This window comes from Candidatus Kryptonium sp. (genome assembly GCA_025060635.1).
Classification (GTDB): domain Bacteria; phylum Bacteroidota; class Ignavibacteria; order Kryptoniales; family Kryptoniaceae; genus Kryptonium.
Map to the genome: position 1 here is coordinate 57672 of JANXBN010000007.1, position 57671 is coordinate 115342.

A 57671-nucleotide genomic window follows, 5' to 3' on the forward strand; every position below is an offset into this window, starting at 1 on the left:
GCCTTTTTGAAGACATCAATTGCTTCATCTGGATCAATTCCAAACTTACTTGTTTTTATTCCGGTTGAGATGTGTGGATGAGTTTTTGCGTCAATATCAGGATTTACTCGGATTAAAACATTGACCTGTTTATTCAAACTTTGTGCAATTTCGCTGACGATGAAAAGTTCTTGTTCTGATTCAATATTAAGTGAGAAAACATCTTTTTCAATTGCGTATTCTATTTCGTTTTCATATTTCCCGACGCCCGCAAATGATATTTTTTCAGGTTTGAAACCAGATTTTAATGCTAAATAAATCTCGCCAGCTGAGACGGCATCTGCCCCTGCGCCGAGTTGATTTATGATTTTAAGTATTGAGGGATTTGAATTCGCTTTTAAGGCATATAAAATTTTTGAGTTGCGGAGAGAATTTTTTAGTGATTCAAAATTTTGAACTATTTGTGCTTTGCTGTAAATATAGACAGGGGTTCCAAATTCCTCGGCTATTTTTCTAACTGGGACATTTTCACAATAAAGTTCATCGGATTTGTAGTAGAAATGAGTCAAATTTCGCTCTTTTTGCTAAAAAGATAATTTCAAAAGGGGAATTTTTCAATAAAAAAATGCGAAAAATTGGGTATTTTTAAACTTGCCTTTAGGCTAACTTGTTTTATTCCGAAGGTCGGATTATATTTATTTGGCTTTGTTTGAAGTGTTGAGTTTTTGCAAAATTTAAAAATTTGAAAAATGGCAAGACAAAAGACACAATTCGTATGCCAAAATTGTGGATACATTTCGTTAAAGTGGATGGGTAGATGCCCTGAATGTAATGAGTGGAATACTATGGTTGAGGAGATAATAATGCCTGAAGATAAATTGCAAGAACAAATTTCACTTTTGAAGCAACCTGCTATCGCCGTTGATATTGATAAGATTGAAATGAAAGAGGACGAGAGGATAAAAACTGGGATAGCTGAATTTGATCGTGTGCTTGGAGGTGGAATTGTGCCTGGGTCGGTGGTTTTAATAGCTGGAGATCCAGGGGTTGGAAAATCAACTTTGATGACTCAAATCGTTCCAGGTTTAAAGGGAAAAAAGGTTCTTTATGTTACAGGTGAGGAATCCGTAAAGCAACTCAAACTTAGAACTGAAAGATTGAACTTTCCTAAATCTTTTCAGACAAAAAATTTTCTCGTGCTTGCGGAGACAAATCTAAATCTTATAATAAATGTAATTGAAGAAACGAATCCCGATGTGATCATAATTGACTCTATACAAACGATGTATAGACCAGAGCTTGAAAGTGCCCCTGGAAGTGTTAGTCAGGTTCGTGAATGTGCCTCTTTACTGATGCAGGTTGCGAAAAATACTGGTAAATCAATCCTTCTTGTCGGACATGTCACAAAAGACGGCTTAATCGCAGGTCCAAAGGTTCTTGAGCATATGGTTGACACCGTTTTACAATTTGAGGGTGAAAGACATCAGTTTTACAGAATCTTAAGAGCTGTAAAAAACAGGTTCGGTTCAACGAATGAAATTGGAATTTTTGAGATGACAAATGAGGGTCTAAAGGAAGTTAAGAATCCATCTGATATATTTCTTTCGGAGCGAACATTTGGGATATCCGGTTCATCTGTTGTTGCTTGCGTTGAGGGGACGAGACCTCTTCTTGTGGAGGTTCAAGCTCTTGTCACGCCAGCAAGTTATGGAACACCTCAAAGAACATCAATTGGATTTGATTACCATCGTCTCTCTGTCCTCCTTGCTGTGCTTGAGAAGAAAATCGGTATAAGGTTAAGTGGTCATGATGTTTTTGTGAAGATCGTTGGCGGTTTGAAAATTGATGAGCCTGCAATAGATCTTGGTGTTGTTGTTGCGATAGTGTCAAGTTTGAAAGACATACCTGTTGATTCGCAGTCGGTTGTCGTTGGCGAAGTTGGTCTCGCTGGTGAAGTTAGATCCGTGACACAAGTGGAAAAAAGAATTCAAGAGTCGGCAAAACTTGGTTTTAAGAAAATAATCGTCCCTAAAAACAATACGCGTGGTTTAAAAACCGACGCTGAAATTGAAATCATTGGCGTTAGAAAAGTAAGTCAAGCACTTGAAGAACTTTTAAACATTTAAAAAATTATCAAAGGAAAAGAAATGAAGGAAACACTTGGCTTTATTGGGCTAATAGCTATCGTCATATGTTGGATACCTCAAACCTACGAATCAATAAAGCGTGGTTATACGAGCATGAACCTTTATTTTCTTTTGATTTATTTCATCGGCAGTTTGTCTCTAACAATTTACGCAATTGGTAATTTTGTGTTTTTCACTTTGAATCTTCTTGCCTCCATCGGGAGTTTGATAAATCTATATCTTAAATTTTTCCCTCGTGTAAGAACAAACTTGGAAAGCATCGGTGAAAATAGTCCTTGCCACGAGGAACAAACACAAGGTTGACGAGATAAAAGAGATCTTGAAAATCTATCTCAATGATGGCTCTTATTCTAAACTTGAGATTTTATGTACAGATGATTTTCAGTGGATTCCGAAGATTGAAGAAGACGGGAAAACCTATGTTGAAAACGCCTTGAAAAAAGCGCGTGAGGTTCATAAATTTACAGGCCTTCCTTCCGTTGCTGATGATAGTGGGATTGAAGTTGATTTTCTAAACGGTGAACCTGGGGTGTATTCAGCAAGATATGCTGGAGATAATGCAAGTGATGAAGAGAACAATAGAAAACTTTTGAAGAAACTTGAAAATGTACCGCTTGAGAAAAGAACAGCGACATTTCGCTGTGTAATTGCTTATGTTTATAAAGATGAGGAGAAAATTTTTGAAGGTGAGACAAGGGGGAAAGTTATATTTGAACCTCGCGGGACAGGTGGCTTTGGATATGATCCTCTTTTTATCCCCGATGGATATGATTTAACCTATGCAGAGATGCCTAAAGATTTGAAAAATAGAATAAGTCATAGGTCAAAGGCAGTGCAAAAGTTCGTTGAGTTTCTTGTTGAAGTATTAAAAACAAACTCAAATTCGCCGTGAGAAAAACGAGAAGCAAAAATCTCTACATCAAAGCTCAAAAGTTGATCCCAGGTGGAGTTAACTCTCCAGTGCGAGCTTTTAAATCTGTTAATTCAACTCCTCTTTTTATCTCAAAAGCGTCTGGTTCAAAAATATGGGACGCGGATGGAAATAAGTTTATTGATTATGTAATGTCTTGGGGTCCTTTGATACTTGGTCATTCTCATCCCGAGGTTATTTCAGCGGTAAAGAGTGCTTTGAAAAATGGAACAAGTTATGGGGCACCGACAGAGATTGAAATTAAAATGGCAGAGATGATAAATAAAATGATGCCATCGGTAGAACTCGTCCGAATGGTTAATTCTGGAACAGAAGCAACTATGAGCGCAATTCGCCTTGCGAGGGCATACACCGGAAGGAAGAAAATTATAAAATTTGAAGGATGTTATCACGGTCATGGTGATAGCTTCCTTGTTAAAGCTGGCTCAGGTGCAACAACGCTTGGAATCCCGAGCAGTCCAGGTGTTCCGAATGAAATTGCCTCGCTTACATTAAATGCAAGATATAATGATATAGATTCAGTTCAGAGGTTGATTGATGAAAATAAAGATGAAATCGCCTGCATAATTGTTGAACCAGTGGCTGGGAATATGGGAGTTGTCCTTCCACGAAACGGATTTTTAGAGAAATTGCGCGAGATATGCGATAGGGAAAAAATTGTTTTGATATTTGATGAAGTTATGACCGGATTTCGGATTGCACCAGGTGGGGCTCAAGAGTATTTCGGAATTAAACCAGATATTACAACACTTGGTAAAATTATAGGTGGTGGGTTTCCAGTTGGAGCATATGGCGGAAAAAAAGAAATTATGGAACTTGTTGCACCATCCGGACCAGTTTATCAAGCTGGAACTTTATCAGGAAATCCAATTGCGATGATAGCTGGATACACGACATTGAAAATTTTATATGAAAACAGAAAAACTATCTATAAACAACTTGAAACAAAAGCAAGGTTTCTTGCTGAAAGCTTCAGAGAGATTGCCGAGGAGAGCTCTGTCAGTGTCAAGGTAAATCAAATTGGTTCAATGCTTACTGTGTTTTTCAACGAGAATGAGGTTTATGATTATGAATCGGCCTTGAAATCCGATACAAAAAAATTTGCGAAGTTTTTCAATTTAATGCTTGAGAATGGGATTTATCTTCCACCGTCGCAGTTTGAAGCGATGTTTTTGTCAACTGCTCATACAAATGAAGATATACAAAAAACAATAGAAGCTTTTAGGATAGCGCTTAAAAAACTTAACGCGTGAAAATTTTTGATCGCATTCAACTACTTGAGGCTAAGATTAATGAGATTTTTCGTTTTAATTTTTACGCTCTTTTTCATTTTAAATCTATCTTTTGCTGGGTCTTCGGATGATTCTTCAAAAGTTAATTTATATCGCCTTGGGATCGTCCTTGGAGTGACAGGTGCGATTTTAACAATAGCGCATATTCAGCAGTATAACTCATGGTGGAAAGGTGAATTAACATCTTTTCATTTTAGGGACGATCTCAATCAAGTTTTAAACGCTGATAAATTTGGCCATGCCTATTTTTCGTTTTTAGTTTCGGATTTGTTGGGCAGATCGCTTTGTTGGGCTGGGGTTGAGAAAAATTTATCTTTGATTTTTGGTGGCGTTGGAAGTTTGCTTTTTCAAACTTATGTTGAAATTGAAGACGGTTTTAGACCGAAACTTGGCTTCAGCATAAGCGATCAAATTTCAAATATCATAGGCGCGTTTTTACCGTATGCGAGAGAAAATTTTGAGTTCTTGAAATCTGTAAATTTTAAAATCAGTGTGTTTCCTTCAGAAAAGTTCAAATCCGGGGCTCACAGGTTCATTATTGATGATTATGAAAGTCTATATTTTTGGTTGTGCTTTGATGTTTCCAAAATTTTAAATGTGGATGTTTTCAAAACTTGGTTTATTGATATTATTGATATTGCGGTCGGTTATAGCGTGAAGCAGATAAATTGGGACGGAAGCGGGAAAAGGGAAATTTTTTTAGGGTTTGATTACGACTTGACGAAAATTCCGATAAAGATGCATCTATTCAAACAAATCATTAATCTTTTAAATTATTATCGCTTGCCAGCACCATCTGTGAGAATCGTCCCGAGATTCAGGTTTTATCTTATTAAATTTTAACCTTTTGGAAATTTAATTAAGAATGCAGTTCCAGTTCCCTTTATAGGTTCAGCCCATATTTTCCCGTTGTGTGCTTCAACTATTATTCTGCTTATTGTAAGACCAAGATCGTTATATTTAGGCAACTTTTGGAAGAGCGCTTGTTTGTATCTGTCAAATAAATAGTCCGTTTCAGATTCCTCAATTTGAGTGGTTTTGTCAATTATTTTTATCAAATAGTTTGAGTCTTCCTCCGCTATTGAAATTTCTATGTCCTTGCTACCGACATTTAGTATTGAACCAAGAACGAGTTCAAAAACTCTCGTTATCTTGCGCTTATCTGCATATATCTGAAGTGGAAGATCAGCAGGAAATGAAAGTGATATGCTGTAATTTTGCGAAGATTTGAATCGCTTAACGACATCAGTTATAATTTTACCGAGATCAGTTAGTTCCTTTGAGATTTTGTCAATGTTAAGTTCAAGTCGTGAAAGTTCAAGATATTCATTTAAAAGTTTAATGTGCTTGTTAATGGCGGTTTCAGCAACTTCAAGAATTAATTTTTGATCCTCTGAGAGTTCGTGTATTCTGTTTTTTAGGGCAAGTTCAAAGCTTGCTTTAATTACCGAGATCGTGTTTTTTAGATCTTGAATCAAAAGGTAAGTAAATTCGGAGCGTAGTTTTTTAAGTTCGTCGTTCGTTCTTTTGATTTTCAAGACAGTTGACACTCTTATCAATAGTTCCTCAATGTTTACCGGCTTTGCGATAAATTCAGCTGCCCCCGAGTCAAATGCTCTTTTTATGTTGTGTGGTTCGGAATTGGCAGAGATAATTATAACTGGAATCTGATTCGTTTCTGGGTTTGATTTCAGAATTCTTAACACTTCAAATCCGTCCATTATCGGCATTTGGATATCAAGAATTATAACATCTGGCTTCTCGCTCTTTGCGATCTCAACGCACTCATAACCGTTTTCACAAGTTATCACATCATATCCGTCGTCTTTTAAAATCGTTGCAAATATGAACCGACTTGTCGGTTCATCTTCTGCAATTAAAATTTTACCGGGCACTTCAAAAAATTGATTTTATTTCGTTATAGCTAAATTTTAAAACAAAATTTGGAAATTGGCAAGTTAATTATGTCGTTTTTCGCCTCGCCGATGATTTCAAACTACTTTTATAACTTTGACAATTTTGGCAAAACTTTTTATTTTAATCAAAAGTTTTGTTTAAGCAATTAGACAAAAAATTTGCTTGCAATTATGTTTCTACAATTTTCGTTTTTCAACTGGATAGGAAGAAAAGCTCCAGAGCTAAATGGAGGAACTGGTTGGATAAATTCAAAGCCATTGAAACTTAACGATCTTAGAGGTAAAGTTGTATTATTGGATTTTTTTGAATATACTTGTGTAAATTGTCTTCGCACTTTGCCTTATTTAAAGGAATGGCACAAAAGGTATTCTGATAAAGGTCTCATTATAATTGGGATACATACGCCAGAGTTTGACTTTTCCGCTGAGTTTGAAAATGTTGCCAACGCAGTCAAAGAACTTGGACTTGAGTATCCTATCGTCGTTGATAGTAACTACGAAATATGGCGTGCGTTTAAAAATCAGTTTTGGCCGAGAAAATTTTTAGTTGATAAGGATGGAATAATAAGATATGACCATGTTGGTGAAGGAGCTTATGGCAGAACGGAAGCAAAAATCCAGGAACTTTTGAGGCAAATAGAGCCAGAGGCGAAATTTCCTGATGTAATTGAATATATTCGTGATGAAGATAAACCAGGAGCTGTTTGCTATCCAAGGACGCCTGAAATGTATGCAGGTTATCTGCGTGGATATTTCACACAACAAATAAAACCAGATAAAGAAGAACATTACAAAGATAATGGATGCAAAGAAGCCCAATTAACGCTCAATGGTTGGTTCAAAGTTGAAGCGGATAAGATCGTTCACACAAGAAATAGCAATGAATTAACGGATTATATCGCTTTTAAATTTAGGGGGACTGAAGTAAACGCCGTCCTAAATTCCGTTGGAGGTTCTTATGATGTTTTCTTAACACTTGATGATAAACCGATCCCGAAATCTATGAAAGGAAAAGATGTTTCTTATGACGATTCTGGAAGAAGTTTTGTAAGGATTGATAAGGGCAGAATGTATAATTTAATTTTCGGTGAAAAATATGGGGTTTATACTTTGAAACTTTATACCAATTCCGATAAGTTTGCGCTTTATTCGTTTACATTTGGTTCTTGCGTGGTTAAAGAGTGAAAACAAATTGTGGAAACTTGTAATGAATCTTGACAAGATTCAAAAGGAGATAAGAAAATATGAAGAGTTTATTGAAAAGAATCCCGATTCTCCTCTACTTGTTCGTCTTGCGTCGCTTTATCTTGAAATTGGGAATGTAGAAAAAGCAATAACTTTGTGTAATAGAGCGATACAAAAATATCCCGATTATTCTACTGCGCATCTTATAATGGCAAGATGTTATATAGAGATCAAGGCGTATTCCAAAGCTCTTGCTGAGTTAAACCGTGTTGTTGAGATTTTGCCAGATTCAAAATTTGTAATTGATATGATTTCAAAAATTTCTCTAAAGCAGGGGAAAGAAGAAAGCATCAAAAAGATAGGGAAGTTGAAAACTGTAAAGGAAGATATCAAGATAAAAGAAGTTGAACTTCCGGAAGTTGATCTTCCAGAGGTTGGAAAGACACATAAAGAAATCTACTTTATTGATCAAAAGTTAACAGACGAGCTCGGTGAAGAAATTTTTGAAATGCCTAAGGTTGAAACAGAGGTTGGAAAAGCTAAAGATGAAAATATACGGGCTGAGACACAAGCATCATATCTTGATGAGCTCATAAAACGGCTTGAAGAGGCAAAAGGTAAGCAAAACATCAAAACAGAAACAGCAAAAGAACCAGCGATTGACTTTAAGGAAGAAAATCTAAGCTATGAGGATATATCCATTGTCACTCCAGCTCTTGCCGAGATACTTACGAAGCAAGGGGCATATGATGAAGCAATAAAAGTTTATAGAAAGTTGATTGAGCAACGCCCATCCGAGAAAGAAAAGTATGAAAGTGAGATAAGGAAACTTGAAGAGAAGCTTGGAAAGTAGAAATGTTAAGACCTGTAAAACATCTTGGACAGCATTTTTTGAGCGACAAAAATGTAGCGAAAAAAATTGCAGAGATGGTTGATCCGAAACCTGATGATGTAATAGTTGAGATCGGAGCTGGCGAGGGATTTTTAACTGAACAATTTGTTGGAAAAGTTAGAAAGGTTTTTGCAGTTGAGATTGATAAAAGAGCGGTTGATTTCTTGAAAGTAAGGTTTGGGGATGAAGAATTAATCAAAAATGATAAAATTGAGATTCTTCACCAGGATTTTTTGAAGGTTAACTTTGAAACCTTCAAAAACTTTGGCAAAATAAGATTGATAGGGAACATTCCATATAACATCACAAGCTCAATCATATTTAAGGCGATTGAGAATAGGGAATTCATAAAAGATTTAGTGATCATGGTTCAACTTGAAGTTGCTTTGAGAATCGTTTCAAAGCCAGGGGTGAAGGATTACAGCATACTTTCGGTGATGTGCCAGGCATATTCAAAGCCGGAAATTTTATTTAGGGTTTCTAGAAATGTATTCTATCCTAAACCGAAGGTTTCATCTGCGGTGATACGGCTTGATTTTGAGAAAGGCGCCTTGTCCGAAAGAATAATTGATCACGATTTCTTCAAAAAAATTGTTAAGGTTGCTTTTAATAAACGAAGAAAAATTCTGAAAAATACGCTGAAGGAGCTATTTAGCGATGAGACATTATCCGAGGTGAATTTAGATTTAAGCAGGAGACCGGAGCAATTGACTGTTGAAGAATTCATAGATCTTTCAAACGCACTTTATAAAATCTATGCCGATAAAAACAAAATTGGCAGAGGATGAACTACCTTGCTGGCTTACGTAATTTACACTTCGGTGATATTGTTAACATAGTTTTTTACTTATTTTTGATTTTTGTTTCACTCGTTTTTTCACATCAAATGAAACTCTGGTGGTTGATAGTTCTATTTAATCTTTTGGTTATTTTTTTCGTCATATATGTCGCTGTAAGATGGGAGGGGTCGCGGAATCCAGAAATTTTCTCAGCGAGGCGCTTTGTGAGGGAATGGTATCTTGTGCCACTTATTCTCTTGACATTTAAAGAAATTTATTTCTTCATTAACTTTTTGAAACTGCCAGATTATGATTGGATTTTGATGAAAATTGACTACATAATTTTTGGCGCGCATCCGACTCATGTTTTGGCAAAAATTAGCAATCCTGTTTTGACGGAATTTTTACAAATTGTTTATTCTACTTTTTATTTCCTTCCGATAATTCTCGGTTATGACTTCTACCGCAGAGGCGATCTTGTGAGATATCGCTATGTCATATCAACAGTTGTGTATGGTTTTTATCTTTCATACATTGGTTATCTTCTTGTCCCAGCTATTGGTCCGCGGTTTATACTTCATGATTTTTCAAAGCTTGACGAAGAGCTACCAGGGCTTTTGCTAACGAAGCCACTTCGTTGGATAATTAACACGGGTGAGTCAATTCCGCCTGGCGTTCCTAATCCAGCTGATTATGCTCAAAGGGATGTTTTTCCGAGCGGGCACACGCAACTTACGCTCGTTATTATATATCTTTCTATCGTGCTGAAATCAAAAACGAAGTATTTTCTGATCCCGAACGGTATTTTGTTAATTTTTTCAACCGTCTATCTTCGCTATCATTATGTAATTGATTTGATCGCTGGGTTTCTATTTGCTGCTTTTACAGTTGCAACTGCTCCGTATCTTTTCAATCAATGTGAAACAAAAATAGGGCGAAGGAATGCAGAAAAAATCTGATGTCAAGCCGTATGTTCCAGCTGAAACAAAATTAACAGAAATGACTTTAAGAGCAGTTTTAATCGGTGTAGTTATGGCGGTAGTGCTCGGCGCAGCGAATACATACATTGGTCTAAAAGCTGGGATGACTGTGTCAGCGACATTTCCAGCTGCAGTTGTTGCGATGGCAGTTATGAGAGTTATGCGTGGTTCAATACTTGAGGAAAACATCGCAAGGACAACCGCGTCGGTCGGTGAAGCACTCGCAGCAGGAGCAATTTTCACTGTGCCTGCTTTTGTAATTTCTGGTGTTTGGAGCGACTTTAACTATTGGGAAAGCACAGTGATAATGCTTGTTGGCGGACTTCTTGGAGTTTTATTCATAATTATTTTGAGAAGACCGCTTGTCAATGATCCCGAACTCCCTTATCCTGAGGGAGTTGCTTGCGCTGAAATGGTAAAAGCTGGACAAAAAGGAGAAACAGGTGCAAAATATGTTTTTAGTATGATGGGCGTTTCGGCATTGGTTGAACTTTTTAAAAACGCAAGAGGAATAAAATTATTTGGGGAAACGATAAGTGGATTTGTTGAGTTTGGAAAGTATAAAATTCAACTTTTTTCAGGTGCAAATTCAGCAGTGAGCACTCAAACATATACTGGTGGAGTTTTTCTCTCTACTCCAGTCGCTTCTCCAGCGTTAATTGGAGTTGGATACATAATTGGACCGAGGTTATCGGCAATTGCGTTTTCAGGCGGGGTTCTCGGGTGGTGGTTATTTATTCCGCTCGTTATGTTTTTTAACACTGGAATTGGCGATATGCTTAAAAATGGGGTTAGTTGGGACGAATTAACTCATTCTGTGTGGTATTATCAGGTAAGACCAATTGCCGTTGGAGCTATGATAGTTGGTGCATTTCATACGCTTTGGAAGATGAGAACACAACTTTTTCAAGGTATAGCAAAAGGGATAAGAGATGCATCTCAAGTTAGAAGTGGAAAAGTTGAATATTCAAGATTGGAGGATGATCTGCCTATGCCACTTGTGATCGGAGCTATTTTCTTGCTTGTCGTACCGATTACATTGATTTACTACTATTTCACGAAAAATTTGATCAGTGCTGTCATTGCAGCAATCGTTATGACATTAACAGGATTTTTGTTTTCAGCTGTCGCAGGTTATCTCATTGGAGTTATGGGGGGTTCAAATAATCCAATTTCTGGACTTACTCTTTCATCGCTTGTAATTGCAGCGGTTTTGATGGTTGCTCTCGGCGTTAAGGGGACTGCGGGTGTTGAGGTTGTCCTCGGCGTTGCTGCTGTTGTATGCACTGCGCTTGGAATTGCTGGCGATATGTTGCAAGATTTGAAAGTCGGGCAACTTCTTGGAGGAACGCCCAGAAAGATGCAAATTGCGGAAATTATCGGTGTCTCTTTTACTGCTTTCGTGCTTGTGTTTCCAATGTCAATTCTTCATAAAGGAACAGAAGGCGGAATTGGAGGTAAGTATTTACCAGCTCCGCAAGCAGGATTAATGAGCGTTATGTCAAAAGGAATTGTGAGCGGAGAGATTGCTTGGCCATTGATAATTTTTGGTGCCGTCCTTGCTTTTGTTTTAATTCTTCTTAAATCACCATCCCCAACTTTGATCGCTGTCGGAATGTATCTTCCTTTTGAGACAACTTCAGCTATATTCGTTGGCGGTTTAATAAAGTATGTTTTTGATTTGATCATAAAAAGAAAATCTTATTCGGAATCTGAACTTGTCCAAATAGAAAATCGTGGAATACTTCTTGCCTCTGGACTTGTTGCAGGAGAGTCAATAATGGGTGTATTGCTTGCGGGCTTGTATCTTTTGAATGTTAATTTGCCACATATATCTGAAAATCCATTCTTGGGGCTTTTGATATTTCCTCTTGTTGCGTTAATTTTAATTGCTATTCCGCTTAAAAAGTTGAAATAAAAGTTTGAAAATTTTATGGGGCAAGAAGCCAAAAAAGTTGTAATGTTTGTAACTGTTGGAACTGGTAGGGATAGAGCAGATATAGCTTCAGCAATTGTAAAGAGTATAAGATCTTATAATCCTAACATTGTCGTATTTCTATGCACGGAAAAAAGCAAGCAGGAAACTTTGCCGATTATTGAAGAAGGGTTAGCTAAGGAAAACATTACTGTAGAGCAAGAAATTAAATTAATTAAAGATGAAAACGACCTTGAAGCGGTTAAGCAAATTTGTTCAAACGAGATGAGAAAATTTGAAAGGGATAGAAAGTTTGTTGAATACACTTCCGGGACGAAGGCGATGTCGGTTGGGCTTGTATTAGCTGGGTTGGAAAATGGAGCTGAAAAATTTTCTTATATTGCCGGCAATAGGGATGAAACGGGGCGTGTTATTCCTGGCACTGAAAGATTTATATCATTTGAACCAACCGTTATTTATGCAGAGGTGTTTTTCAAAAAAGCAATTGAATATTTTAACGATGGTATGTATGGGAGCGCGAGCAAGATGTTTGAAAAATGCCTTGAAATTTATCGGGAAGAATCGTTTAAGAAAAAAGTTGAAACATTAAATAACTTGTGCAAGGTATATCAAAATTGGGATTTGTTCAAGCATAAAGAAGCATTTGAAACCGCTAAAGAAATAGATTTGGATATTCTTGCTGAATTTGAAGCAAAACGAAAATTTGAGTCAAATCGTGATAGTTTGGCTTTTCTTAACAAAGAAAGCGTGTTTTCACCGCTAAAAGCCATAGACCTTTTAAGAAACGCTGAACGAAGGATTGAAAGGGAGCGCTATGACGATGCAGTTGCAAGGTTGTATAGATTACTTGAATACATCATTCAAATTGGGATAGATAAACTAGGTCTATATTCCGAACCTGGAAAGATTGACCTTTCTAAACTTCCTGATGATTTAAAAGAGAAGTATCAGCGAAGTGAAATTGCGCTTGCAAAGTCTGCTGAATTGCTCAATGATCTTGGGGACGAAATGGGGAAAGAATTGTATGAAAGCATAACACAGGGGAACTTGAAAAAAATTTTGAGTGCGAGGAATAATTCAATACTTGCTCATGGATTTACACCTATTGATAAAGAAACAGCCGAGGAATTTCGTGATATTTTGAAGAAGATATTAGCGAAGTATTTCGGTTCTGATTTTGAGCGATGGTATGAGGATCTTGAGTTCGTCAAGTTGAAAGTTTTGTAATAAAATGGATTAAAAACTCAAATTTTGAAAAGCAGTGTTTTTTTGTTAATTTTGAGTGCAAAATTTAAAATAAACTAACGAGAACCTATGATAAAAATAGGTGTTCCAAAAGAAACCTATCCAGGTGAAACGAGGGTAGCACTTATCCCAGCCAATATCCAACAGTTTAAAAAAGCAGGGGCTGAGGTTATAGTTCAATCAGGGGCGGGTGAAAAAGCAGGTTACCGAGATGAAGAGTATCTTGAAAAAGGGGCGCAAATTGTAAAATCTCGGGAGGAAGTTTTTGCAAATGCTGATGTTATCCTTCAGGTTAGAGCTCTTGGGGCAAACCCAGAAGAGGGCAAAAAGGATATCCAATTAATGAAAGAAGGGCAAATTCTAATTGGATTTCTTGAGCCATTTTTTGCGAAAGATTTAATTGAAGAAGTAGCGAAAAAGGGAGTTATTTCCTTCGCTCTTGAGTTATTGCCGAGGACTTCAAGAGCTCAAAGTATGGATGTTTTATCTTCAATGGCCACTATAGCTGGATACAAGGCGGTTTTGCTTGCAGCGAGTTATTTACCAAGAATGTTTCCGATGCTTACGACCGCAGCTGGTACGGTTTTGCCTGCTAATGTTTTTGTCATAGGTGCTGGTGTTGCAGGGCTTCAAGCAATTGCAACGGCGAAAAGATTAGGCGCAGTTGTAAAAGCGTATGATATAAGACCAGCAACAAAGCAAGAAGTTGAAAGCTTGGGTGCAAAGTTCGTTGAACTTGGACTTGAATCGCAGGAAGCTGAGGACAAGAGTGGATATGCAAAAGATATGGGTGAAGAATTTTACAAGAAACAAAGGGAAATGTTGACGAAGATAATTTCTGAAAGTGATGTCGTGATTTCCACGGCAGCTGTTCCTGGTAAAAGAGCACCTGTTTTGATAACCGAAGATATGGTAAAAGGAATGAAACCAGGTTCTGTTATCGTTGACCTTGCAGCTGAAAGAGGTGGGAATTGTGAATTGACGAAGGCTGGAGAAGTCGTTGAAAAATATGGAGTGATAATCATAGGTCCAGTTAATGTTCCAGCAACAGTTCCATATCACGCAAGCCAGATGTATTCAAAAAACATTACAAACTTCTGTTCCCTTTTCATCAAGAATGGTGAGATAAACTTGAATTTAAACGACGATATTTTAGCAAGCACATTGCTCACGAAAGACGGGAAACTTGTAAATTCAATTTTTGGTCAATCTTAAAAACAAAACCTGAAGGAATTAAAATGGATCCTTTCATTGCAGTATTAACAATTTTCGTCCTTGCGATGATAGTTGGCTTTGAGGTCATAACCAAAGTTCCTCCAATTCTTCATACCCCTTTAATGTCTGGTTCAAATGCGATCTCAGGAATTACAATTATTGGTTCAATCATAGCTGCTGGTGCAAAGTATACAACACTTGCTTCTATCTTGGGCGTAATTGCAGTTACATTTGCAACGATAAATGTAGTTGGTGGTTTCCTTGTAACTCATAGAATGCTTGAGATGTTTCAGAAACCGAAATCAGATCAAAAGGAGAAGAAATCATAATTAAAACAAAACCGAATTTGCTATGCCACAAGCACTTGTAAATGTCGCTTATTTAATTTCAGCTTTGTTATTCATCTTCGCTTTAAAAGGTTTATCACATCCACGTACCGCAGTTAGGGGAAATCTTCTTGGTGCAACTGGAATGTTGATCGCAATTGTTGTAACACTGCTTGATAAATCAATTGTAAGTTATGAGCTCATCATCCTTGGCCTTGTAATTGGCGCAGTCGCTGGGACTATTTCAGCTCTTAAAGTTCCAATGACATCAATGCCTCAGATGGTTGCGATATTTAATGGTTTCGGTGGAGGTGCATCTGCTCTCGTTGCTGCTGTTGCATTTATTGAGGCGCTGGAATTAAACAAAGTACTGGGTACACAGGAAACGGTTGCGACGGTAGCTTCGGGAATAATTGGCGCAGTGACATTTTGGGGAAGTATGGTTGCATTTGGTAAACTTGAAGGACTAATTGAAGAAAGACCGATAAGATATAAGGGCGAGCAAATAGTTAAAGTTTTATTCGCACTTGCTTCAATTATACTTGGCGTTTACTTTGGAATTAGTAAAGAGATGAACTATTACTGGTATTTAATAATCACTGCATCCATTCTTGGTGTGCTTCTTACTATCCCGATTGGTGGTGCGGATATGCCAGTTGTAATTTCATTGCTTAACTCTTATTCTGGACTTGCGGCGTGTGCAACTGGTTTCGTTTTAAACAACAATGTCTTGATAATTTCTGGTTCGCTCGTTGGTGCATCTGGAATTATACTTACAAATCTAATGTGCAAGGCGATGAATAGGTCTTTGACTAATGTTCTGTTTGGAGGATTTGGTGAGATAGTTTCTGAAGCGGATGAGGATAAAATTTATGGTGGTAAGATAAAATCTGCTACCCCTGAAGAAGTAGCTATGCTTCTTGAAAATGCACGACGCGTTGTCATTGTTCCTGGTTATGGAATGGCCGTCTCACAAGCACAGTTTGCAGTTCGCGACTTGATGAAAGTTTTGGAGTCAAAAGGTGTTGAAGTTGAATTTGCAATTCACCCTGTTGCTGGACGAATGCCTGGGCATATGAATGTTTTGCTTGCCGAGGCGGATATACCGTATGAAAAATTAAAAGATATGGATGAAATAAACCCAACATTTGAGCAAGTAGATGTGTCTATTGTAATTGGTGCGAATGATGTAGTAAATCCGCTTGCACGAACTGATTCAAATAGCCCAATAGCAGGAATGCCAATTCTTGATGTTGATAAGTCAAAGACGGTGGTTGTTATAAAGCGAAGCTTGGCACCAGGATTTGCTGGGATACCAAATCCGCTTTTCGCAGCTGATAATACTTTGATGCTTTTCGGCGATGGGAAGAAAATGGTCCAAGAGTTAATAAATGCCTTGAAGGAATCTTAATAAAAACTTTTAATTCAGTTTTTAAGCCCCGACATTCGTCGGGGCTTTTTTGTTATGTCGTATAGTTATCTAACTCTTCGCACTTGAGGTATATCAAAGTGTTATTTCTAATGCGATGACTGTTTATTTGTTATTTTGAAATATCGCTCATGGAATCAAAAGATTTCGCAACTTTACGGAAAATTTCGTCAAACATTTTTTCAGTTAACTTTCCTGTGAAGGTGTTCCTTTGGCTTGGATGGTAAGAGCAAATTAAGTTTATCATTTTCTCGTTTTGTGGATTAACAAATGTTAATTCGTTCCCGTGGTAAAATTTCAAATTTCCGCTTGATTTTTCAAATTCAAAGTCAAACAATGTTTTCACAACCGTTGAAAACGCAAGTTGTCCGAGCGTGATAATTATTTTTACATTTTTGAGAAGTTCAAATTCACTTTTCAAATATATATTGCAATTCTCAATCTCTTTTTTAGTCGGCTTATTTTCTGGCGGGGCGCAACGAACGATGGCTGTTATATAACAATTGTTAAGTTTTAAACCATCATCTCTTGATATTGATTCGGGTTGATTAGCGAAGCCGAATTTGAACAGCGCCCTATAAAGCCATTCGCCACTTCTATCACCTGTGAACATTCTTCCAGTCCTGTTTCCACCATGTGCAGCAGGAGCAAGTCCAACAATCAAAATCTCAGCTTCTTCATCTCCGAAGCCTGGGACTGGTTTTCCCCAATAATCCCAGTTTTTAAATCTTGAAATTTTTTCCTTCGCAATTTTCTCACGCCATTTAACAAGTCGTAAGCATTTGCGGCAGTTTATAACTACATCGTTAAGTTCTTCAAACGATTTAAATTTCAATTTTGACATCTATCATCCTGTCATACCATTTTTCAAATTCAACCGATGTCGCAAGGTGGATTTCCAATGGTGCGTTGAAATTATATCTTTCAAGAATTAGTTTTTTCAATTTAGCTCTGCCGATTAAATCTTTGGGGACTTCTTCGCTTACGATTAAAATATCAATGTCACTGAAAACATTCCAATTTCCTTTGACAACCGAGCCAAAGACGAAAACTCTGAAATCTTTAAAATATAATCTCAATAACTCCTTTATCTCCTTTGCGATCGTCATATAATTTTTGAAAAACGGCTCTTTTTCCTCTTTCATTCGCCTTAACATATCCATATAAGCGTTCATGTTAACGACTCAACTATCTCTTTTATTTGATAAACTAACTTTTTCATTTTTTCAACTGGGGTTCTGTTGAACTGGACATCAAAATATCTGGTCGCAAGATATGCTTCTTCAAGTAGAAAGATGGTTTCTGTTTCTTTTAGGTTCTCAAGTGTTTCAATTTTATCTTTTTGTTCAATTATTTTCGCACATTCATCTATCAATTTTAGCAAACTATGAGTTTTGGGATAATCACCAACCTTTTTCCATAGTAGGTACTTTAAAAACAATTGGGCTGATTGTTCGTAATTAAATGCTGCAAAGTTGAAATCTTCTTTTGAGAGAAGGTAATCTGCAATTTCCAAGAATTTCAATGCATTTTTTTTCAAAAACTCGCCCATTAAATCACGCCGAGTTTTTTCCCTACCTTTTTAAAAGCTTCCAATGCCCTATCAATGTCATTTTTTGATAAAGCAGCTGAAATTTGGGCTCTCAGCCTCGCTTCACCTTTCGGGACAACCGGATACCATAGACCTTTGATATAAACTCCTTCTTTCAAAAGCTCCTCACTCATATCCATCGCAAGTGATGCTTCGCCAAGCATTATCGGGACGATCGGATGAATTCCATCAAGGATTTTGAAACCAAGATTTTTGATCTCGCGCCTGAAATACATCGTGTTTTCTCGCAATTTTTCAATAAGCGATGTATCTTCTTCAAGCATTTTAATTGCTTCAATAGTTGCTACTACGACAGCTGGAGGGAGGGAATTTGAAAATGTGTAAGGTCTTGATTTTTGTCTTAGGTATTCAATTAATTCTTTTTTACCGCTGATGAATCCACCAGCTGCGCCACCTATTGCCTTGCCGAGCGTTCCAGAAATGACCTCAACTTGACCGAACACGCCAAGCTCTTCTGCCGTCCCTCGTCCAGTTTTTCCTATTACTCCAAGTCCATGCGAGTCATCAACAAATAAAATTGCGTTGTATTTTTTCGCAAGTTCAATAAGTTGAGGTAGTGGTGCCATATCGCCTTCCATGCTGAAAACCCCATCAGTTGCAATTATCCTAAATCGGTAATCTTTATCCTTGTCCTCTTCAAGCATTTGTTCAAGTGCTTTCCAATCGCCGTGTGGATAAACTTTTTTATCAACGACTTCAGGTTTGCACAATCTTATGCCATCAATTATGCTTGCGTGGTTTAATCTATCGCTGTAAATCACATCTTTGTAGTTTTCATATCCAAGCGATTCATTCACAATTGAGGCGAAAAATCCCTCATTTGCTGCGAAACAAGATGAAAAAAGAATTGAATCTTCTGCTCCTACGAATTCTGCGATCTTTTCCTCAAGTTGTTTATGAATTGACTGAGTTCCGCAGATAAACCTGACAGATGCAACTCCATATCCGTATTCTTTAATTCCACGAATTGCGGCTTCTTTAATTCTTGGATGCGATGCAAGTCCAAGGTAATTATTTGAGGCAAGCATTATAACTTCCCTTCCATCTACTCTAACGACTCCACCTTGTTCGCTTAAAAGTGGTATTTCTTTTTTGAATGTTTTTGTCGCATGTAATCTGTTAAGTTCGTTTGTTAAAACTTGTGTGTAGTTCATTTTATTTTCAGTGATTTTGTTTTTAAGGTTTTAAAATTACCTTTAATCCGTCACCATTTTTTATTGCGTTGAAACCTTCTTCAAATTTTTCAAGCGGTAGCTGATGAGTTATAAATCCAGTTTCAAGGATTTTATCCGCAAGACCACTTTTCAACAGAGCACGCATTATTTCCCATGTCTCAAAAACTTTCCTTCCAATTATCCCATGAATTGTGATCCCTTTGAAAATTACATTCTTTGAAAAATCAATTTTAAAGTCACCTTCTGGAAGACCAAGTAGTGAAATTGTCCCGCCCATTCTTATGACTTCAAATGCGTCCTGGTAAGCTTTATAATTTCCAGACATTTCAAATACTACATCAACACCTGTTCCGCCAGTTTCAGATTTGACGGTTTTTATAAATCTTTCTCTTTCTTCCGGAATTGCCACATCAAAGCAATAATCTGCGCCAAATTTTTTCGCTATTGAAAATCTTTTTTCAACGATTTTTTCATGAGTTGCTCCTGTTCCAGGTTTTGATGCGTCTGTGACGAAAATTTTAGATGCACCACTCATTTTCGCAATTGCGGTTGCCATAAGTCCTTGGACTCCGCATCCGAGGATCGCAACTGTTTGTCCCATCAAGTTAACGGATTGAGCAGTGTGAACCGCGTTTCCAATTGCATCCATAAATGCGATTATTTCAACCGGAAGCTCGCCGTTCTTAAAAAGCACTATGTTTTCCGCTGGCACTTTTGCATATTTAGTGAAAATTCCATCTTCATGAATTCCCTTTATCTTTGTGTTTTGACAGACATGTTTTTGACCCATGCGACACTGATGGCATCTTCCACAAGTTATGTGCATTTCAGCAGAGATTATGAAATTTTCCCTTAACACCTCAATTAAATCTGGATCTTTAGCGAGCTCATCAATCGTTCTTTTCCCGACAAAATTGCTAAGAGTTTCATCCTCATATGATTTTTCAATCAAAAGACCTGCTAAATGTTTTCTTGCAATATCTCCGGCGTCAACAATTTTGCCTGCAAACTCATGTCCTACGATGACATAAGGTGTTGTGTTTAAGAGCATTTCGTCTTTTAGAGATTGCTTGCTGTTGTAAATTCCAACATCTGTTCCACATATTGCTGCTGAAACAACTTCAATTTTTACTTCCCTTGGATCGGTTATCTCAGGTACTGGAACCTCGGTGAGGATAAGTCCTTTTTCCCATTCCTTATCTGGATGGGGGGTTGGTTTGATGACGGCTTTCATAGTGTTGTTTTTGGTGTGCATTTAAATGTCCTTATTTCTTTTTGTTAAACCGATTTTATCGGTTCAAGTGTAAATATAACCAAAAGATTTTTTTAGTTCAATTAGAATAAACCATACTTTGTCCTCAAGTAGTTTTATTAAGCCTTACTTTTAACTTTGCTTGTGTGAAATCAAAAATTTTCCAGTTTGGGGCATCTCGTTGGGAAATACCCAAATTTGATAATTTAAATTGTGCGGATTAAATTTTAACAAAAGTTCCTCTTTTTTGCTTTATGGTTTAAAAACGCTTCTTAGGTTTTCTATCTGTAGTTATTGAAATCGCGAGAAAAACAACTAATTTAGATGATCAAAAAATTACTGCCTTAGCAAAGTTTGAATTTATGTCATTTATATTCTCTCTTTTTCTAATTTTAACTGGAATCTTGATCTCGGCGCTTGAAACTGCGATAATGACGCTTGAGGGAGAGGAAAAACTTAAACGCATATTGTTTAGTAGAATACATCTTTTCAAGCGAAATCCCGATCGTTTTAAATTTGTCAGCTCTTGCTTTAAAACTTTCCTTTTTATTTCAGCCTTTGTTTTACTTGGGGTGTGGTCAGAAGGTAAGATGACTTTGCTGTTTATCGTTTTTGTGGTTGCAATGTTTTCAATTTATCTGCTTCAGTTGGCGCAGAATTTTTCTGAGAAAAATCCTGATTTAGTTGTCAAAAGATTAGAAATTTTGATTCATTTTATTTTTTATCTTTTCAAGCTTTCATTTCTTCTTCCGAAGAAACTTATTATGTTTTCCGGGAGAAGCGTGGATATTGTAAAGCGTGAGTTTGAATTTTTAATCCACGGCATTGAAACAGATGAAAATCCAGATGAAAATTTGCTTCTTAAAAATGTGTTTGAATTCAACGATAAGACGGTCCGAGAGATAATGGTTCCGAGAACGAAGGTTGTTGCTCTTGATATAAACGCACCACGCGAGAAAGTAATAAAAATTGTGCTTAATGAAGGATATTCACGGCTTCCAGTTTATAGAGATACGATTGATAATATAATTGGTGTGATTTATGCAAAAGATTTGATAAACTACATTGAGGAGCCAAATCTATTTGTCCTTTACGATCTTTTGAGACCCGCATATTTTGTCCCCGAAACTAAGAAGATAAGTGAACTGTTAAAAGAATTACAAAAAAACAAAATTCATATCGCTATCGTTGTAGATGAATTCGGAGGGTTTCAGGGAATCGTCACACTTGAAGATATACTTGAGGAAATAGTGGGCGAGATTCACGATGAATATGATCAGGTTGAAAAAAGCTATGAGGTTCTAAACGATGGCTCAATCGTCGTTGATGCCGGAATGCTTGTGAGCGATTTCAATAGGAAATTCGGTGAGGATATTCCGGAGGGGACTGATTATGAAAGCATCGGTGGTTTCGTATCAAAACTTGCTGGACGAATTCCAAATGAAGGTGAGAAGATTAAGTTCAGAAACATTGTTTTTGAGGTTCTTAAAAAATCAAAAAGAAAAATAATTGAACTAAAAATAACCAGAGCAGACAAATGGGCTTTCTTGAGAAAATCGTGAAAAGCAAATTAGCAGAAGTTGAAAGATCCAAAGAGATACTACAGTTGAAAGATCTAAGAAAACTTATTGACCATCCAATGTATAAACATTTTAGCTTGTCCGCATCATTGAGAAAGGAAAAACAATTGAAGATAATCGCAGAGATAAAAAATATATCTACATATTCCGGAGCTTTGAACTCTGATAATTTTTCTCTGGCTGCGATTGCTAAGGAATACGAAATGGCTGGGGCGAGTGCAATTTCTGTTCCGACTGATTTTAAGTTTTTGGGTGGGAGAAAACAACATTTATCGCAGGTAAAAAGCAGTGTGAATATTCCCGTTTTAAGAAAAGATTTCATCATTGACGAGTACCAAATTTATGAGACGAAATATATTGGAGCGGATGCTGTTCTCTTGATTGTAAAGATAATTGATGATGTTCAACTTGAAGATTATTTACAACTTGCGAAGGAGATTGGGCTTGATGTCCTTGTTGAGGTTTTTGATAAACATGATATCGCGCGGGTTTTGAAAGTTTCACCATATCCAAAGTTGATTGGAATAAATAACAGAGATCCTGAAACATTTGAAGCGAATATAAATAAGTCAATTGATTTTTGTAAATTTCTTCCAGATGATGTTATAAAAGTTAGCGAAGGTGGAATCAGCGAAAGGGAAGATGTCCTCAAAATTTTAGACGCAGGTTTTGATGCCATTCTTCTTGATGAGGTTTTAATGAAGGCGGAAAATAAAATCGCGAAAATTTACGAATTAATCGGTGAAAGTTCGGGAAAAGCTTGATTATGGAAATTTTCAGATCTAGGCAATGGAACGGAAATCATCTTTATCGTCAAATATGTAGAATCTGATAAGAGTTTTGAAATTGCATCCGAGGCGAAAAAAAGCGAAATTATAAGTGTGAATTATTTATCTATGAAAGAACCTTGAAAAACAAAAGAGGATCTATAGATGGAAACTATATCTGGGCTTTTGTATAAGGAGGAGCAAACTTTCCCAACATGGTTTTATTTTCTTTTTTTCAGTTGGATTCCTTTCATAGTTGCTCTGTTTTTTATGAATCCCGAGCTCATTGAGAAAAGTGAGGTTGTCCTTGCAATTTTAGGTGCTCTTTTGTTTGAAGTTTTGATAATTGGTTTTATAGGTAAAATGACAGTTATTGTAAGATGGAATGAGTTGGTGGTAAAACTTGGTTTCTTTGGAAAAACGATGACTAAGATTAAAAAGGTTGAGATCAAAAATGTCAGAGTCGTTGAGGAAAAGTTGTGGAAGAAATATGGTGGCTGGGGAATGAGAGGAACATTTGGGACTATTGCTTATGTCTATTATGGTGATAAGGGCGTTGAGATTGAACTACAGGAAAATTATCCACGAGGCGGGGGATTGCGGAAGCTTATAAGTCTTGAAAAAGTCGTGATTTCAAGCAAAAATCCAAATCGCCTCGCAGACGCCATAATGTCAATGAGTTAAAATAAAAATTTTTTATAACTTATGTTTCAAACAGAAAAAGCGCTTATAATTTTGCCAGCAAGGATAAGTGATTTAAAAGTGGACGATAGCTTTTCTTTTGAGGAAAAACTTGAAATCTACAAGGCTATTCTCCACGATACAAGCGAATATTATGTTCAAAGGAGCAGAAATACTAATGTTTATGTTTATTTTCCCGATTATGAGACATGTGATCTCTTGGTTCAGGTTTTCCCGCTTCGCGTTAGAGCATCAATAGTTGAAGGCAACGGCAACATTTATTTTGAAAGCATTTCAAGGGCGTTTAAAGAAGAGCGTAAATTTGTGGTTTTGCTTGAAATTTCAAGTTTCATTTATCCAATACCGTGGATAAACAATGCTTATGAGGTTATGACTCATAAATACGATGTCATAGTTACATCAATTTATAGAGATAATCCGAACAAGTTGATTGGTTTAAAGAAGATGCATGAAAGATTTTTGATGGGATTAGAAAATGAGTGTGATGAGCTTAACATATTAAAATTTGCAAGTGAGATTGATGTTCTTTATGTCCCGTTGAGGAGAATTGAGTATGCGTTTGATATTGAATCTTTAAAAAAGGTTTTTTCTCAAGTTATAAATTATAGCAAGGATGACGATTTCAAAAGGACGAGGTTGGCTATTTTAAATCTTTTGAAGAAAAGAAAAATAACGGTTTTTGACTGAATGAAGGTTGGAATTTTGGGAGGCACTTTTAATCCGCCACACATTGGGCACCTGATCATAGCGGAGATCATAAGAGATGAAGCGAATCTTGACAAGATTATTTTTATTCCGTGTGCAAGTCCACCGCACAAACAAACGCGGGAATATCTATCACAAATTGCAAGTCCACAACATAGATTTGAAATGGTAAAACTCTCAATAAAAGGTAATTCTTTCTTTGAGGTTTCGGATATTGAAATAAAACGAGGTGGAATTTCTTACACGGTTGAGACAGTAAATTATTTAGTTGAAAATTTTCCGGAAAATAGTTTTTATCTTTTGATTGGTGCGGATCAGTTCAGAGAGTTTCACACTTGGAGAGAACCGAACGAGATCGTCAAAAAAGCACATCTTCTCGTTTTCAATCGTTTTGGTTATACTATTCCGACTTCGGAATTTTCTAACTTTGCGACATTTATCACAGTGCCAAACATAGAAATTTCGGCGTCGGCAATAAGAAGGAGGGTTAAATTAGGAAAATCAATAAGATACCTCGTCGTTCCAGAAGTTGAAGAATATATTTATAAAAACGGCTTATATAGGTAGTTTGTGCGAGGTTGGGATGTTAATTTTGTAAGTTGGTTTATTCGCCTAACTTTTGAAAAACCACGACGGTTCGCTCACCTAAATAGTTAAATGGAAAATAATGATTGATAGAGTTTTCAATTTTTTGAAGGAATTTGAAAAGTTTCTCTGGCAATCGTTCTTGTGGTTTTAAATAAGCTGGTGGCAATAGAAATGGCAAGGCGTAAACTTTCTTTATTGCGAAGTAATTTTCAGAAAATTTCTTTATATCTTTTAGCGAATAAAATCTTGCGCTCACATCATACTCCTTGCCGTCAAGTGTGATGTATCCCCAACCTTTTAATCGTTTCTTCAGATAGTTTGTTATCCCAAGTGTGAAAAATATGAAATCACCCCAATACCAGCGATTTATAAACGAAGCGATGAAAAATGAACCAGGTTTTAAAATTTTGTGAAGTTTTTTGAAGAACAAGGGCACATCAGAAAGACAATTTAAAACTCCAAATGAAGAGTATGCACCATCAAATTGAATCTTGAATGAATCAATGTATTCTGCGGGCAAATTTAATAACTTAGCGTTTGAATCAACTTTAGTTTTAGCAACTTTCAGCATCTCAATAGATAAATCTGTAAGAACAAGCTTACAGCCGTGTTTTATCATCTCTTTTGCTTCTTCCCCTGTGCCACAGCCAATCTCAATAAGGTTTTGTCCAGGCTGAAAATATCGCTTCAAAATTTTCAGATTCGTAGTTCTTAAGTATTCCTCCGGTTTTCTGTTATTGTCGTAAATTGGGGCGTAGAGATTCCAGAAAAATTTATGTTTCAAGATATTGTCTTTCATCTACCTTCTGCTGGTTGAAATTGAACTATATTTGAATTAGATGTCTTTGCCATTAAATCAACGATCGCTCTTGAAAGAATTAGTTCAACTTTATTTCTAAATTTTTCAACAATTGACGCTTTTTTTCCTGCCTGAAACCAAGCATCTTTCCATTCTCTATGAAACCATCTTATAACCCATTTATAGAATTTGGTGTCGTATTTCTCGCGCCTGAATAAAAGTTTGTTCTCCGCCGTATAATCCCAGTCAATCATCCAATCTTGCGATTCAAACATCAACCTATCTCTAACTTGTTCATAGAATTTTGTGCCTGGTAATGGATAAGCAATGGTTGTGCTGAATTGATCTGGGAGTGTTTCTCTTAAAAGTTTTACCGAAAGTTGTAAATCTTCAAGGTCCTCGCCTGGATAGCCGACCATCATAAAGAAATATGTTTTGATGCCGAGTTTTTTACAAATTTCGGATGCTTTATAGATTTGTCCTACGGTTATTCCTTTTTCCATCGCATCAAGAACTTTTTGAGAACCTGATTCAGCACCGAAATAAATTTTTTCGCAACCCATATCTTTTAGTGCTTTAAGCATGTCTTCTGAAGCAAGATTTACCCTTGTGAGACACTCAAATGGTATGACAGCATCTCTTTTTATAACTTCTTCACTCCACTTTAAAACCCAATTTTTTTGCACCCCTGTTATATCGTCAACTACTCTAATGAAATCAGGGGCATATGTTTCTTTCAAAAGTTTCATTTCCTCAGCTGAATTAGCTGGAGTTCTGACTCTGTATTTTCTTCCAAAAACCGCCTTTTGACACCATGAACAATGATAAGGACAACCCCTGCTGTTTATGATTGTAAGAGACCAATATCCATGTTTCTTTTTCCATGCCTTTCTATAATCGTCCATATCAACGAGGTCTCTCGCTGGGAAAGGAATTGAATCAAGGTTTTGGATTAATTCTCTCGGTTTTGTTGAAATTATATTGCCGGTTTTGTCACGCAATCTTAAGCCCGGAATTTCCCTTATATCATCTGGAAAGTTATCTTTTTTGAAGTAAAAGTTTGCGAGTTCAAGCATTGTAATTTCTCCCTCGTCAAATACAACTACATCAACAGGGAAATCGTTATTTGTTCCCTTGTAAAGTAAATATCTTTCTGGCAGAGCTGTTGGATCCGGACCCCCAAGAATTACCTTTGCGCCATATCTATGTGCTATGTCTGCAATGATTAAGGCATTTCTGCGGATTGTGATTAGTGAGGTGATCCCAACAACCTTTGGCTTTCGTGTTTTCATATAATTTTCAAATTCGTTAAAATCCTTTCTGAATGTGCAGTCAAATAGTTCAACTTCATAACCATTGTTTCGTAAAACGGAAGCAAGGTACATCAATCCGAGTGGGAAATAGGGAGTCATAATTTTTTTCTCAACAGGATCTTTCTCAATAAAAAGAGGATGGACGAGTGTGATATCTATTGCCATTTCGTTTTTTCTTTAGTTGTTTGTAAAGAAAATAATTCTCTAAAAAATTCACTAATTTCAGGCAAGCGAATTATCCGAAGAAAACCTCAGCTATTTCAAATAGCTCAGGATCTACGGTTTTCAAACCGCCAACCACTTCATAAAGTTCAACATCTGTGATTTCGTTGCCGTGAAGAGCTGTCATCACTCCAAATTTTTTCTCGTTTATCAATTCAACGGCTTTTATGCCGAATCTTGTTGCAAGTATTCTATCAAATGCAGTTGGGGAGCCACCGCGCTGTATGTGTCCAAGAATTGTTGCTCTTGCTTCCATACCTGTTCTTTTTTCAATCTGATCTGCGACAAGGTTTCCAATTCCACCAAGCCGAACATGACCGAATTCATCAACCCTGAGGTCTTGGACAATCAAAGTTCCGTCTTTATCAATATGTTCTTGAACTTTAAATTTAGCCCCTTCCGCTACAACAACTATGCTAAAGTTTTTTCCGCGAGCATGTCGTTTTTCAATAACTTGACAAACTTGCTCAATATCAAATGGTTTTTCAGGAATCAAAATAACATCAGCTCCACCAGCAAGACCCGAATACAAAGCTATCCATCCAGTATGGCGACCCATGACTTCAACTACTGCAACACGATTATGACTTTCAGCAGTTGTATGTATTCTATCAATTGCTTCCATAGCAATGTTAACTGCTGTATCAAATCCAATTGAGTAATCCGTTCCTCTTACATCGTTGTCAATTGTTTTTGGTATTCCGACGACATTTACCCCAGCTTTGTGAAGTTTATACGCAACACTTAAAGTATCTTCGCCACCAATTGCAACAAGTGCATCTATTTTTTCTTTTTCAAGGTTTTCAATGATTGTCTTTTCTCCATCAGGATGTTTGTATGGGTTTGTCCTTGAGGTACCAAGAATTGTCCCACCGCGTGGAAGGATCCCAGATATGTTATTTAAATCAAGAGGGAAAAACTCAGATGTCAATAATCCTTTCCATCCATACTTTATGCCTATTGTTTCGTGTTCAAAGGCAAGCGCCTTACGAACGATAGATCTTATCGCAGCATTTAATCCAGGGCAATCTCCACCGCCCGTTAAAATCCCTATTCTCATTTTGAATTCACCTCCCTATATTATTTCTTTTAATTTCGCTTCAAGTTTTGGATATTCTTCTGGTTTAGTGATTTTCAGCACTGGATTACCTTCTTTGTCAAATAGAATAACGACTGGGACATCAAATATGAGATAATTTTCGGCTATCCTGTAATCTCTTATGGCGTTAAAATTCAAAACTTTTACGCTTCCTTTGAAATCATTTTTTATTTTGTCCATCATTGAATTCATATCTCTACAAGGTTGATTATCAACCCAGAAAAAAACAATCGTTGGTTTTCCGTTTATAAATTCAGGTAAAAGTTTTTTCTTTTTTTGACTTATGCTTAGAACCAGCCATATCCCAGTTATAAGAACGAAAGCAAAAAGAATTAGCAGCAGGGAGCTTAGCAATTTTCAAAGTGAAATTTATTTTCAAAATTATCAACAGAGCAAAAGCAGATTTCGTTTCAAAGTTATGAAATCGTCGGTTCATAGTCAAGAAAAATCTACTATTTTTAAGGTGTGCTTTTAAAAAGCGACTTGCTAAGTTACTGGGGCTTTCGTTTGATTAGATTTTTTTCCGTCATTTGGGTTTATTATTTTTTAATTAAGATCTATCACAAAGTCCAGAAAGCAAGGTTGAGAGCAATTTTTATAGATGTCCCAGGACTATCTGAATATGAGAAAATTTGGGATTTGCAAAAGCGAATTCACAGTTTGAGAGTCAAAAAAGTTATTTATGATGTTTTGATCTTTACTGAGCATGGGCATGTCTATACAATAGGAAAGGCGGGAGATGAGAGCGATTTAAAAATTGGTGAGAATTTTTTAAAACATCTTGGTATAAAGTTTTTTAAAATTGATCGTGGGGGCAAGATAACATATCATGGACCTGGGCAAATTGTAGGATATCCTGTTTTTCATCTTGAAGAATTAGGAATTGATGTTCACTCTTACTTGCGAATGATTGAAGAAGTTATAATTCTTACTCTTTCTGATTTCGGGATAAAGAGCGAGCGCAGGAGCAATTTGACAGGGGTTTGGGTTGGGGAAGATAAAATCGCGTCAATTGGGATCAAGGTGAGTCATTGGGTTACGATGCATGGGTTTGCTTTAAATGTTAATACTGATTTGAAATATTTTGATTTTATCTTTCCGTGTGGACTACGCGATGTTAAGATGACATCAATGCAAAGAATTCTCGGACGCGAGGTTGATATTGGCGAGGTGAAGAAGGTTTTAAGAGAAAAGTTTGAAAATGTTTTTGGCTTTGAATTTATTGAGACCGATTTAGAAATTTTTGAAAAGAAGCGAGAAATTTTTTAAAATAGAAAAAACAAAAATTAGAAATCGCTATGCGTAAAAATTTGACCAAACAGGTCAATCGTATTGTGGAGGCAGAAGGGGGGATTGAAACAGCGGTTGAAATAAAACCAGATATGTTGATTCAAGGGTTAAAATCAATGTATGTTGCCAGACAGATAGATAACAAAGCGATGACACTTTTAAAGCAAGGTAAAGTTTTCTTTCATATTGGTGTATCTGGGCATGAAGCTATTCAAGTGGCAAGCGCAATGAATTTCCGTCCTGGTTATGATTGGTTTTATCCGTATTACAGAGACTGGGCGTTTGTTTATCAACTTGGTGTTACGCTTGAGGAGCTTTTTTACAGTGTCTTTGGCAGAGCTGATTGTCCTGCAACAGGCGGGAGGCAAATGCCAGCTCATTTTGGTAAAAAGGAATTGAGAATAGTTACACAATCAAGTCCAACTGGAACTCAATATCTTCAGGCAGTTGGCACAGCAATGGGTTGTGTAAGAGATGGAACAGATGAAGTTGTTTATGTTTCAGGCGGTGATGGTTCAACAAGTGAAGGTGAGTTTCATGAGGCATTGAATTGGGCAAGTAAAGATAAATTGCCAGTTATTTTTGTTATTCAAAATAATAGATATGCTATATCTGTGCCAATTTTTGAGCAGACGGCTGGCGCATCCGTTGCAAAGATAGGACAGGGATTTTGGGGGCTTGAGGTATATGAAATAGATGGCACGGATTTCATTCAAAGTTATCAAACCGTGAAAAAAGCAGTAGAAAGGGCACGAGCAGGGTTAGGTCCTACAATGATAGTCGCAAATGTCGTAAGGTTGATACCACATTCGTCTTCCGATGATCATAGAAAATATAGAGATCCCGAAGAGCTTGAGAAAGATAGATTAAACGATCCAATTTTAAGGATGGAAGAAATTTTGATCAGAGAAGAAATTTTAACGAAAGAGGAAATTAACAGAATTTATTCAGATCTTGATGTTGAGATTGAAAAAGCGGTTGAAAACGCAGAAAAGAAAAATTATGCAAGTCCTGATACCGTTTTGCTTCATGTTTATGCTCCAGAAAACACAAGACTGTTAAATTACGAAGCAACGATCCCATCTGGAAAGCCAATCGTGATGGTTGATGCAATAAACCATGCGCTACACGAGGAGATGGAACTAAATCCGAAAATGCTTGTATATGGTGAAGATGTAGCGGATCCTAAAGGTGGTGTTTTCACTGCGACGAAAGGTTTAACAATGAAATTTGGAAAAGAGAGAGCTTTTAACTCGCCTCTTGCAGAAGCCAGCATCGTCGGCACAGCAATTGGACTCGCAATCAAGGGATATAAACCTGTCGTTGAGATACAATTTGGAGATTACATTTGGCCTGCGATGATGCAAATAAGAGATGAGCTTGCTACATTAAGATATAGATCCAACGGAAATTGGGCAGCTCCAGTTGTGATAAGAGTACCTGTCGGCGGATATATTCATGGTGGACATTATCATAGCCAAAATATTGAAGGATTCTTTGCCCATCTTCCTGGAATTTTTATCGCTTATCCATCAAACGCAGCCGACGCAAAAGGACTTCTAAAAACAGCATGTCGGATTGAAGATCCTGTTCTTTTCCTTGAGCATAAAGCACTATATCGCTCTCCTCAAGCAATGTCTCCTGAGCCTGATAAAGATTATTTGCTTCCATTTGGAAAAGCTCAAGTCAAAAAACAAGGTAAAGATGCAACGATTATAACTTGGGGATTGATGGTTTATAAATCTCTTGAAGCGGTTAAGTTAATTGAACAAAAATATGGTGTTGAAATTGAAATAATTGACATAAGGACGATAAATCCGCTTGATAAGGAAACAATTTTAAATTCTGTGAAAAAAACAAGCAGAGTTTTGATAGTTCATGAAGATACTTTGACAGCTGGATTCGGTGCTGAAATTTCAGCGATCATCGCGGAAGAAGCATTTGAATATCTTGATGCGCCTGTTAAAAGAGTAGCTGGTCTTGATGTCCCTGGGATTCCTTATGCTCCAACTCTTGAAGAAGCAGCTCTTCCACAGACCGATTGGATTGTGAGGGCACTTGAAGAGTTAATAAAGTATTAAAAAACCTGTAGGAGGGCAAGAAATGTTAGTTATAACTATTCCAAAGCCACTTAGAGAAAAACTTGGAGATGAAGCTTCTGATTCGCTCGTTGAGTTATTGAATAAAGTTTATCAAACGACAAAGGAGAATATAATTGAATTGTCAGCGGACAAGTTTGAGAAAAAAACTTGTGTCAGAGATGTCGGAATTGGATAAAAAGGTTGGAAATGAAATTTCACGCTTGGAGCAAAAGATAATAGAATTAGAGCAGAAGATGATGAGAGAAATTTCACGCTTGGAGCAAAAGATGATAGATGAAGTTTCAAAGTTGCGTGTTGAAATGGCAAGAAATCATGCGTCATTAATTCGGTGGATGTTTATTCTCTGGATTGGGCAAATAGGTGCTATAATCGGAATTTTACTTGCTTTCTTCAAATGAAAACAAATTTACGATAATAATATGAGAGTAGAAGTCATAATGCCGAAAATGGGCGAAAGCTTACAAGAGGGAACAATTTTAAAGTGGCATAAAAAACCAGGCGATAGAGTTCAAAAGGACGAAATTTTGCTTGAAATAAGCACTGATAAAGTTGATACTGAAATTCCGTCTCCTGCAAGTGGAATTTTGACTGAGATTTTATTCAAAGAAAACGAAACGATCGCTGTTGGCACTGTTATTGCATACATAGAGACAGAAGTCTCAGAGGAAACTGTAAAAACAATCACAGCAAGAGAAGAAAAAATTGAACCTATTGCTGAAAAGAAAACCGAAGAAGAATTTAAGAGGTTTGAAAACTTCGTTTATGAAGAGATACCTATTAGGACAAAAAGGTTTTATTCACCAGTTGTGCGGGAGATCGCAAGGCGTGAGGGGATAACTATTGATGAGCTTGAAAAAATACCAGGCACAGGGCACGGTGGTAGATTAACTAAAAATGATCTTTTAAACTATATAGAAGCGAAGAAGAAAAAGGCTAAAGTTGAACAGATGGTGAAAAGAGCCGAAGAAATTGAAAAAGTGGAAATACCAACTCCAAAGTATGAAGTTTATCCAGAAGGTAAAGTTGAAATAATTGAAATGAGCCATGTTATAAAAGCAATGGCGGAGCATATGGTTCGGAGTGTGAGGACATCGCCACATGTTTCAGCGATCTCTGAATGTGATATGACGGAGATTATGAACTTCATCAATAAAAACGCTGATGAATTTCAAAAGAGAGAAGGATTTAAACTTACTTTAACACCATTTATTGTTGATGCTGTTGTTAGGGCTTTGAAGGAGTTTCCACTTATAAATAGCAGTATTGATGGCGATAAGATCATAGTTAAAAAATATATAAACATCGGAATTGCAGTTGCCACAGATTACGGGCTAATAGTTCCAGTGATAAAGAACGCTGACGAGAAGAATTTCATCGGGCTTGCAAGAGCTGTTAATGACATCGTCGTAAGAGCAAGAAACAAAAAATTAACACCTGATGATATTCAAGGTGGAACATTTAGCATCACGAATTACGGTGTTTTTGGTAATATAATTGGAACTCCGATCATAAATCAACCGCAAGTTGCGATTCTTGGGGTTGGCGCAGTAAAAAAACGCCCCGTAGTGATAACTAAAAATGGCGAAGATTATATCGCAATTCGTTCAATTGCTTTTCTGACTTTATCTTTTGATCACAGGATCATTGATGGAGCTCTTGGCGGAAGATTTCTTGAGAGGGTAGTTTATTATCTTGAAAATTTTGATTTCAAAGGGATAATTTAAACCAAAAATAAACTTGACGAAAAATGCGTAAGGTATTGCTTTTTCTGTTGACGCTATTTTTGACCGCATGTGCACAAAAGGAAAATCCAAATCACGATAAAATTGATTATTTGAAACTCCATTACGATGCAATTGTTGCGGATACGCACAACGATGTCCTCCTTCGCGCAATGAGTGGTGAAGATATAACGGTTGAAACAAAGAATGGACATTCCGATTTGGTAAGGTTGAAAAAAGGTGGGGTTGATGTGCAAGTTTTTGCTATATGGGTCGATCCAATTGCTTTTGAAAAAAATCCATTTAAAAGAGCAAATGATATGATTGACACGCTTTATTCAATTGTGAAACGAAACAGCGATAAAATTGCCATTGTCACTAACTTTGCAGAACTTGAGAAAGCCATAAACGATGGGAAAATTTGTGCATTAATTGGAATTGAGGGTGCGCATCCAATAGAAAACAGCATTGAGAAACTTGAACAGCTATATAAGCGAGGGGCAAGATATCTCGGCTTGACCTGGGAAAACAGCTTGGATTGGGTTACATCAGCACGAGATGAGGTTATGAATCCAAATCTCAAAAGAAAAGGTTTAAGTGAGTTCGGAAAAGAGGTTATCCAGAAAATGAACGAACTTGGGATGTTAATAGATGTTTCACATCTTGGTGAACAAGCTTTTTGGGATGTCATAAAGATAACTAAAAAACCTGTCATAGCCTCACATTCGAGTGTCTATAAACTTTGTCCACACTACAGAAATTTGAAGGATGAACAAATCAAAGCGATTGCGCAAACGGGCGGAGTCGTATTTGTTAATTTCTACGCTGAATATATTGATTCAACATTTAACACGAAGCGGAAAAAACTTGAGGAAAAATACAAAGCGCAATTTGATTCAATTAAAGCATTATATGAAAACAATCCTCAAGAATATCGCAGGGCAAGACGTCAGCTTATTTTGAAAATTGCAGATGAACTTCGTCCACCGCTTGATGTTTTAATTGATCATATAGATTATATTGCAAAGTTGGTAGGTGTTGATCATGTTGGACTTGGTTCTGATTTTGACGGGATAAGCATCACGCCACTTGAGATGGATGATGTCACATTTCTACCGAACATAACGAGGAAACTTCTTGAGAGGGGATATTCAGTTGAAGATGTAAAGAAAATTTTAGGGGGAAATTTCCTAAGGGTTTTTAAACAGGTCTGCGGATAAAAATAAAAATTGGGAATGCAAAATGAGAATCATAAAAACATTTTTGATCGTTGCTTTTTTCAGCTCTCTTGTGTTGTCTCAAGGTAGCGAATTTTTACCTGCGTCTTTTTTTAAGGCAAATAGAGAAGAGTTTATGAAACAAATCGGCAACGAAGCGGTTGCAGTTTTTTATTCAAATTCTCCGAAGATAAGATCAAATAATGTTGAATACAGGTTTAAGCAAGATAACAACTTCTTTTATCTAACTGGTCTTGAAGAACCAGACGCTGTGCTTGTCCTTGTCCCGGTCGGATTTGCTCCATCTGTTTTAAAGCTTGCAACGAGAGCAACGGGGAAATACTATGATTTCACACTTGATACAATAAAAGCTGATGTTAAAATTCGTGAAGTTTTATTTTTAAAGGAAAGGGATTCACTTCGTGAAATATGGACGGGACGAACTCTTGGCACGAAAGGAGCGATGGAAAAACTCGGAATTCAACTCGCTTTACCGATAGAAGAATTTAAAAATGTGATACGAGCCATTATATTTGCTTCAAGAGCTAAAATACTTTATTTCCCATATCCAACGGGTTGTAATGATGGAAGCACAAGAGAAATCGTTAGTGTTCTTGAATCCATCGTTAGCTCGCAACGAGGCAGGTTGCAATTTTCAGATCCTACTGCAATCGTTGCAAGGATGAGAATGAAGAAGAAACCAGAGGAAATAGAACTTATCAAAAAAGCAGTTGACATAACTGTTAAGGCACACCGTCAGGTCATGATGTCGTGTGAGCCGGGAATGTATGAATATGAACTTCAAGCGATAGCGGAATATGTCTTTACGAAACTTGGTGCTGGATATCCAGCTTTTCCATCAATTATAGGTTCCGGTGAAAATTCCGTGATACTACACTATAACTCAAACAGGAAAAAAATTAACAATGGTGAAGTAATCGTAGTTGATATTGGTGCAGAATATGGCAATTACTGCGCAGATGTCACGAGGACAATTCCAGCAAATGGTAAATTTACACCAGAGCAAAGGGAAATTTACGAAATCGTCCTCAAAGCGCAAGAAGAAACGATAAAAATGGTTAGACCAGGTGTAAGCTTTGTTGATCTTCAATTGAAGGCTTCAGATGTGATCGCTGAAGGATTATTAAAGCTTGGAATTATAAAAGATAAAAGCGAAGTCAGAAAATACTTCATGCATGGCGTTACTCATTACCTTGGGCTTGATGTCCATGATGTTGGTACGCCAGGAAACCTTGAACCTGGAATGGTTATAACAATTGAACCTGGAATTTACATACCTGCTGGCTCTGAATGTGATCCTAAATATTGGAACATTGGCGTTAGAATTGAAGATGATATTCTCGTTACGGATGGAGGTTATCTCATTCTTTCTTCTGGAGCTCCTAAAACAGTTGATGAAATTGAACGACTTATGAGGAGAAAGGGAGTTGGAAACGAGCCTGTTGATTGATTTTCAATAAGTTTTTCTTTGCTTTTTTGGATTTTGTGATTTAAATTTGAATGCTCTTTGTTCAGGCAAAATAAAATTTTTCGTTTTTATGAAGCCGTTTTATCTGATAATGCCAGATGGAACAGTGAAACAGATTAATCCCTTTACGGAAAGCGAAGTATGGTCAGTGCCTGGAAGAAATCATAAACCAATAGCGAATGAAGTTCCAGAAACAGCTAAACCTCTTGAAGTACATCATCCTGAAGATTACTGTTCATTTTGTCAAACAAGGTATTACGAGGTTCCCCCAGAGAAATCGCGACTTATTAAACTACCAGATGGAAGTTATAAACGAATTGATTATTTAGCGCCAGACAAATACTTTGATACTGTCGCTGAATTTAGGAGGGTTGGAAATCTTTTTGAGATCGTCACACTTGATTACTGGCGAAAAAACTATGAATACAGATTCACAAAAGAGAAAGAAGAGTGGAAAAGATCCTATCTTGAAAATCCAGCTGGGATGAAACATGTGCTTGAGTTGATTAACTATAAATTGCGCATGATGGGGAAAACCCCGGAGGAGATAAATTCAATTCCAACTGATGAAAAATTGAAAATCGCTGATAGTTTTTTTGGTGGTTGTCACGAGATAATAATTGCGAAAAAGCATTATATTGATGAAGCGAAGTGGACAAGCGATTTGTGTTCGTCGGGAGAGTTAACACAAGAGGAGCATTATCAGTACTTTAAGTTCACAATTGATGCCATGGTTGACATAATGAGGTCAAATCGCTATGTCAGATATATTGCTATTTTTCAAAACTGGCTTAGACCAGCTGGTGCTTCGTTTGATCATCTTCATAAGCAGCTTGTCGGGCTTGACGATTGGGGCGCAACAATAGAAAAGCAAATAGCAATGGTTAGAGAAAATCCGAATGTATATAATGAATACGCTGTCAATTTTGCAGGATATCATAATCTTGTTTTTGCTGAAAATGAGAATGCTGTTGCTTTTGCAGGTTTCGGGCATCGTTTCCCAACTATCTCAATTTACTCAAAATCAAGAGCAGGGAGACCTTTTGAATTAAGTGAAGAAGAACTCCGTGATATGAGCGACCTCGTTCACGCAATTCATGCAGCTATGGGAAACCAAATTCCATGTAATGAAGAATGGTATTATACTCCTTTTGACTCCGTCTATAAAATGCCTTGGCATGTTTTAATAAAATGGCGAATAAATGTCCCAGCTGGATTTGAAGGCGGAACAAACATTTACATAAACCCAATTACACCTATTGAGTTAAGAGATAAACTTGTCCCACGATTGTTTGAGTTGAGAGACAAAGGTAAAATTTCAAATCTTCTAATTGCTGAAGAGTGTAAAGTTGAACCAAATCCATTGAAGTATTATCTACATTAATGACGGCGATGAGACGAGTTCCTAATCTTGTTTATAGCGATGGTAGAGGGAATATATATGATGTTCCTGAAATTGAAATGGCAGGAAGAACGGGATTTAACTTTGTTAAGATAGATCCCAAAGATTTAATCCCACTTCCAGAGGGAAGTCAATTGTTTGAACTTCCAGGGAGAAAACCAATTGGTTTTGATAGAAAAACTGGGAAAAAAGTTGTGTTTGATGATGGCTGGGCTGTTGCCGCTTTCATTGCACCCGCTCACACTCAATTGTTCTTATCCGCATATGAGAAGGAAAATAAAGCTCCTATTCTTCCACTTTTCGCATATACAGCAGTTGGATGGCTTGATGGAAAATTTTATGTCCCAGCTATAAGAATTGACCCAGATAGAAGACAGGATTGCGATCAATTTGATCATAATTTAGTTATTGAAAATGTGAACAAGAAGTTGAAACAATATCCCCGAAATCGTTTGATTCATCACCTTGGTGAGAATTGCGCGCTTCGTTATCTTTGCCCAGCTGCAAGAAATTATTTTCTCGGTAGATGGGAAGCACCAATTCCAACTTCACCCGGGTGTAATGCTAATTGTATTGGTTGTATTTCATATCAGCCGCAGGAAAGTGGCGTTCCAAATACTCAAGACAGATTAACATTCATTCCGACAGTTGAAGAAATCGTTGAGGTTGCTGTCCCGCATCTTGAAAATGCTCCCAGACCTGTTGTTAGCTTCGGGCAAGGTTGCGAGGGTGAACCACTTCTTGTGTGGGAAGTTATCCGAGATGCGATAAAAGAAATAAGAAAGAAAACAAAAAGAGGAATTATCAATATAAACACAAATGCAAGCAAACCAGATGCAATTCAAGAACTATGCAAAGCTGGACTTGACAGTGTCAGAGTTAGCATGAACAGCGTAATCCCAGAAATCTACCACAGATATTATAGACCAAATAACTACTCATTTGATGATGTGGTTGAGTCAATCAAAATAGCGAGGAAGTTTAATTGCTGGGTTTCAATAAATTACTTTGTTTTTCCAGGGATGACCGATTGGATTGAAGAATATCAAGAATTGGTGAAGTTTATAGAAAAAACAGACATTTCAATGATACAATGGCGAAATTTTAACATTGATCCCGATTGGTATCTTGAATTAATTGGGGTTAACGGTAACGGCAAAGTGCTTGGTGTCGGCACCGTGATGAAACTAATTAGAAAAAAATTTCCGCACATTGCTTACGGTTATTTTAATCCTCCTCTTGAGGTAATGAGAAAATATCACAAAATGAGAAAGACAAATTAAAACAAACTTTCTTGTTCTGGTTTTTCCCATTTTCCTGGTTTTATCTCACCGCGACGCAAGGCATTGACAAGTATATGTGCTTGCCGAGTTGGTTCGGGAATTCTATAGTTGCGAATCATCTGCATTATTAGTTTGATTGATTCATCAAGCGTTATTTTATGCCCAACGGAAACGAAAACCGGTTGAACATTATCTCTTGTTCTAAGCACAGCTCCTATTATCTCCCCAGAATCATAAAGATATGAATAGCTCCCTGCTTTATTGGCTGGTTCTTCGTATTTGCCAATGAGCAAGCTTTTTGCGCATCCTATCGTTGGTTTATCAATCAATACTCCAAAATGTGAAGCAATTCCGAACCTTCTTGGATGAGCGATTCCTTGTCCGTCAATAACAACAAGGTCTGGGATATTTTTGATCTTTTCCCATGCCTTGATCAAAGCTGGGGATTCCCTAAAGGAAAGAAGACCAGGGATATATGGAAAATTAACCTCGGTTATCAAAAGCGAGTGTTCTATTTCCTCAAGCTCTGGGAATTTCAAAATAACTATGCCTGCGTAAACTATATTTGAACCTTTGTCAAACGAGATATCTGCTCCAGCGATATAGCGAATTTTTTCGCTTAATTGTTCAATCTTCACAAGACCTCGTAATTGATTTTGTATTTTAATTGCATCTTCAATTGAGACATCCCAAGGATGTAAAGTTCTATAATTTGCCATTTGCAAATTGATTTTTTAATTTAAATTGCGCTTTGCGCGAAAATTTTCGCAAGAAATAATACTTTGAAAATGTCAAGAGTTCTGCCATTAATTTTGTTAATTTTTATCCTAAGTTGCAATACTCAAAAAAAAGAACAGCAGCCGAAACCTGAAAGTGAAGTCGGTGTTCAGATTCCAGATTTTGATGAAAATATAGCTTTTGAATATCTAAAAAAGCAAGTTGCTTTCGGTCCCCGCGTCCCCAATTCCCCAGCTCATGAGGAATGTAAGAACTTTCTCGTCAGCGAAATCTCAAAATATGCTGACGCCGTGAATGTGCAAGAGTTCACTCATTCTTATCTTGGAAAAACTTTTAAATTATCAAACATAATTGCTTCGTTTAATTTGAATGAGGGTTTTAGAATATTGCTTTGTGCCCACTGGGATTCAAGACCTTATGCTGATGAGGAAAAGGAAGCATCAAAGAAAATTATGCCTGTTCCTGGAGCAAATGATGGCGCAAGTGGTGTCGCTGTGCTACTTGAAATTGCGAGAGTTTTAAAAAATAATCCTCCACCGATAGGGATTGATATAATTTTCTTTGATGGTGAAGATTACGGACTCTCGGGTGATTTGGAAAATTTTTGCATAGGTTCAAAACATTTTGCTAAGAATAAGCCACCGAATTACAATCCTCAATTTGGTATTTTACTTGACATGGTTGGAGACAAAGATTTACAAATTTACAAGGAGGGAAATTCAGTTAGATATGCTCCTGATATTGTTAGCTATGTTTGGGGCATTGCTCGTGAACTTGGGATCTACGAATTTAAAGATGAGATCAAATATGATGTCTACGATGATCATATTCCTTTAAACGAAGTTGGGGTAAGAACGATCAACATAATTGATTTTGATTATCCTTACTGGCACACGATTGAGGACACGCCTGATAAATGCTCTCCAAAGTCGCTTGATAAGGTTGGCACAGTTGTTCTAAATGTAATTTACAGAACTAAACCTAAAATTGCAGAAAAATAAGTTTGACAATCTCATAAACAAATGGTGTAAGAAACAATGACAGCGGATTTAAAAGAACTGAAAAAAATCTGGGAAGACAAATTTTTAAACTCTGGAAAGTTCAAAGAAACAAAAAAATCGTTTCAAACTGATTCAGGGATTGAAATAGAAAGATTTTACCTCCCTGATGAAAACTTTGATTACATGGCGAAGCTTGGTTTTCCTGGTGATTATCCATATACTCGTGGGGTTTATCCTACTATGTATCGTGGGCGTCTTTGGACGATGCGTCAGTATGCTGGGTTTGGGACAGCTGAAGAGACAAACAAACGCTTTAAATATCTTCTTGAACATGGTCAAATGGGGCTTTCAGTTGCTTTTGATCTTCCGACGCAAATGGGTTATGACTCAGATCATCCAATGGCTGAAGGAGAAGTTGGGCGTGTCGGTGTCGCTATTGACTCACTCCAAGATATGGAAATCTTGTTTGATGGGATAAATCTTGAAAAGATCACAACTTCAATGACTATAAATGCAACTGCTGCAATCTTGCTTGCTATGTATGTTGCTGTTGCAAAAAAACAGGGCGCTGATTTGAAAAAAATCTCTGGAACAATACAGAACGATATTTTAAAAGAATACATAGCAAGAGGCACATACATTTATCCACCTGAACAATCAATGAAGCTGATTGTTGATATATTTCAATGGTGCAATGAAAACCTTCCGAAATGGAATGTAATCTCAATTAGTGGTTATCATATTCGTGAAGCTGGGGCGAACGCAGTTCAAGAACTTGCGTTCACATTTGCAAATGCTATTGAATATGTAAGATCGGCTATAAAAGCAGGTCTTGATGTCAACAAGTTTGGCGAGCAGCTTTCGTTCTTCTTTAATGCTCATAATAATTTCTTTGAGGAAATCGCAAAGTTTAGAGCTGCACGAAGGATGTGGGCAAGGATTATGAAAGAAAAGTTTGGGGTGACAAATCCAGAGGCAATGAAACTCAGATTCCACGCACAAACTGGCGGTTCTACGCTCACAGCTCAACAAATTGAAAATAACATCGTTAGAGTAACAATTCAAGCGCTTGCCGCAGTCCTCGGTGGATGCCAATCGCTACATACGAATTCAAAAGACGAAGCTTTGGCGTTGCCAACTGAAGAGTCAGCTAGAACTGCTCTCAGGACTCAACAGATAATTGCTTATGAAAGTGGCGTGACCGATACGATTGATCCATTAGCTGGAAGTTATTTTGTTGAGTATTTAACTGACGAGATTGAAAAAAGGGCTTGGGAATACATTGAAAGAATTGAAGCGATGGGCGGGGCTGTGAAAGCAATTGAAGCTGGGTTCATGCAAAGTGAAATAGCTAGAAGCGCATATGAGTATCAAATGAAAATTGAGAGAAAGGAGAAGATAATCGTCGGTGTAAATGAATTTAGAACCGATGAGAAACAAAAAGTGGAAATTTTCAAATTGAATGAAGAAGCCATCAAAAAGCAGATTGAAAGATTAAGAAAATTAAGATGCGAAAGAGATAACGATAAAGTAAAGTCAACGCTGAAAAGATTGCGAGAAAGCGCATTGAGCGGAGAAAATTTAATCCCACCGATAATTGAATGCGTTGAAGCTTACGCAACGATTGGCGAAATTTCGGATACCTTAAGAGAGATCTGGGGAGAATACAAGGAAAATTGAAATGAAAATAAGCAAGCAAAAGTACTCACAACTTCAACTTCTGAGAAACAAAAAATATAGATACAAAACTGGTCTTTTCGTCCTTGAAGGAGAAAGAATTATAAGAGATGCAATCAAATTTGGCGCTGAATTGTCTTTCGTTGCATATTCAAAAAAATTTTTGAACTCCAAGCAATCTCAAGAATTTCTAAATTACCTGAAAAACCGAAAAATTGAAGTTTATGAGATTGAAGAAAACGACCTTCAAAAAATTTCGGAACTTGAAACATCACAAGGAATTATTGCGGTTGCAAAGATGTTTGAATATAACTCGGATGATGTTTTAAAAAGCATTCAACGAAAGAGTTATTCAACCGTTGTTGCTCTTGATAGAATTTCGGAGCCGGGAAATCTGGGGGCGATTTTCAGGGTTTGCGATTGGTTTAAAGTTGATCTCATCCTTGTGTCAAGCATGAGCGTTGATGTTTTCAATCCAAAAACATTGCGCGGAACGATGGGGTCGGTTTTCAATGTCCCATTTCTTCAGGAAGTTGATTTGAAATCTCATCTTTTGAAGTTGAAAGATTTCGGATTTAAAATTTATGCAACATCTCCGTATGGTAAAATTGATTTCCACGAATTAAAAAACCAAAACAAAGTAGCAATAATTTTCGGAAGCGAAGCCCATGGTGTTAGCTCTGAACTCGTTAAAATTTCAGATGCAACAATTAGAATAAAAAAGTTCGGCAAAGCCGAATCTCTAAATGTCGCTGTCTCGGCTGGAATAATCCTCTCCGAAAGAGCTTATTCTATTTTTGAGCAACGATGAAAATACCGGGATAAAGAAAAAGATTCTCTGGAAACATCTCAATGATTTTGAAACCTGCTTTCGTGAGAATAGATTCAAACTCCGATGGAGTAATGTAGTTAAGCTCTGGTTTTACATTCTTCCCGTAAACCTTCAACTTAGTCTTTATTTTTTCTTCAAAGTTCGTGTATTTGAACCTGAAAGAGTTTGATTTCAATGTGTCCTTTATGAAAACGATGCCGTTAGTTTCAAGCGATTCATAGATTCTTTTAAGCAAGTTGATCTTTTCCTCGTGTTTTAAAAAGATGAGAACATCAATTAGCAAAGCAAGTTTCAAATCGTCAAATTCAAAACTTTGAAGGTTATCTGTAAATTCAATTCCTTTGTCTATCGCTGATTTTTTCGCTTCATTTATTCTTGTCGTTGAGATATCAAAGCCAATTATTTTAAGATTTGGGTTTTTCATTTTTAAGTAGTTTGAAAAAATTCCATATCCACAGCCATAGTCAAGAACAGTTCCAGAATCGGGGATATAACGATCAAGATGTTTTTTTATTTGGTTGAAGTTGAAAATTATCCTCGCATAGATTTTCAGTTTTTCTGGTAATGTTGCGTTTTTGTAAAGTTTCAGTATGGCTAATTGTTCATCTGAAAGCTTCATACCTTTTTAGTTTCCATCTATTTACGCTTCTCTTTAAATCCCTTGATTTTGATGGCGAAGTAGTTGGTGCAAATGTTTGTGGCTTTCTTTCAAGGTTCAAAATTCCAGATGCGATGGCAGCTGCTATCTCCGTAGATATAGAACCATCGGTTGAAATTTCCAATTCCTTTTTCATCTCTGCTGGATTGAAATGATTTTTAATGAAATGAGTGTCATATTTACCTTGTCGGAAGAATTCATTTTTCATAACCCATAGACAGAAAGGTATTGTCGTTTTTACTCCATAGATTTTATATTCGCTCAAAGCCACTTTCATTCTTTCAATTGCCTCTATTCTATCTTTCCCCCAGGTTACCAGTTTTGAAATCATCGGGTCGTAGTGAATTGTGATTTCGTTGCCGGCTTCAATTCCAGCGTCAACTCTGACCCACGGACCGCTTGGTTGTTTTATCTCCGTTATCTTCCCAGTTGACGGAAGGAAATTGTTAAGTGGATCTTCTGCGTAAATTCTGCATTCAATTGCATGACCGCGAGGTTTGATATCTTCTTGCGAAAAACTTAACTTGTTTCCAAATGCGACTTTTATTTGCTCTGCGACAATGTCAATTCCTGTGACCATTTCAGTTATCGGATGTTCAACCTGAAGGCGTGTGTTCATTTCAAGAAAGTAGAAGTTCCTGTTTTTGTCAACGATAAATTCAACTGTTCCAGCGTTTTCATAATTTACCGCTTTTGAAATTTTGATAGCCGATTCAAAAAGTTTTTGTCTTAGCTCGGGCGTTACAATTGGTGATGGTGTTTCTTCTATTACCTTTTGATGTCTTCTTTGGATTGAACATTCCCTTTCTCCGAGCGCAACTACATTTCCAAATTTATCTGCGATAATTTGCACTTCAATATGGTGAGGTTCTTCTACATATTTTTCAATGTAAACTCTATCGTCACCGAAAGCGAACTTCGCTTCGTTTTTAGCACCTCTTATTGCAGATTCAAGTTCACTTTCTTCATAAACAATTCTCATTCCTTTTCCACCACCACCTGCGGCAGCTTTGATTAGTATCGGGAAACCTATTTTTTTAGCAATTTCAACAGCTTCTTCCACGCTTGATATAGGACTTTCTGAACCGGGGACTATTGGGGCACCGGCAATTTTTGCGATCTCTCTTGCTTCAAGTTTATCTCCCATCTTTTTTATTGCATCTGGAGATGGGCCGATAAAAATTATACCATTATCTTGAACAAGCTTTGCGAAATCTTCATTTTCGGATAGGAAACCATATCCAGGATGGATTGCGTCTGCTCTTAGTTTCTTTGCAACGTTTACTATTTTCTCCATATTTAGATAGGTGTCAGCTGGATTTGCTTCACCGATACATTCAGCATAGTCAGCCATTGCGACGAATGGTTTATCTTTGTCAACTTCAGAATAAACTGCTATCGTTTCAAAACCAAGCATTTTGCAAGTCCGCATAACTCTTACTGCGATTTCTCCGCGATTTGCGATTAAGATTCGCATGGTGCTTTTTACTTTTTATTTTTGAATTTGAATTAATTTATGTTTAATCAACATTAAGTTCAACTATCGTGACACCATCGCCTCCTTCCTCCCAACTACCAAGGCGAAATGACTTGACATTCGGATGTCTCTTTAAAAATTCAGCGATTTCTCTTTTTAATTTACCTGTTCCTCTACCATGAATTATCTCAATGCGTTTCAATCTATATAAAAAGCTCGTGTCAATAAACTTATCAATTGCATTTATCGCTTCGTCCGCTCTCATCCCTCTAACATCAATTTTGGTTGAAACAGGCGCAAACAGATCGGTCGTTATAATTGGCTTTTTAACCTCTTTTTGTTCAACTTTTTCAAGCGAATCTGCTTTCAGGAGCATCTTTACAGCGCCAAATGCCACTACTACATTTGAACCATCTATTTGTATTATCTCTCCAATTTGCGTTCCGTCTTTCATTTTAACGAAATCGCCAGGTTTGAGATCAATAGTTTTAGTTTGTTCTTCTTCAAGTTGTTTTGATATTTCATAAAATTGATTCTCTATGTGTTCAACGACTTTGTGAGCTTGTCTTATGCTTTCCTTTGAAGCATTTGTTTCTTTTATTTTTCGTATCGCTTCTTCAATCCTTGATCTTGCATTTTCAACTATTTCTCTGAACTCAGCGAGAGCTTCTTTTTTCACTTTCTTCCTTTCTCGTTCAATTTCAGCAAGTTTTTGTTTGTATTCAGAAATCATTTTATTGAGATTTTCGTCCTTTTGCTTTAATTCGTTTACGAGTTTTCTATGTTCAATTTCAAGTGATTCAAGCCGTGATAAAATCTCTTCTACTTTGACTTGTGATTTCTCAAGGTTTTGTTTCGCGATGTTTATTATTTCTTCATCAAAACCGAGTCGCCTTGCGATTTCAAAAGCGTAACTGCTTCCCGGAATTCCTGTCCTCAATCTGTAAGTTGGTGCAAGTGTTTGATGATCAAATTCCATTGCTCCGCTTTCAATTTCTGGATTATTGTAAGCGTAAAATTTTAGTGTGCTGTTGTGGGTTGTTACGATCACGAACGAGCCCTTTCTTTTCAACTTTTCAATTATAGCAATTCCAAGTGCTCCGCCTTCAGCTGGGTCTGTTCCAGAACCGAGCTCGTCAAGAAGAACGAGAGTTTTATTATCCGACTCCGAAATTATTTTCTTCAAATTTTTAATATGTGAGCCGAAGGAAGAAAGATCCTTTTCAACAGATTGTTCATCCCCAATGTCAATAAAAACTTTTTTAAAAATCCTCAATTTGCTTGATTCTTTTAACGGTACTGGAATCCCAGCCTGAGCCATAAGTGTTAACAATCCAACGGTTTTAAGAACAACTGTTTTCCCTCCTGAATTAGGTCCAGAAATAACGAAAACAGACGAACCATTTCCAAGTTTAAAATCAAGTGGCACAACTTTATTTTTACCATGCCTTAACAAAAGAATAGGATGATATGCAGTATTTAAAACTATCGGGCCGTCATCAGAGATTTCTGGAGCGTTTCCATCTATTTGAAGAGCAAATTTCGCTTTTGCATATATTAGATCAATTTTCGCCAAGATGCTAACATTAGTTTGTAGATATTGCAAGTTTTCTCTTACCTTGTTGGTCAGCTCGCGGAGTATCCTTTCAATCTCTTTTTGCTCTTGAAATTGCAATTGTAGAATTTCATTATTCAATTCAACGATTTCAGCTGGCTCAATGAAAACCGTTAATCCAGTTGATGAAGTTCCATGGACAACTCCCGAGACATGTCTTTTGTGCTCAACCTTCACAGGTATTACAAGGCGTCCATCTCTTTGGGGAATTATATCATCTTGTGTATAATCTTTTTCCGAGATTTGTTTCAAAATTGCGTATAATCTTTTTCGCACATGATCTTGCTTTCTTAAAATTTCCTCGCGAATTTTTCTAAGCTCTGGGCTTGCGTTATCTTTTACATTTCCGGTTTCGTCAATGATTTCATCTATGTTGTATTCAAGAACTCTGTTGACGAATATGTTTTTTGCGAGATCCCACAAATGCGGATACTTTTGAACTCTCTTGTTAAGATATTCTCTTATCAACCTTGAAACCGAAAGGACAGATTTTATATCAAGAAAATCTGGCGGGAACAGAAAGCTTTCTTCAATCTCACATCTTCTCAAGGCAATTCGTATGTCTTTGATCCCATCAATTGGAAATGGATCATCATAAGCGAGAATCTCTTTCATCTCAATTGTTAATTTAAGCTCCCTTTCAATTATATTTTTGCTGGTCAAGGGCGAGAGGTTTTCTATAAGCTCAGCACCAAGCTGTGATGTTGCAAAAGCTATGATTTGTTGTTTTATTCTATCAAATTCAAGTTTATTTAATGTCTCGCTGTTCACTTTTTATTGATTCAATTGTTTTCTGTATTTGTTCTTTGAATTTTATTTTTGAGCCGAGATTTTTTTCAATGAAATCGTAAAGCCCGATTGTCGCTTTCGTTACAGGTTTGTAAAATTTTGATTGAATTCTTGTTTCTTCAGATGGTAGATTTAAAGAAGCAAGGAAAATAAGAAAAACACCAAGTATTAAAATACCTTCAACAAGTCCGAGGACAGCTCCAAGTATGTTATCAGTTAGTTCAACAAAAACAGAAACATTTCTTAAAAACCTCGCAAACAATGTCGCTGTTATGATAGATGTCAGAAAAATAAGAAACATCGCAAGATATGGTGAGAGTTCTGCATTTACACCTATATTGTTTAAAATTTGAGCGACTTTTAGGTTATGCTTTACGCCAAGCCATATCCCAAGGATGACGCCAGCAAGACCAAGCGCTCTTGTGATGAAACCTTTTCTAAAACCGCGATAGACAAAAATCCCAAGAATGGCAAGTATTACATAATCAAGCCAGTTCACTGAGCTTGAAGTTTTTCTTTTACAATTTTTTGAACGAGAGCTCCGTCGGCTTTACCGCGAAGTTCTTTCATTACAGCGCCCATCACCTTTCCAACATCCTTAGGTCCACTCGCCCCGATTTCGTTTATAACTTTTTCAACAAATTTTTCTATTTCTTCCTCGGACATTTGTTCGGGTAGATATTCGTTTAAGATCTCAAGCTCTTTCTTTTCTTTTTCAGCGAGATCAGATCTTCCTCCTTTTTCAAAAAGTTCAATGGCTTCTTTTCTTTTTTTGATTTCAGATTTTACAACTTGAATTTCATCTTCTTCGGTTAGTTCCTTTCCTTCCCCTTTTCTTTCAATTTCTTTTCTTCTTATCATGGTTTGAAGCATTCTCACGACCTCAAGCCGAATTTTATCACCTGATTTCATGGCGTTTTTAAGATCTTCCGCAAGTTTTTCTCTTAGTCCCATTTTGAAGTTGATTTTTTATTTTAAAAAAATAAAAAGGCAGGACAACTGCCTGCCTTCTCGTTTAAGTGAAACTTGTGCTCATTTTTAACGGAACTTTTAAAAAATTTTTTGCATCAAAGCACATTACAACTTTTGCAAAGTTGAGTAGTTAATTCTTAGCGCGTCCGCTTTTCTTAATCTTTGCTGGATATCAATTACAATTCCCATTTTGGAATCTCTGTCAATTCTAAGCGAAACGATCACATTAGGATTTTCTTGTCGCTTTCTGTACATTATGTCAACGATGTCATCAAGTTGAACTATGTTATCATCAATTTGAATTCTTCCATCTTTTCCTACCCAGATATAAGAGATAAGTCGTTTGTTTTCAATTTTTTCAATCGCAGCTGCCTCAGGTAAAATATATCTTACTTTAACATCAAATACTTTAATTGTCGTCGTAACCATGAAAAACAACAACATCATGAAGATGATATCCGGCAAAGATGCTGTTGGAACGCGTGGTTTAGTCTGTCCGAATTTCTTCTGAAATTTCATTATTTATCACCTCGGTTTATTTAACTTCCTCTGGTTCGGCTATTGAGATACGAATCGGAATTTCTTTCTTTACTTCTTCCTGTTGCTCTCTTGTTAAATCTCGGTATGATTTCCCAAATGTTTTAAGTGAATATTCCTCGCGTAGATCGTTATAGGCAAGTTTCAGCTCATCAAGCACTTCAATGTATCTGCTATAGTTTGTCTCACGATCTGTTTTGATTGAGATGATAAGTTTGGGATTTGCTTTAATCTTATTTTTTATTAGCTCTCGGATTTGTTGAACAGTTATTAATTCACCATCAAGCAGAACCTCACCAGCTGCGTTTACAAGTAATTTAGCTATATCGCTTTGCTTAACTTTTACTTGCTCGGTTGTTTCAGCAGCAGGTGGAAGTACAAGACCGATACCCGTATCAACATCAAATGTCGTTGCAACGAGGAAAAAGATTAGCAATTCAAACGCTATATCAGCCATTGAAGCGGAGGGGATTTCCGCTTCGGCTCTTCTTCTTCTTTTAAACATGGCTTTTGAAAAATTTTATTTTGTTGTGTTTTTCACTTCGGTTTCGTTTATTTTCTTACCCTGCTGCATCATCGCAAGAGCATCAATTAATTCAATTGAGCTCTCTTCCATATCAATGACTATTCTATCAACCTTTGAGACGAAATAGTTATAGAATGTTTGAAGAATTATAGCAACAATTAAACCGAACAAAGTTGTCAAGAGAGCTATTGAGATACCACCGGCAACGATTTCAGGTGAGATGTTCTTTGCTTCTTTAATTGAGTCAAAAGCAACGATCATTCCTTGAACTGTTCCTGTAAATCCAAGAAGCGGAGCAAGAGATATAAACAATGAAAGCCATACGAGTCCTCTTTCAAGGAAAGCCATTTCAATTCCACCATATGCTATAATTGCTTTTTCAGCTGCTTCAATTCCTTCTTTTGCTCTGAGGAGTCCTGCCTGGAATATGCTGGCAACGGGACCTGGGGTTTTCTGGCAAACTTCAAGCGCCTTTTCAACACCGCCCTCGTCAAGGGCTTTCTTAACTTCGGCAAGGAATTTCTTTGTGTTGACGCTTGCTTTGGCAAGTGAAATCCACTTCGCAATTGAAAGAGCTAAACCAATAATTAAAATCGCAAGAATTGGATGCATGAAAAATCCACCCTCAATATACTTCTCAACAAGGATATTGGTTATTTGCTCCACTAATCCTTTCTGTTGCGCTTGAAGCAAGAAGGCAAACACGCCTTGTGATAAGACCATATTTTTAACCTCCAAAGTTTTAGTTTTTATTTCATTGAAAATAATGCACTTGTGCAAATAATAATAAATAAATTTGACAAAATCAAGAAAAGAGAGCATCTTATTTTTCAGGTTCGGATGTAGCGTGGCAAACGACGGCATGAAATCACCTTCCGATTGTTTACAAATAATTTTTGAAAAAGCAAAATTGATTTTTATTTAACTTGTTCGTATTTTTAAAACTGAAAATTTAAAACCGTTTCGCAATGGAACAGCGCATTCTAAGCAAAATTGACGAATTTCTTGATGAAATAGACAAGGCACTAAAAGAAGAATTAGGAATAAATTTATCTACCTTAACGCGGGAGGATGTAGAGAAAATTCATCGGATTTTGATAAAGTATATTCACCGTGTAATTGAACTTGCTAAAAAGGGACGCTCTATTCATGAAAGGGTTTTGCAATCAATTATTCAAAACTACTCCGATGCGGTGATCGCGCTTGACAATGATTATAAGATTTTTTTCTGGAACAAAGGAGCGGAAAGGATTTTCGGTTACACTGCGGAAGAGATGATTGGCAAAACAGTTGACCCAATTATCCCATCTGATCTTAAGGAGAAGGGAGAAATGGAGTGGTTGTTCGCGGAAACATTGAGAAGGGGATATATTGAGAATTATGAGACAGAGAGAATCACTAAAGACGGAAGAAGAATTATTGTTAATCTATCCAGAAGCTTGATAAAAGATGAGAATGGTGAAATCCTTGGAAGCATTGCCATTGTCAGAGATGTGACAAAAGTTAAAGAACTTGAAAAGCAAATTCAACATTCCGATAAACTTGCTCTAATTGGACAAATAGCTGCTGGGATTGCTCATGAAATCGGAACACCGCTTAATGTGATATCGGGAAACGCTGAATATATAATAATGGAAATGGGCGAAGATAATCAGTATAAAGAAGAGCTGGAGACGATAATTTCGCAAGCAGAAAGAATTGCCAATCTTATAAAGCAATTGCTTGAGTTCGCAAGACCAAGGAAGCCAAACTATACGAAAGTAAATGTTAATCGTGAGCTCTCGCATGTTGTTGAGCTTTTAAAACATCAATTTGAAAGGTCAAATATAAAACTAAATCTCAAATTCAGTGAGAATATCCCGAACATATATGCTGACTGCTCACAAATTCATCAGGTTTTTTTGAATATAATTGTAAATGCGATACAGGCAATAAATCAAAATGGTTTGATAGAGATTGAAACATTTGCAAAGGATGGCTATGTGAATATAAAGTTCAAAGACAATGGAGTTGGGATATTACCTGAACATATTGATAAGATTTTTGAGCCATTCTTCACAACTAAAGAAGCTGGAAAAGGAACTGGGCTTGGTCTTGCAGTAAGCAAGAGGATAATTGATGAACATAATGGTAAAATTGAAGTTGAAAGCACGCCAGGAAAAGGGACGACATTCACAGTTAAGTTTCCAACATACATAACAAAAGAAGATGATGAGGATGGCGGAGGAAAATCAGAAAACATATAATATCAAAATCCTCGTCGTTGATGACGATGTCAAGATGTTGGAACTTTTGAAAAAGGTGCTTTCAAAGCGCGGATACACAGTTGAGGTATCATCAAAACCTAATGAAGCACTTGAGAAATTTAACAGAGATGAGTTTGACATAGTTGTGACTGATATAAATATGCCAGAGATGAACGGACTTGAAATTTTAAAGCAGATCAAATCAAGTTCTCCAGATACCATAGTAATTATGATAACGGCGTTTGCTACGGTTAGCTCCGCTGTTGAGTCAATGAAATTAGGTGCTTACGATTACATCATAAAGCCATTCAACATGGAAGAATTTAGTTTGATAATTGAGCGAGCTGCGGAACAGATTTATTTGAAAAAAGAAGTTGAATTTTTAAGAAGGGAAGTTCAACAAAGATATTCATTTGGTAATATCATTGGGAAAAGCTCGCAAATGCAAAAGGTGTTTCAACTTATAAAACAAGTTGCAAATACAAATAGCAATGTCATAATTTACGGAAAAAGTGGAACAGGCAAGGAGCTCGTTGCGAGAGCAATCCATTACAATAGCCCAAGGAAAGATAAACCATTTATCGCTGTAAATTGTAGCGCTATTCCCGAAAGTTTGTTGGAGTCAGAGCTTTTTGGACATGAAAAGGGAGCTTTCACAGGGGCGATAAGCTCAAGAAAAGGGCTTTTTGAGGAAGCTAACGGTGGGACGATTTTCCTTGACGAAGTTGGAGATATGTCTCTTGCGATGCAAGCGAAACTTTTAAGAGTCCTTGAGGAAAAAGAGATTAGAGCCGTTGGTAGCGATAAGCCCAAAAAGGTTGATGTAAGAGTAATTGCAGCAACCCACAAAGACCTTGAAAAAGCAGTCAAAGAAGGGACATTCCGTGAGGATTTGTTTTATAGATTAAATGTCATACCAATTTACCTTCCAGAGCTAAGAGAAAGAATTGAAGATATACCGCTTTTGGTTGAGTATTTTTTGAAAAAATATGGCGAGGAAGCAGGGAGACCAAATATAAAGATCTCAAGGGAAGCGCTTGCGTGCTTGATGAAATACTCTTGGCCCGGAAATGTCAGGGAGCTTGAAAATTTGATTGAACGACTTGTTGTGCTTTCAACAGATGATGAGATAAAAGTTGATGACCTTCCGGAGCATATAAGGGTGTGTAAGGCGGAGAATATAGTTGAAGAACTTACGCTTGGGGAGAGGATAACTCTTGAGGAACTTGAAAAAAGATATATTTTGAAGGTTCTTCGTGAAACTGGCTGGCATAAGTCAAACGCAGCGAAAATCCTTGGTATTGATAGACGCACACTTTACAGAAAAATAGAAGAATATCAACTTGAAGAACCTGAAAATGCAACCGATGATGAAACCGAAAACATTGATTGAGAAGGTATTAACTTATGGAAGAATGATAAGATTTTCCCATACTCTTTTCGCCCTTCCGTTTGCTTTATCCAGCGTGGTTTTTTCTTCGCTTTTTCATAAGGTGACACTTGAAAAGCTTTTATGGATACTTGTCGCTATGGTTAGTGCAAGAAGCTCAGCGATGGGTTTTAATAGAATTGTAGATAAAAAGATAGATGCTTTAAATCCAAGGACAAGTACCAGAGAACTGCCAAGTGGTAGAATTTCAACTTTTGAAGCGAGCATTTTTGTGGTTTTCTTTTCTATGATTTTTATTTACGCATCATATAATCTCAATGAACTTTGTTTTTATCTTTCCCCTGTTGCGCTTGTTGTTATATTTTTCTATTCATTTACAAAAAGATTCACTTGGCTTTCGCACTTTTTCCTTGGAATATCTCTTGGTCTTGCTCCAGTTGGAGCTTGGCTTGCAATTGCTGGAAAATTTGAACTACCTCCAATCATCCTTGGGCTCGGTGTTTTAACTTGGATTGCAGGTTCAGATATAATTTACGCTTGTCAAGATTATGAGTTTGATACTAAATATGGATTATATTCAATTCCGCAAAGATTTGGAGTGGAAAATGCCTTGAGGATATCAGCAATAATTCACTTGTTAAGTTTTATATCGTTCGTCTCTTTGAAATTTCTACTTGATCTTGGGATGATTTACACGATTGGTCTGATTTTGATGGGTGTTCTTTTGATTTATCAACACATGATAGTCAAACCTAATGATTTGACGAGGATAAATTTTGCTTTCAACACTGTCAATAGTTTAGTTAGCACAAGCTACTTTGTTTTTTCATCATTTGATGTGGTGTTCTTTTGAGCCTGTTTCGCTTTTCTTTTTATCGCCTTTATCTCTTTTGAATCGTAAACTTCGCCTTTGAACTCTCTCTTCAATGCTACCACACCTGTCCTTGCTAGCTCAACTATGCCGTAAGGAGCGAGCATATTTATCATCGCTGTTATCTTATCGCTTCTGCCCGTGACTTCAACGGTTAATGTTGTTGGTCCAATGTCAACTACTTTTGCTCTGAATATATCGGAAATCTCAATCACATCGCTTCGTGTGTAAGAATTGACTTTTACTTTAATAAGTGCAAGTTCTCTCTCAACAAATGGTTCATTTGTTAAGTCAACCACTTTCAAAATGTCTATCAGTTTGTTCAATTGTTTTATAATTTGTTCAATTTGGTCATCATCTCCATTCGTGACGATTGTCATTCTTGAGATGGTTGGATCTTCGGTCGGACCGACAGATATGCTTTCAATGTTGTAACCTTTTGCGCTGAAGAGTCCTGCGATCCTTGTTAGAACTCCAAACTTGTTTTCAACAAGTATTGAAATCGTGTGTTTCATTTTTACTCCCTAATTTTTAATGTTCAATTATATCTTTTACTGATCCGCCCGGCGGAATATAGGGATAGACATTTTCTTCATAAGCTGTTTTGAATTCAATTATAACGGGTTTATCTCTTAACGCTAATGCTTTCTTCAAGATTGGTTCAACATCATAAGTCGTTTCAACTCTGAAAGATTGAATTCCATATGCTTCCGCAATTTTCATAAAATCGGGGCAAGCTTTGTCAATTAAGATTTCGTCAAAAGTTCTTTTCCAATGAAGTTCCTGCCACTGCCTTGTGATGTCAATATGTCCATCGTTGAAAATTAAAATTTTTATGGGAAGATTATATGCTGAAATGGTCGCAATCTCTTGAATATTCATTTGAACTCCTCTGTTTCCGTTAAGTGAGATTACAGGTCTATCTTTTACTGCTGTTGCGACACCAATTGAGGCGGGGAGGGAAAATCCCATCGTTCCAAGCCCACCGCTTGTTATGTGAGTTCTGGGATAGAGAAATTTGAAGAATTGAGCAGTCCACATTTGGAACTGCCCAACATCAGTTACGAGAATAGCATTTCCGCCAGTTAATTCCCGAAGTTTCTCTATGACATATTGAACCTTTATCTCTTTGCTTTGTTGGTATTTAATTGGATGTTCAATTTTCCATTTTTTTATTTTTTGAAGCCATTCTTCTGTGTTCAAGGTTTTAACAAGAGGGATTAATTTTTTTAACGCGTCTTTCACATCGCCGACGATCGGTACATCAACCTTAACATTTTTGCTGATTGAGGCTGGATCAATATCAATATGAATTTTCTTTGCGTTGGGGGCGAACTTGGTTGTGTCTCCAGTTATTCTTTCGTCAAATCTTGAACCAATCGCGATAATACAATCAGATTCGTTTACAGCCATATTTGCATACCATGTCCCATGCATTCCAAGCATACCAAGTGATAGTGGATCATCTTCTGGGTATGTGCCTTGCCCCATTAATGTTGTCGTGATTGGAGCGTTTATCTTTCTCACAAGCTCGCGAAGTTCTCCGGACGCATTGCTTGCGATGACTCCGCCACCAGCTATTATCACGGGTCTTGACGAGTTATTAATTATTTCCGCTGCTCTTTTTATTTGTCCTGCGTGAGCTGAATACACTGGATTGTATCCGCGAAGATTAACGCTATCCGGATAATTAAAAATGAATTTTTCTGACATAACATCCCTTGGCAAGTCAACAAGCACAGGTCCAGGTCTTCCCGTAGTCGCAATGTAAAATGCTGATTTTATTGTCTCCATAAGCTCGCTTATCTTTGTAACAAGAAAATTATGTTTTGTTATAGGTCTTGTTATTCCAACTATGTCAACTTCTTGAAAGGTTTCGTTTCCTATTAACTTTGTAGGAACTTGTGCTGTAAAGACGACAAGTGGGATTGAATCCATATTTGCATCTGCTATTCCAGTAACGACATTTGAAGCCCCGGGGCCAGATGAAACAATCAAAACTCCTGGTTTTCCGGTTGCCCTTGCGTATCCGCTGGCAGATAAAACTGCTCCAGCTTCATGGCGTGAAAATATGATCTTTATTGAATTTCCAGCTATTTCCATCAATGCGTCAAATATACCAAGCACTGCATTTCCTGGACAGCCAAACACTACTTCAACATTTTCTTCTATAAGCGATCTGACAAAAATTTCAATACCTGATAAATTTTTCCCGTAAAAATCTTTGTTCAAATTGTGCTTCGCTTTTTCCATTTTTTAAGTCAATTAATTTTTATCCGCATAGAACGGAACCACCGTTTACACTTATCGTTGCCCCTGTTATCCAGTTAGCAAGGTCCGAGGCTAAAAAGAGAATTGGTCCTGCAATTTCTTCAGGTTCAGGAATTCTTCCAAGTGGGATCGTGCTTTTAACTTGTTCAACGAAAGCGGGGTCCTTGAAAACTTCAGCGCACATATCAGTATTGACCCAACCAGGGGCAACACAATTTACAAGGATGTTGTATTTCGCAAGTTCAACAGCGAGTGATTTTGTGAAAGCAATAATTGCTCCCTTTGATGCTGCATAATGTGAATGAAATGCCTCGCCCCGCTGTCCCGCCGTTGAAGAGATGTTTATTATTCTTCCCCATCTTTGCTTTTTCATTATCGGAACAACTTCATTTGTAAAAAGATAAACTCCTTTCAAGTTGACATCCATTGTCTCATCCCATATTTCTTCTGGCATTTCCCCTATGGCGCCGTATGTCCAAATCCCCGCGTTATTGACGAGCACATCAATTTTACCAAAGTAATCAAGAACTTCATTGACCATTCTTTTTACATCCGAACTTTTACCAACATTTCCTTTTACAGCAATTGCTCTTCTTCCTAAACTTTTGATCTCTTCAACGACGGAATTTGCAGCTTTATCATTCAAATTGTATGTAATAGCAACATCAGCGTTTGCCTTTGCAAATAAAATTGCAGTTGCTCTACCTATACCTCTTGAACCTCCGGTAATAAGTGCAATGCGACCTTTAAGATCAATCATGGGTTCCTTTTTTAATTTAAATTAAAAAAATTTAGGGGCAATTGTCAAGGGAAAATTTTCCGATGTGGACAATCTTTAAAATTTTCACGGAGGAAAGATCATGAAAAGCTCTATCAAGTGAAGTTTAGAAAACCATAGTTAATAAGGCCATTCTTATAAGAAGACCATTTCTCGTTTGCTTGAAATACACAGCTCTTGGATCCGAATCAACTTCTGGCGAGATCTCGTTCAATCTCGGGAGCGGATGCATTATTATCGCTTTTTGCTTCATTTTTGAGACAAGATCGCTGTCAATAAAATAATTTTTAACTGTTTCATCATAAATGTCAACTTTGTCGCCAAATCTTTCTTTTTCAATTCGCGTGACATAGACGACATCAACTTCGGATATAACTTTATCCAAATTGTTCTCAAGCGTAAACCAAACATTGTGTCTGGTTAAGTAATCTTGAATATCTTCTCTTATTTGGAGAAAATCTGGAGCGATAAAATAGAGCATAACTCTTTCAAACTTGCCAAGTAAATAAGCGAGGGATCTAACTGTGCGACCTTGATCAAGATCACCAATAAATGCAATCTTCAAGCCATCAATGTAGCCAAGTTCTTTGTAAATCGTATAAAGATCAAGCAAAGCTTGAGTTGGATGTTGTCCACCTTTACCATCTCCAGCATTTATGACAGGAACTGAAGAAACAAGGGATGCTCTTTTCGCTGCCCCAACTTCTGTGTGTCTTAGGACAA

General features: G+C 37.0%; 58 protein-coding genes and 1 pseudogene (2 of these 59 cut by a window edge). 35 read left to right on the top strand and 24 right to left on the bottom strand.

Going from position 1 to position 57671, the window contains the following annotated elements:
• A protein-coding gene (gene lysA, locus NZ923_09110; protein MCS7230176.1) for a diaminopimelate decarboxylase crosses the window boundary here: on the bottom strand, positions 1–548 show its 5' portion. Its footprint begins 736 nt before the window's first position; only the first 548 of its 1284 coding nucleotides appear in the window; the start codon lies at positions 546–548; its stop codon lies beyond the left edge, outside the window.
• A gap of 180 nt (positions 549–728) precedes the next feature.
• Between lysA and radA the strand changes: the two genes are divergently transcribed.
• From radA to NZ923_09135, 5 genes are read left to right on the top strand one after another with little or no spacing between them, the layout of a single operon-like run.
• Positions 729–2105, top strand: coding sequence for a DNA repair protein RadA (gene radA / locus NZ923_09115; GenBank protein MCS7230177.1), 1377 nt, complete (start codon positions 729–731; stop codon positions 2103–2105).
• A 21-nt stretch (positions 2106–2126) separates the two neighbouring features.
• Positions 2127–2429 (top strand): hypothetical protein, encoded by a 303-nt coding sequence (locus NZ923_09120; GenBank protein MCS7230178.1) that lies wholly within the window; start codon positions 2127–2129, stop codon positions 2427–2429.
• Positions 2389–3018, top strand: a complete 630-nt coding sequence (gene rdgB, locus NZ923_09125; protein MCS7230179.1) for an RdgB/HAM1 family non-canonical purine NTP pyrophosphatase — start codon at positions 2389–2391, stop codon at positions 3016–3018. Before NZ923_09120 ends, rdgB begins: the two co-directional genes overlap by 41 nt.
• Positions 3015–4310 carry a glutamate-1-semialdehyde 2,1-aminomutase gene (hemL, locus tag NZ923_09130; GenBank protein MCS7230180.1) on the top strand — a complete coding sequence of 432 codons (1296 nt, stop codon included), beginning with the start codon at positions 3015–3017 and terminating at the stop codon, positions 4308–4310. Before rdgB ends, hemL begins: the two co-directional genes overlap by 4 nt.
• Before the next feature lie 39 nt (positions 4311–4349).
• Positions 4350–5192 carry a YfiM family protein gene (locus tag NZ923_09135; GenBank protein ID MCS7230181.1) on the top strand — a complete coding sequence of 281 codons (843 nt, stop codon included), beginning with the start codon at positions 4350–4352 and terminating at the stop codon, positions 5190–5192.
• Here the strand turns inward: NZ923_09135 and NZ923_09140 are convergent.
• A complete protein-coding gene (locus NZ923_09140) occupies positions 5189–6244 on the bottom strand; it encodes a response regulator (protein MCS7230182.1) in 1056 nt (351 codons plus the stop codon). The two genes, NZ923_09135 and NZ923_09140, sit on opposite strands and share 4 nt — an antisense overlap.
• 192 nt (positions 6245–6436) lie before the next feature.
• On the opposite strand from NZ923_09140, the gene NZ923_09145 reads away from it, so the two are divergent.
• From NZ923_09145 to NZ923_09185, 9 genes are all read left to right on the top strand, one after another.
• A complete protein-coding gene (locus NZ923_09145; GenBank protein ID MCS7230183.1) occupies positions 6437–7450 on the top strand; it encodes a redoxin domain-containing protein in 1014 nt (337 codons plus the stop codon).
• Between the two features lie 22 nt (positions 7451–7472).
• Positions 7473–8303, top strand: a complete 831-nt coding sequence (locus tag NZ923_09150) for a tetratricopeptide repeat protein (GenBank protein ID MCS7230184.1) — start codon at positions 7473–7475, stop codon at positions 8301–8303.
• A gap of 2 nt (positions 8304–8305) precedes the next feature.
• Positions 8306–9130 carry a 16S rRNA (adenine(1518)-N(6)/adenine(1519)-N(6))-dimethyltransferase RsmA gene (gene rsmA / locus NZ923_09155; protein MCS7230185.1) on the top strand — a complete coding sequence of 275 codons (825 nt, stop codon included), beginning with the start codon at positions 8306–8308 and terminating at the stop codon, positions 9128–9130.
• The gene (locus tag NZ923_09160; protein MCS7230186.1) at positions 9127–10080 is read left to right on the top strand and encodes a phosphatase PAP2 family protein; all 954 of its coding nucleotides are present in this window, start codon (positions 9127–9129) and stop codon (positions 10078–10080) included. Before rsmA ends, NZ923_09160 begins: the two co-directional genes overlap by 4 nt.
• Complete coding sequence (locus NZ923_09165) at positions 10064–12019, top strand: oligopeptide transporter, OPT family (protein MCS7230187.1); 1956 nt, start codon at positions 10064–10066, stop codon at positions 12017–12019. Before NZ923_09160 ends, NZ923_09165 begins: the two co-directional genes overlap by 17 nt.
• Before the next feature lie 15 nt (positions 12020–12034).
• Positions 12035–13264: a TIGR02710 family CRISPR-associated CARF protein gene (locus NZ923_09170; protein ID MCS7230188.1), complete on the top strand. Its 1230-nt coding sequence runs from the start codon at positions 12035–12037 to the stop codon at positions 13262–13264.
• A gap of 87 nt (positions 13265–13351) precedes the next feature.
• Positions 13352–14497 carry a Re/Si-specific NAD(P)(+) transhydrogenase subunit alpha gene (locus NZ923_09175; protein MCS7230189.1) on the top strand — a complete coding sequence of 382 codons (1146 nt, stop codon included), beginning with the start codon at positions 13352–13354 and terminating at the stop codon, positions 14495–14497.
• Positions 14498–14520: 23 nt separating this feature from the next.
• Positions 14521–14826 (top strand): NAD(P) transhydrogenase subunit alpha, encoded by a 306-nt coding sequence (locus tag NZ923_09180; protein MCS7230190.1) that lies wholly within the window; start codon positions 14521–14523, stop codon positions 14824–14826.
• A 22-nt stretch (positions 14827–14848) separates the two neighbouring features.
• Positions 14849–16234, top strand: coding sequence for an NAD(P)(+) transhydrogenase (Re/Si-specific) subunit beta (locus tag NZ923_09185; protein ID MCS7230191.1), 1386 nt, complete (start codon positions 14849–14851; stop codon positions 16232–16234).
• Between the two features lie 130 nt (positions 16235–16364).
• Here NZ923_09185 and NZ923_09190 read toward each other — a convergent pair whose 3' ends face one another.
• The 5 genes from NZ923_09190 to NZ923_09210 are packed head-to-tail and all read right to left on the bottom strand — an operon-like array spanning position 16365 to position 20273.
• Positions 16365–17096 (bottom strand): uracil-DNA glycosylase, encoded by a 732-nt coding sequence (locus tag NZ923_09190; GenBank protein MCS7230192.1) that lies wholly within the window; start codon positions 17094–17096, stop codon positions 16365–16367.
• Complete coding sequence (locus NZ923_09195; protein MCS7230193.1) at positions 17077–17427, bottom strand: nucleotidyltransferase domain-containing protein; 351 nt, start codon at positions 17425–17427, stop codon at positions 17077–17079. Before NZ923_09195 ends, NZ923_09190 begins: the two co-directional genes overlap by 20 nt.
• Positions 17424–17804, bottom strand: coding sequence for a HEPN domain-containing protein (locus NZ923_09200; protein MCS7230194.1), 381 nt, complete (start codon positions 17802–17804; stop codon positions 17424–17426). The genes NZ923_09195 and NZ923_09200 overlap by 4 nt, the downstream gene beginning before the upstream one ends.
• Positions 17804–19018 (bottom strand): glycine C-acetyltransferase, encoded by a 1215-nt coding sequence (locus NZ923_09205; GenBank protein ID MCS7230195.1) that lies wholly within the window; start codon positions 19016–19018, stop codon positions 17804–17806. The genes NZ923_09200 and NZ923_09205 overlap by 1 nt, the downstream gene beginning before the upstream one ends.
• 22 nt (positions 19019–19040) lie before the next feature.
• Positions 19041–20273 carry a zinc-binding dehydrogenase gene (locus NZ923_09210; protein ID MCS7230196.1) on the bottom strand — a complete coding sequence of 411 codons (1233 nt, stop codon included), beginning with the start codon at positions 20271–20273 and terminating at the stop codon, positions 19041–19043.
• Positions 20274–20653: 380 nt separating this feature from the next.
• Between NZ923_09210 and NZ923_09215 the strand changes: the two genes are divergently transcribed.
• The 5 genes from NZ923_09215 (at position 20654) to nadD (ending at position 24612) form a co-directional block, all read left to right on the top strand.
• Positions 20654–21853, top strand: coding sequence for a hemolysin family protein (locus tag NZ923_09215; protein MCS7230197.1), 1200 nt, complete (start codon positions 20654–20656; stop codon positions 21851–21853).
• Positions 21850–22635 (top strand): indole-3-glycerol phosphate synthase TrpC, encoded by a 786-nt coding sequence (locus NZ923_09220; protein ID MCS7230198.1) that lies wholly within the window; start codon positions 21850–21852, stop codon positions 22633–22635. The genes NZ923_09215 and NZ923_09220 overlap by 4 nt, the downstream gene beginning before the upstream one ends.
• Positions 22636–22803: 168 nt before the next feature.
• A complete protein-coding gene (locus tag NZ923_09225) occupies positions 22804–23322 on the top strand; it encodes a hypothetical protein (GenBank protein MCS7230199.1) in 519 nt (172 codons plus the stop codon).
• 21 nt (positions 23323–23343) lie between these two features.
• Positions 23344–24027 (top strand): hypothetical protein, encoded by a 684-nt coding sequence (locus NZ923_09230; GenBank protein MCS7230200.1) that lies wholly within the window; start codon positions 23344–23346, stop codon positions 24025–24027.
• Entirely contained in the window at positions 24028–24612 is a 585-nt protein-coding gene (gene nadD / locus NZ923_09235) for a nicotinate-nucleotide adenylyltransferase (protein MCS7230201.1), read from the top strand.
• 37 nt (positions 24613–24649) lie between these two features.
• On the opposite strand, the gene NZ923_09240 is transcribed toward nadD, so the two are convergent.
• From NZ923_09240 to NZ923_09255, 4 genes are all read right to left on the bottom strand, one after another.
• Positions 24650–25432, bottom strand: a complete 783-nt coding sequence (locus NZ923_09240; protein ID MCS7230202.1) for a class I SAM-dependent methyltransferase — start codon at positions 25430–25432, stop codon at positions 24650–24652.
• Positions 25429–26910: a B12-binding domain-containing radical SAM protein gene (locus NZ923_09245; protein MCS7230203.1), complete on the bottom strand. Its 1482-nt coding sequence runs from the start codon at positions 26908–26910 to the stop codon at positions 25429–25431. The genes NZ923_09240 and NZ923_09245 overlap by 4 nt, the downstream gene beginning before the upstream one ends.
• Positions 26911–26980: 70 nt before the next feature.
• Positions 26981–28027, bottom strand: a complete 1047-nt coding sequence (locus NZ923_09250; protein MCS7230204.1) for a 6-phosphofructokinase — start codon at positions 28025–28027, stop codon at positions 26981–26983.
• 15 nt (positions 28028–28042) lie between these two features.
• Positions 28043–28420 (bottom strand): thioredoxin family protein, encoded by a 378-nt coding sequence (locus NZ923_09255; protein ID MCS7230205.1) that lies wholly within the window; start codon positions 28418–28420, stop codon positions 28043–28045.
• Between the two features lie 153 nt (positions 28421–28573).
• Between NZ923_09255 and lipB the strand changes: the two genes are divergently transcribed.
• The 10 genes and pseudogenes from lipB to NZ923_09305 all read left to right on the top strand — a co-directional run bounded on the left by lipB (position 28574) and on the right by NZ923_09305 (position 38570).
• Positions 28574–29335: a lipoyl(octanoyl) transferase LipB gene (gene lipB / locus NZ923_09260; protein MCS7230206.1), complete on the top strand. Its 762-nt coding sequence runs from the start codon at positions 28574–28576 to the stop codon at positions 29333–29335.
• A gap of 137 nt (positions 29336–29472) precedes the next feature.
• Positions 29473–30354, top strand: a pseudogene (locus tag NZ923_09265) (thiamine pyrophosphate-dependent dehydrogenase E1 component subunit alpha).
• A 102-nt stretch (positions 30355–30456) separates the two neighbouring features.
• Positions 30457–31437, top strand: a complete 981-nt coding sequence (locus NZ923_09270) for an alpha-ketoacid dehydrogenase subunit beta (GenBank protein MCS7230207.1) — start codon at positions 30457–30459, stop codon at positions 31435–31437.
• 22 nt (positions 31438–31459) lie between these two features.
• Positions 31460–31633, top strand: a complete 174-nt coding sequence (locus NZ923_09275; GenBank protein MCS7230208.1) for a hypothetical protein — start codon at positions 31460–31462, stop codon at positions 31631–31633.
• Positions 31608–31856, top strand: a complete 249-nt coding sequence (locus NZ923_09280) for a hypothetical protein (protein MCS7230209.1) — start codon at positions 31608–31610, stop codon at positions 31854–31856. Before NZ923_09275 ends, NZ923_09280 begins: the two co-directional genes overlap by 26 nt.
• A gap of 21 nt (positions 31857–31877) precedes the next feature.
• Positions 31878–33182 carry a 2-oxo acid dehydrogenase subunit E2 gene (locus NZ923_09285; GenBank protein ID MCS7230210.1) on the top strand — a complete coding sequence of 435 codons (1305 nt, stop codon included), beginning with the start codon at positions 31878–31880 and terminating at the stop codon, positions 33180–33182.
• A gap of 23 nt (positions 33183–33205) precedes the next feature.
• Complete coding sequence (locus NZ923_09290; protein MCS7230211.1) at positions 33206–34399, top strand: membrane dipeptidase; 1194 nt, start codon at positions 33206–33208, stop codon at positions 34397–34399.
• A 22-nt stretch (positions 34400–34421) separates the two neighbouring features.
• Positions 34422–35867 carry an aminopeptidase P N-terminal domain-containing protein gene (locus NZ923_09295; protein ID MCS7230212.1) on the top strand — a complete coding sequence of 482 codons (1446 nt, stop codon included), beginning with the start codon at positions 34422–34424 and terminating at the stop codon, positions 35865–35867.
• A gap of 88 nt (positions 35868–35955) precedes the next feature.
• Positions 35956–37269 carry a DUF4921 family protein gene (locus NZ923_09300; protein ID MCS7230213.1) on the top strand — a complete coding sequence of 438 codons (1314 nt, stop codon included), beginning with the start codon at positions 35956–35958 and terminating at the stop codon, positions 37267–37269.
• Entirely contained in the window at positions 37269–38570 is a 1302-nt protein-coding gene (locus NZ923_09305; protein ID MCS7230214.1) for a radical SAM protein, read from the top strand. Before NZ923_09300 ends, NZ923_09305 begins: the two co-directional genes overlap by 1 nt.
• Here NZ923_09305 and nfi read toward each other — a convergent pair.
• Complete coding sequence (gene nfi, locus NZ923_09310) at positions 38567–39289, bottom strand: endonuclease V (GenBank protein ID MCS7230215.1); 723 nt, start codon at positions 39287–39289, stop codon at positions 38567–38569. The two genes, NZ923_09305 and nfi, sit on opposite strands and share 4 nt — an antisense overlap.
• Positions 39290–39358: 69 nt before the next feature.
• Between nfi and NZ923_09315 the strand changes: the two genes are divergently transcribed.
• From NZ923_09315 to NZ923_09325, 3 genes are read left to right on the top strand one after another with little or no spacing between them, the layout of a single operon-like run.
• Positions 39359–40309: a M28 family peptidase gene (locus NZ923_09315; protein MCS7230216.1), complete on the top strand. Its 951-nt coding sequence runs from the start codon at positions 39359–39361 to the stop codon at positions 40307–40309.
• A gap of 36 nt (positions 40310–40345) precedes the next feature.
• Positions 40346–41989, top strand: coding sequence for a methylmalonyl-CoA mutase family protein (locus NZ923_09320; protein ID MCS7230217.1), 1644 nt, complete (start codon positions 40346–40348; stop codon positions 41987–41989).
• 1 nt (position 41990) lies between these two features.
• Complete coding sequence (locus NZ923_09325) at positions 41991–42797, top strand: RNA methyltransferase (protein ID MCS7230218.1); 807 nt, start codon at positions 41991–41993, stop codon at positions 42795–42797.
• On the opposite strand, the gene NZ923_09330 is transcribed toward NZ923_09325, so the two are convergent.
• From NZ923_09330 to NZ923_09365, 8 genes are all read right to left on the bottom strand, one after another.
• Positions 42778–43437, bottom strand: a complete 660-nt coding sequence (locus tag NZ923_09330) for a methyltransferase domain-containing protein (GenBank protein MCS7230219.1) — start codon at positions 43435–43437, stop codon at positions 42778–42780. The two genes, NZ923_09325 and NZ923_09330, sit on opposite strands and share 20 nt — an antisense overlap.
• Positions 43421–44953 carry an acetyl-CoA carboxylase biotin carboxylase subunit gene (accC, locus tag NZ923_09335; protein ID MCS7230220.1) on the bottom strand — a complete coding sequence of 511 codons (1533 nt, stop codon included), beginning with the start codon at positions 44951–44953 and terminating at the stop codon, positions 43421–43423. The genes NZ923_09330 and accC overlap by 17 nt, the downstream gene beginning before the upstream one ends.
• A gap of 43 nt (positions 44954–44996) precedes the next feature.
• Positions 44997–47339 (bottom strand): endonuclease MutS2, encoded by a 2343-nt coding sequence (locus NZ923_09340; GenBank protein MCS7230221.1) that lies wholly within the window; start codon positions 47337–47339, stop codon positions 44997–44999.
• Positions 47317–47856: a CvpA family protein gene (locus tag NZ923_09345; protein ID MCS7230222.1), complete on the bottom strand. Its 540-nt coding sequence runs from the start codon at positions 47854–47856 to the stop codon at positions 47317–47319. The genes NZ923_09340 and NZ923_09345 overlap by 23 nt, the downstream gene beginning before the upstream one ends.
• Positions 47853–48311: a GatB/YqeY domain-containing protein gene (locus NZ923_09350; protein MCS7230223.1), complete on the bottom strand. Its 459-nt coding sequence runs from the start codon at positions 48309–48311 to the stop codon at positions 47853–47855. The genes NZ923_09345 and NZ923_09350 overlap by 4 nt, the downstream gene beginning before the upstream one ends.
• Positions 48312–48434: 123 nt before the next feature.
• Positions 48435–48848: a biopolymer transporter ExbD gene (locus NZ923_09355; GenBank protein ID MCS7230224.1), complete on the bottom strand. Its 414-nt coding sequence runs from the start codon at positions 48846–48848 to the stop codon at positions 48435–48437.
• A 16-nt stretch (positions 48849–48864) separates the two neighbouring features.
• Positions 48865–49371 carry a biopolymer transporter ExbD gene (locus NZ923_09360; protein ID MCS7230225.1) on the bottom strand — a complete coding sequence of 169 codons (507 nt, stop codon included), beginning with the start codon at positions 49369–49371 and terminating at the stop codon, positions 48865–48867.
• Positions 49372–49386: 15 nt separating this feature from the next.
• Positions 49387–50115: a MotA/TolQ/ExbB proton channel family protein gene (locus NZ923_09365; GenBank protein ID MCS7230226.1), complete on the bottom strand. Its 729-nt coding sequence runs from the start codon at positions 50113–50115 to the stop codon at positions 49387–49389.
• A gap of 245 nt (positions 50116–50360) precedes the next feature.
• Between NZ923_09365 and NZ923_09370 the strand changes: the two genes are divergently transcribed.
• From NZ923_09370 to ubiA, 3 genes are read left to right on the top strand one after another with little or no spacing between them, the layout of a single operon-like run.
• On the top strand, positions 50361–51638 hold the full coding sequence (locus tag NZ923_09370) for an MEKHLA domain-containing protein (GenBank protein MCS7230227.1): 1278 nt from the start codon (positions 50361–50363) through the stop codon (positions 51636–51638).
• Positions 51610–53031 (top strand): sigma-54 dependent transcriptional regulator, encoded by a 1422-nt coding sequence (locus NZ923_09375; protein ID MCS7230228.1) that lies wholly within the window; start codon positions 51610–51612, stop codon positions 53029–53031. The genes NZ923_09370 and NZ923_09375 overlap by 29 nt, the downstream gene beginning before the upstream one ends.
• Entirely contained in the window at positions 53006–53881 is an 876-nt protein-coding gene (gene ubiA, locus NZ923_09380; protein MCS7230229.1) for a putative 4-hydroxybenzoate polyprenyltransferase, read from the top strand. Before NZ923_09375 ends, ubiA begins: the two co-directional genes overlap by 26 nt.
• Here the strand turns inward: ubiA and ilvN are convergent.
• The 4 genes from ilvN to pyrB form a co-directional block, all read right to left on the bottom strand.
• Positions 53842–54414: an acetolactate synthase small subunit gene (gene ilvN / locus NZ923_09385; protein ID MCS7230230.1), complete on the bottom strand. Its 573-nt coding sequence runs from the start codon at positions 54412–54414 to the stop codon at positions 53842–53844. The two genes, ubiA and ilvN, sit on opposite strands and share 40 nt — an antisense overlap.
• Before the next feature lie 16 nt (positions 54415–54430).
• The gene (gene ilvB, locus NZ923_09390; GenBank protein ID MCS7230231.1) at positions 54431–56152 is read right to left on the bottom strand and encodes a biosynthetic-type acetolactate synthase large subunit; all 1722 of its coding nucleotides are present in this window, start codon (positions 56150–56152) and stop codon (positions 54431–54433) included.
• 19 nt (positions 56153–56171) lie between these two features.
• A complete protein-coding gene (locus tag NZ923_09395) occupies positions 56172–56930 on the bottom strand; it encodes a 3-oxoacyl-ACP reductase FabG (protein ID MCS7230232.1) in 759 nt (252 codons plus the stop codon).
• Positions 56931–57054: 124 nt separating this feature from the next.
• A protein-coding gene (pyrB, locus tag NZ923_09400; GenBank protein MCS7230233.1) for an aspartate carbamoyltransferase crosses the window boundary here: on the bottom strand, positions 57055–57671 show its 3' portion. 307 nt of this gene lie beyond the right edge of the window; only the last 617 of its 924 coding nucleotides appear in the window; its start codon lies off the right edge, out of view — the gene reads right to left on this strand; its stop codon occupies positions 57055–57057.

Excerpts from the sequence above, each read along its gene's own strand:
- radA (MCS7230177.1), top strand. The coding sequence starts at position 729 with ATGGCAAGACAAAAGACACAATTCGTATGCCAAAATTGTGGATACATT.
- NZ923_09120 (MCS7230178.1), top strand. The coding sequence starts at position 2,127 with ATGAAGGAAACACTTGGCTTTATTGGGCTAATAGCTATCGTCATATGT.
- NZ923_09135 (MCS7230181.1), top strand. The coding sequence starts at position 4,350 with ATGAGATTTTTCGTTTTAATTTTTACGCTCTTTTTCATTTTAAATCTA.
- NZ923_09145 (MCS7230183.1), top strand. The coding sequence starts at position 6,437 with ATGTTTCTACAATTTTCGTTTTTCAACTGGATAGGAAGAAAAGCTCCA.
- NZ923_09150 (MCS7230184.1), top strand. The coding sequence starts at position 7,473 with ATGAATCTTGACAAGATTCAAAAGGAGATAAGAAAATATGAAGAGTTT.
- rsmA (MCS7230185.1), top strand. The coding sequence starts at position 8,306 with ATGTTAAGACCTGTAAAACATCTTGGACAGCATTTTTTGAGCGACAAA.
- NZ923_09160 (MCS7230186.1), top strand. The coding sequence starts at position 9,127 with ATGAACTACCTTGCTGGCTTACGTAATTTACACTTCGGTGATATTGTT.
- NZ923_09165 (MCS7230187.1), top strand. The coding sequence starts at position 10,064 with ATGCAGAAAAAATCTGATGTCAAGCCGTATGTTCCAGCTGAAACAAAA.
- NZ923_09170 (MCS7230188.1), top strand. The coding sequence starts at position 12,035 with ATGGGGCAAGAAGCCAAAAAAGTTGTAATGTTTGTAACTGTTGGAACT.
- NZ923_09175 (MCS7230189.1), top strand. The coding sequence starts at position 13,352 with ATGATAAAAATAGGTGTTCCAAAAGAAACCTATCCAGGTGAAACGAGG.
- NZ923_09180 (MCS7230190.1), top strand. The coding sequence starts at position 14,521 with ATGGATCCTTTCATTGCAGTATTAACAATTTTCGTCCTTGCGATGATA.
- NZ923_09185 (MCS7230191.1), top strand. The coding sequence starts at position 14,849 with ATGCCACAAGCACTTGTAAATGTCGCTTATTTAATTTCAGCTTTGTTA.
- NZ923_09190 (MCS7230192.1), bottom strand. The coding sequence starts at position 17,096 with ATGTCAAAATTGAAATTTAAATCGTTTGAAGAACTTAACGATGTAGTT.
- NZ923_09195 (MCS7230193.1), bottom strand. The coding sequence starts at position 17,427 with ATGAACGCTTATATGGATATGTTAAGGCGAATGAAAGAGGAAAAAGAG.
- NZ923_09200 (MCS7230194.1), bottom strand. The coding sequence starts at position 17,804 with ATGGGCGAGTTTTTGAAAAAAAATGCATTGAAATTCTTGGAAATTGCA.
- NZ923_09205 (MCS7230195.1), bottom strand. The coding sequence starts at position 19,018 with ATGAACTACACACAAGTTTTAACAAACGAACTTAACAGATTACATGCG.
- NZ923_09210 (MCS7230196.1), bottom strand. The coding sequence starts at position 20,273 with ATGAAAGCCGTCATCAAACCAACCCCCCATCCAGATAAGGAATGGGAA.
- NZ923_09215 (MCS7230197.1), top strand. The coding sequence starts at position 20,654 with ATGTCATTTATATTCTCTCTTTTTCTAATTTTAACTGGAATCTTGATC.
- NZ923_09225 (MCS7230199.1), top strand. The coding sequence starts at position 22,804 with ATGGAAACTATATCTGGGCTTTTGTATAAGGAGGAGCAAACTTTCCCA.
- NZ923_09230 (MCS7230200.1), top strand. The coding sequence starts at position 23,344 with ATGTTTCAAACAGAAAAAGCGCTTATAATTTTGCCAGCAAGGATAAGT.
- nadD (MCS7230201.1), top strand. The coding sequence starts at position 24,028 with ATGAAGGTTGGAATTTTGGGAGGCACTTTTAATCCGCCACACATTGGG.
- NZ923_09240 (MCS7230202.1), bottom strand. The coding sequence starts at position 25,432 with ATGAAAGACAATATCTTGAAACATAAATTTTTCTGGAATCTCTACGCC.
- NZ923_09245 (MCS7230203.1), bottom strand. The coding sequence starts at position 26,910 with ATGGCAATAGATATCACACTCGTCCATCCTCTTTTTATTGAGAAAGAT.
- NZ923_09250 (MCS7230204.1), bottom strand. The coding sequence starts at position 28,027 with ATGAGAATAGGGATTTTAACGGGCGGTGGAGATTGCCCTGGATTAAAT.
- NZ923_09270 (MCS7230207.1), top strand. The coding sequence starts at position 30,457 with ATGGTTGATGCAATAAACCATGCGCTACACGAGGAGATGGAACTAAAT.
- NZ923_09275 (MCS7230208.1), top strand. The coding sequence starts at position 31,460 with ATGTTAGTTATAACTATTCCAAAGCCACTTAGAGAAAAACTTGGAGAT.
- NZ923_09285 (MCS7230210.1), top strand. The coding sequence starts at position 31,878 with ATGAGAGTAGAAGTCATAATGCCGAAAATGGGCGAAAGCTTACAAGAG.
- NZ923_09290 (MCS7230211.1), top strand. The coding sequence starts at position 33,206 with ATGCGTAAGGTATTGCTTTTTCTGTTGACGCTATTTTTGACCGCATGT.
- NZ923_09295 (MCS7230212.1), top strand. The coding sequence starts at position 34,422 with ATGAGAATCATAAAAACATTTTTGATCGTTGCTTTTTTCAGCTCTCTT.
- NZ923_09300 (MCS7230213.1), top strand. The coding sequence starts at position 35,956 with ATGAAGCCGTTTTATCTGATAATGCCAGATGGAACAGTGAAACAGATT.
- NZ923_09305 (MCS7230214.1), top strand. The coding sequence starts at position 37,269 with ATGACGGCGATGAGACGAGTTCCTAATCTTGTTTATAGCGATGGTAGA.
- nfi (MCS7230215.1), bottom strand. The coding sequence starts at position 39,289 with ATGGCAAATTATAGAACTTTACATCCTTGGGATGTCTCAATTGAAGAT.
- NZ923_09315 (MCS7230216.1), top strand. The coding sequence starts at position 39,359 with ATGTCAAGAGTTCTGCCATTAATTTTGTTAATTTTTATCCTAAGTTGC.
- NZ923_09320 (MCS7230217.1), top strand. The coding sequence starts at position 40,346 with ATGACAGCGGATTTAAAAGAACTGAAAAAAATCTGGGAAGACAAATTT.
- NZ923_09325 (MCS7230218.1), top strand. The coding sequence starts at position 41,991 with ATGAAAATAAGCAAGCAAAAGTACTCACAACTTCAACTTCTGAGAAAC.
- NZ923_09330 (MCS7230219.1), bottom strand. The coding sequence starts at position 43,437 with ATGAAGCTTTCAGATGAACAATTAGCCATACTGAAACTTTACAAAAAC.
- accC (MCS7230220.1), bottom strand. The coding sequence starts at position 44,953 with ATGCGAATCTTAATCGCAAATCGCGGAGAAATCGCAGTAAGAGTTATG.
- NZ923_09350 (MCS7230223.1), bottom strand. The coding sequence starts at position 48,311 with ATGGGACTAAGAGAAAAACTTGCGGAAGATCTTAAAAACGCCATGAAA.
- NZ923_09355 (MCS7230224.1), bottom strand. The coding sequence starts at position 48,848 with ATGAAATTTCAGAAGAAATTCGGACAGACTAAACCACGCGTTCCAACA.
- NZ923_09360 (MCS7230225.1), bottom strand. The coding sequence starts at position 49,371 with ATGTTTAAAAGAAGAAGAAGAGCCGAAGCGGAAATCCCCTCCGCTTCA.
- NZ923_09365 (MCS7230226.1), bottom strand. The coding sequence starts at position 50,115 with ATGGTCTTATCACAAGGCGTGTTTGCCTTCTTGCTTCAAGCGCAACAG.
- NZ923_09370 (MCS7230227.1), top strand. The coding sequence starts at position 50,361 with ATGGAACAGCGCATTCTAAGCAAAATTGACGAATTTCTTGATGAAATA.
- NZ923_09375 (MCS7230228.1), top strand. The coding sequence starts at position 51,610 with ATGGCGGAGGAAAATCAGAAAACATATAATATCAAAATCCTCGTCGTT.
- ubiA (MCS7230229.1), top strand. The coding sequence starts at position 53,006 with ATGATGAAACCGAAAACATTGATTGAGAAGGTATTAACTTATGGAAGA.
- ilvN (MCS7230230.1), bottom strand. The coding sequence starts at position 54,414 with ATGAAACACACGATTTCAATACTTGTTGAAAACAAGTTTGGAGTTCTA.
- ilvB (MCS7230231.1), bottom strand. The coding sequence starts at position 56,152 with ATGGAAAAAGCGAAGCACAATTTGAACAAAGATTTTTACGGGAAAAAT.
- NZ923_09395 (MCS7230232.1), bottom strand. The coding sequence starts at position 56,930 with ATGATTGATCTTAAAGGTCGCATTGCACTTATTACCGGAGGTTCAAGA.